Raw genomic sequence first — 42,272 nt, forward strand, 5'->3', positions numbered from 1 at the left:
TATTTGGTTGGTAGTGGCGATACGCGTGGCATATTGATAGGTACGCCTCAGCGCGTTGGCCGTCGCCGCCTCTGAGATGCTGGTGCTCTCGGTGCTGTCGCTGAGCTGCACAACCCCTCGGCGTGATATTGTCGCAGAAACAACGCCAATGTTTTGTAGAAAACGTGATTTATCAGGAATATCTGCACCATTTTGTAGCTTATCCAGTTTCTGGCCGATCAAATTCATGACGGTAGCAGAAAATTCAGGATCATTACCCAGCGCTGACGCCAGCTCCTGCAGCGTATCCATGGCGGCCGGTGATGAGTTAATCAGCTTACTGACCTGTGCCAAGACAAACGCCGCCGTGGCAATCTCCTGGCCTACCGCCGATCCGTCCGGTGTCGGTGCCTGCGGCGTTCCGGTAAAAACGGGGCTATCCACCGGTGCCTTATCTAAGGTGCGTATTACCGCCTGCTCGACATATGACGCGTCCTCCACCACGCGGCTCACCGCCATGTTGACCACGGCCACCTGCTGGGCAATATCCTGTGCCACCAGCAGGCCGGTATCCGTATCTTCCTTTATCTGCTGGGCCGATAGCACCGCCTGCTGGGTATACCCCTGCACCTCCGCGGCATAGCGCGCCGTATCATCCCTGGCCTGCCTGGTCACCTGTATTGCTTCCTGGGACACATCCGCTGCGGCCTGTGCATTCTGCGCCTTTATACCCGCCTGTTGTGCATATTGGTCAGCGTTTCTTGCCGCACTTTCCGCCTGTTTCTTCGCCACATCCGCCCGTTCACTGTCATTATGCACCACCTCAGCAACCCGCGCTGCAGCCTCTTCTGCCGCATGTACTGCCGCAACTTCGGCACTCTGCTCGGCAGCCAGACGGTGATCCGCCGTGCGCTGTTCACTTTCGGCCGCAGCCATTTCTGACCTCTGCGCATGCCGCTGGCTATCCTGCGCGGTTTGGGCATAATCCGCCGCCATTTCTGCAGCCTGCCCGGCCGCAAGACGATGGGCCGCTGCCTGACGCACGCTCCCGGCAGCGGCGACTTTTGACGCCTGTGCATGTCGCTGACTCTCCTGTGCAGCACGGGCGGCCTGGCTGCTATCGTGCTGTAGACGCTGCATAATGACAACGTCATCGGCCACCTTATGCTGGATCTGGCGAAAATAGAGGATGACCTCCGGCGTCACCTCTTGCTCCATCACCTGCTGGTGTAACAGCGCATTCAACGATGATGGTGCGGAGTCTTCTGTCAGCGTCACTGCGCCGTAGACAAAATTGCGCCCCTGATGGGCCACGCTGATCGAATAATTGCCCTCCTCCAATCTTACGGAATACTGGCCATTTTCTGCCGTCATCACGCTGCAGGTAAAACCACGCAGTACCTGCATGCTATTGGCAATAGCCGTCAATGTAATCTGGGCACCGGATACCGCTTTACCGGACGGATCGAGTAAAACCCCGGAAATCACAACACTCACACCTCTCCTCCCATATACTTACCGCGCAGTAACTGGCGGATTGTGGCATCGGCGCGCTGTTTAACCCCCAGCTGCTCCACAAACATCTGGTAATGCTGGACGGCCAATGCCACATTGGCCCCGCCCTCATTGTCTTTGCTGAATGCACGGAACAACATCCAGTCCATCAGGGGATTGATATAAACGGGATCGAGCGGTACCGGCTGAAGCGCAACGGGATCCTGCAGCGTCTCCACACTGATGGGTTCAGGGCTGCGACATACCACCGCATCCAATATCACCTCCTCTTCCGGAGCGGGGAACAGGTAATAAACCTGCGGGGTCTGATCGCTGTAACAATAACGCTCCACTACCCCGCTCATAGCGTGCCAGCCCGGATATTGGGTATCCAATACCTCGCGTGGTAGCGGTAACAGCGCCCGCCCATTCTGAACGCGCACAATATCCAGCAGCCGGAATACATCCCCAGGCAACGATTGCCGTGTTCCCGGCACAGTCTCCAGTGTGGTCATCACGGCACCGGCATCCGGGCGCACCAGTAAAATGGCGCGTATCGCATCATTAAAGTAGTCGCACAGTTCGGCCAACGGCCAGCGCGCCCACAGGGTATCCTTCAGTTGGGTATTCACCCTTCCTATCACATCAGCAATCGTCGTCATCAGAAAAAGGCGTGTCGGCGTGTTGGATTATGAAAACCCGTCTCATACGGGGCAACCTCACTGCTACTGCGAAACGCCTCCCGATAGCCATCGATAAAACGGAGCCGGTAATAGTCGGCGCGCTGAGCATCGCTCCAGGGCTTGCCCGCCATCATATACAGCTGCATCAATGCACCCGCTGCCAGCGCCTCCTGATAGGCTTCCAGCGCATCGGGAAGCTCGGTGGCACCCGGCGCGGGCTCGGTCGCCATGCGTACACGCAGCGCCGCAACCGGACACAATAACCGCAGCTGGTCCGCCTCTACGGTAAAATCCACGCCTGGCCACAGCGCGACCGCAATATTGGGCGATTGCCGTGAGGTTACCGAGAGTAGCCGACTGAATATCAGTGCGGTGTCCGCTGGCGCCAGAGACAATGTCAGCCCGGCCTGCGCTGCCCCAAACTGCAGCGTTTCCCTGCTTACCAGCGACTCCCGGCAAAAACGGATCGCTGCGCTCAGGAGCGCCTCGCGCATCATCATCTCCAGCGGCCCGTCAATTCCCCGGCGTATGGCCGGCAAAAAAATATCGGCCCGAACCATCAGGCTTGTACCGCTATTTTTTCCCGGTATGCATCGCGAACTCTGACACGGAACGCATCCGCCTTCTCCTGGGCACCTTTCTGCACACCCAACTCCTGCGCCTCCGCCAACGTGATCAGCTGCGCCACGGTAAATTTTGAGATATCGATGATCGTGCCCTCGATCTCCAGCGCGAAGCTCTGCTGCTCGGTCTGCTGACGCACCTGCATCTGCGCTGCCAGCGACGCCTGCTGTTTCTCCTCGTGTTTCTCCTGCGCCTCAGCTAGAAACCTCTCCAGATTTTTTGCCGGAATAAAAACACTGGGAAACGCCAGCAACTGGTATGCGACCGCGGTATCCACAGAGACTGGGATATGACGTGGGAAGACCAGCCGGCTGCCGGTAACCGTATCGCGCTTCTCGGCTTTGGGGCCGATATAGACCACTGCAATTTGCTCAGACATGTTCACTCCCAAAAGAAAAAGGCCCCGCAGGGCCCGTTGACTCAATATCCGATCACGCTATAGCGCACCAGCACACTCAGCGTTCCACTCACCGGTCCGCCTGCGACCTTCAACACCAGCGTTCCACCCTGCTCAGATGTGGTCAATGGCACCAGGGGATACACGCCAGAAACCGTTTCCGTTAAGGGCAGACTCAATAATTGAATATCGAATAAGGAGGGAGACTGGATAGCGAACGTCAGCATTTTTCCTGCACTGAGTCCGCTGCCACAGATCTGTAGCGCATTAATACGCATACCCAACGGGAGCTCAAACAGCCGGATCTGTTCGTCTTCCATCAGATTATCCAGCGTCACCACACTCTCCGCGATGGACTCATTGCCCAGCGCACCCTGATAGATCCGATCGTGCATTGACGGGGCATTAATCTCTTTCATCAGAATACCTCCGGGAAACCTCGGCCTTCAGGCCGGGAAGGAAAGGAGGCGGTTTTCCGGCTAACTGTCTTTTGCATCATCACATTCTCCTCTTTAGCAGGTGAAACCATGAAACGTGCATTTGATATCCTCCCCCACCTAAAGGCGGAGGAGGATGTCAAACTGGAAAAAACATTATCTCCTGATTATTCGGCTGATCACCGCTGACAGCAGAGTCCACCACCATCACACCGTGATCCTGAACACGGCCATTTTTCTGCCTAAAGCGGATTTTCTTCAGTCCGTTGATCCAGCGAATAGAGATCTCCCGCCCGTTGTCATGATCAGTGCGCTCTTCGTGATAGCCAAAGAATCCGCCGCCGTCGCCAATCCCCCAGGCGCTGGCCAGCGCCTGCCCCCCCAGCAAAATCGCCCGGTCAATAGCCGTATTGGCCTGCAGAGTCTGTACCGAGGCCGCATCATCATTGGCAGAGACCTGAACGCTAGAACCCTGGTAGAAACGGATCGGCATGCCACCATACTTACGCACCAGGATATTGCGCCACATGGCGCACTCCCCCTTGAACAGCGGGTGATCGAACCCTTTTGAGCGCTGTACCGCCCGGGTCATCATCGCCTGCCAGTCCTTGCCGTTAGTGGAGGTATACCAGTCATTCCATTGCCGTGGAGTCACGTACAGCACAAAGTAGGGGTCCTCATCCTTCAACTCATCGCGCGACAGCCTGACCGGCTGCAGCGGGTGCGCCATTTCGTCCAGGTAGAGAGAGATATTGTCCACTGTCGCCAGGCTGAATAGATCCGCCGCATCCAACAGTTCAAAGGAGGTCGCATCACCGGAGAAAAAATGGCGATCGTAGGTTGGCGGCATGACCTCGTTAACCATGATCCGCGCAAACTCCGGGTGATCGGCGGGCGGCAGGATAATATCGTCCGCCATAAAATCCCCACGGGTACCCGCCAGATGTACCACGGCACACTGGTCCTGCAGATCGTTAAAATAGGTACCGAGAAGACGACGTGCTGCACTGCGCAGATCGTGCTTAAAGCGCTGCTGCGACATCTTTCCACCGGCATCCACAATGTGCCGTCCCTGATCGATACTCAGCGCAAAGTCGGCAAACTGCAGGTTTTCTCCGCGCCCCTCCAGCTTCTGGTCCCCCATGGTCGGGCGTTTGGACAGCTTGTGGATCACCTGCATATCCACCGAGTCCCCCTTGGTTTTGGTTAAATCAGTTACCCGCACCACCGGTGCGGTATAGCTGGTCTGATTCACCCCCTGCTTATCAGAGGCAACCTGCTTGGGTGCTTCGGATTGCTCCGTCAGCACGTTGACAAACGAGCGGTTGCGGTTGGCGGCGGTAAACAGCGCTACCTGCAACAGCTTATTCGCCTGGGCTTTGGTAATGGTCGTCATGATTTTTCCTGTCCCGGTTAAAACGCATCACCGGCCTGTGACAACAATGCCTCGATCTGGCTCTCACTCATTCCGGCCATCATGGCCAGCAGTTCACCATCACTGGCATTGGCTGCCTTATCCAGCACCGACTGCGGTGACTGGGTTACCGGCTGTCCCACATCCGATGGCGAAGAGGGTACGCTGGGCGTCGCGGCCGCCGCGGCCAGCTTCTCCTCCGCCTGTTTTTTTAGCGATTCTGCTGAGGTCGCCCCCACGGCCACGTCCGGATCGCCAAACGCGACCTTGGTACGTCGGGCGGCCTCAGCGAAACGCGCATCCAGGGTTTTGTCTTGCCAGGCAGGATCGGTTTTCAGACGCTCATCCACCGTAATGGCAAAATCGCGCCGATCGATGTCACTATCGAACCACTGTGCCAGATCGGGATTGCGCGCAATCGCCTCCAGCACCGGGTTGATTCCGCCACCATCCTCGCTGGGACTCGGCTTCGCCCGCGCATTCAGGTAGTTCACCTGGTTAACCACCTGCTCGAACATCTCTGCCAGCTCCGGGAAGTCCGCCCGCACCTTATCCAACTGCTCGGTACTGATCTGCGTCTCTTCCGGCAGGGTGGCCGGCTGCATCCCTGCCCGGCTCACCTGCTGCTGCAGCAGCGTCAGCGTGCGCTTAAGCGCCGCATTCTCCTCGGCAGCGGACTGCGCCGACTGTGCGCTGCGGCGCGCCTGCTCCCTGGCAGCCTGCAGTACATCGTAGGGAATATGGTGTACGCCATCCTTACCCAGTACCACTTTAGCGGCGGGATCGGTGACCGCAGCGTCCTGCGGCTCTTCTCCAGCTGGCGATGCCAATGCAGCCTCAGGCGGCACATCCCCTGCGGACGCTGGCGTGTCCGGTGCGATCGCCGGTTCCGGATCGCCCTCGCCCGCGGACACGTCCTCCTCATTGCTACCGGCCTGCGCCAGCAGTGCCTCCAGCTCGTCCGGTGTCTTCCCGGCGATATCTGCATCATCGATGTCCATATTGCTCTCCTGCCTGTCTATTTGTCGGATAGATCCGAAACAGAAAAAGGCGTGTCGCTGCCCATGCGAAAAAGGGCTCTGCGATAACAGAGCCCTTTGCGGCGTGTGCAACTCATTATTTTGAAAGGTGATGCTTAAAATGGTGGTTTATCAGCAGGGCACTTGACATCCTCCCCGCCCTAAAGGACGGGGTTTTACGGCGCACTGAATAAAAAGCATGCTTAAAAGCACCTTTAAAGGTGTCTATAAAAACGCTATAGTGTATCTATCTGACAAGGAGAAGACATATGGCATACCAAATTCTCACGACCACCGCCGCCAGCATTACCGACCTGAAACGCAATCCAATGGGTACCATTGCTGAAGGTGACGGCAATGCCGTAGCAATCTTAAACCGGAATGAGCCGGCCTTTTACTGCGTTCCACCGGAACTCTACGCTTACTATCTGGAGCTGGCTGAAGATGCGGCGCTTAATCGTATCGCCGATGAGCGTCTGGAGGACGCTGAGTTTGTCAGCGTAAATATCGATGACCTATAAACTGAGCTTTGAAAAGCGAGCCCTGAAAGAGTGGAAAAAACTGGCACCGCCGATTCAAAGCCAGTTGAAAAAGAAACTGATCGAACGCCTGGAAAACCCACATGTTCCAGCAGCACGCTTAAGTGGGCGCGCTAACCGTTATAAAATAAAATTACGCTCTTCCGGTTACCGGTTAGTTTATGAAGTCAACGATAGCGAAATCATCCTGCTGGTGATCGCTATCGGTAAACGGGCCGATAACGAGGTGTACCAAGCGGCAGACAGTCGTTAGCCACCTAAAAACAAAAAACCCGCAAAAAGTGCGAGGCGGGTCATCGTTCGCAAATTAGCTCACTTTTTACCCTAATGCAATGGCAGCGCGGCAATCTGCTGCTCGATAAGGGTTAACAACTGCTGACGGGCCACCTGAGCATCCTGCTGCATTCCCTGCAAAATCTGCCCTGTTTCCGCCTGTGTTTTCATATCATGGAAGCGCTGCCCCTCGGCCTGTGCCTGCTCACGCTGCGCCGACGCCGCCGCACGCTGGGCTTCGGCCTCCAGTTTACCCACCTTGGCCTCCAGTTCGCGCATCGCCAGCGCCAGCTGTTGCTGCTCCACCTGCTGCTGCTGGGCGGCCGCCTCCTGCTCCTCCGGCGTCATCTCATCGGCTGACTTGGCCATGCCCACCGCCTGACGGATCCGCTCGACAAACTCGCTCTTATTGGGAATATCCAGCAGCGAAATCCACAGATCCAGCACCGCCGCCTGCACCTGCGGCGGCAGACCAGCCACCACCTGCCCCAGCCGCTCCGCCAGCTGAGAACGGTAGGCTGGCGTCTGCTGGATCGGCGCCAGCGCAATATGGGCGCGCAGACGGGCAATATCATTACTCATGCCGTCGCGCCCCTCAACATTGATCGCCACGCTTTTCCGCCGGCGCGCATCGTCACGGTTCACGACAATGGTGTGGTTACGCACCTGTGCCAAATCCTCCAACAGATAGCCCAACAGCAGCTGCCCGACCTGCTGGCAGGCGAACTGATAGTTGTCATTCAGCTCGGCCAGGGTGGTCGCCCCCTGCTCGACCAGATTACTGATGGCCACGCCGGAGGTGGCGTTAGAGTTCTGCCCCAGAAAGGCGGAATAGACCCCCATGCCATCCTGGATCAGCTTCATGGAGTCCTGCATCACCTGAAACTGCTGCTGCGCCACCTGAAAGTCCTGCTGCACCTCCAGCGACTGGGCGATGGTGGTCTTATTGCGGCGATCGGGGTTCAGAATAATCAGTCCATCCGGCCGCTCCACCTCTTCCTGCACCTGCTTCCGACTCATATTCACCGCATCATCATCCATGATGACCCGCTTAGCGGTCAGTAAAAACGTCAGCTTAATCCGCCGGAAATTCACCTCGTCCTGCGCCGGTATCGCCCGGCTGACCAGACCATAGGGGGCCCCGTTGCGATCTTTGCGGTAGCCCCAGAACGGGATCAGCGGAAACATCCCCTGCGGCGCCGTGCAGGGCCTATCCACCAACTGGTGCGGCCCCGCAAACCAGGCCTCGCGGATACGGCTGCTGCGCGCCATCTGTACCTGCACTCTCCCCATCGCCAGTGCCGCGGCGTGCAGTGGGTTTTCAGCCTGATACTCAAGGGCGCGTCCGTTGGCCAACGTCATCACCGGCAACGTCACCCAGCTACGATAGTAAACCACCTGCAGCAGCACCCGCTGCCGATCGCTGCTCAACCACTCCAGCTCCCTGCGGCTGTACTGCTGATACTCCTCATAGGCCGCGACCAGATCGGCATCCAGCCCCTCGGCCAGCCCGGTATCGATAAAACCGCGCCAATCCATACGGGCATTCTGGAGTATCGCTGCCTTGGCGGGGAACGTGGCCAGTGCCTCGTCCAAATCCATCCAGCGGCGACGCAGCAGCCAGCGGCAGTCGCTCAGATCCGGCTCCCGGCTGTGCCAATCCCAATACACCTCGTTGCGGTGTACCGTACCCGCCCTATAGCGCGGCCCAAAGATATTGTCGCTGCGCCGCACCTCCACCCATTCCAGCCCGGCTTTTAACATACCGGCATAGGCATCGCTGCGCGCCTTGCCCAGATTGGCCAGGCGACAGGCATCGGCGAACTCGGCATTCACCGCCTCGGCCAATGCCTCAAACTCCGGCTGCGGATCATCGGCTACCACCATCAGCTCGGTGCGGGTTTTGGCCTCCATGCCCAGCACGCCGTCTACCGTCGGCGCGATCAGGTTATGCATGGTCAACGGCTGACTGCGCTCCAGCAGCGTGGCAATCAGCTCCGGCGGCAGCTGCTCGCCGTCATAGTAGGCACAGGCCTTATTGGCCGCCGAACGCCAATCCGGCTGATGATGAATATCGGCCGTGATAGACAGCAGCTGAGCCAGGGTGAACTGGCCCTGACGATCGGGCGCCGTCGAAATATCCGGGGAAGAAAAGGGATCGGTCATCGGGTCATCCAGTGGGCTGGCTGATGTTTAATGGGCTCCGGCTGTCTGCGCGCCGGCATCCGGGCGCGCATCTCCTGGGCCAGGGCATAGCTCATGACCTGATCGTCATAACAGCCCGCCTGGGCGCCCATCGTGCCATTTTTGTCATAAACGTAGGTATTCATCTCGCTCACACTGCCAATCCAGCGTAGTCCGTCCGCCGCCTCCCGCAGCAGGGTTTTCAGCCCCTCGATCAGGATCGGCTTGCTCTGGCGCGTGGTCAGCCACCCCAGCCGGCGGGTTTCATCATCGGTATCCTGGTTGAGGAATTGCTCGTTATACAGATAGCGCGGCGGATACAGCGCCCGCAGCTTCTGTAATACCGCATGGCCGTGGTTATTACGCTCTACGCCGATATAGGCCATGCCGTACAGGCGGCCGACGTTATCCAACAGCATGGCAAACAGCTCGGCATCCAAATACCCCACCCAGTGCGCCACCTGCTCTCCGCTGCTCTGTTTCACCACATCCAGACTGCTGCGATCGCGCCGCTCCAGCCCCTCCGCCACATCGGCGCCAATGGCATACACCTCATCGGGATCGGGCAGCTCCCAGATCAGCAGATAATTGAGCAGCTGACGCTGCAGCACATCGCTGGCGCCCTGTCGCAGCGCCTGCATCTTATTTTTACGCCCGGTCACCGGATCGATGTCGTAAACCAACGCGGGCGGCGCACAGCGCCCCTCCGCCTGCAGCATGGATGCCGAGGAAAAGACCCGGCGCCCGGAGGTCAGGAACGCCTCGCGCGGCGTAGAGGGAAACTCCTGCTTCATCTCCTGCTGCTGCTCAGCCTCTTTGCGCACGTACCACCATTTTTGCCGATCGCTTAAGCTGATCCGCATCGCCTGCTCAACGTCGGCAAAATAGTCCTGGTGATGACGGCTCAGCCGCAGCCCGCCCGGCGGCACCGCCACCGCATACTTGGGATCCTGCCACCAGGCATAGAAATGAAACTTATAGTCCTGCGACGAGAGCGGTAAACGGCTTTGCGCCATCTCCTGCGCCCGCAGGCTCATATCATAAAAATCGCCGCCTACCCCCTCCGCCGTGGACTCGATAAACACAATGCTGCCCTCGGCCACCGCGTTCAGCGTCCCGGTGCGCACCTCTTTCGCCTTCGCCGGATATTTGGCGCAAATTTTTCCATGCTCAGAAATATGCAACCGCTGTACCGTGCCCGAACGGAAAGAGGTGGCCACCATGATATTGGAGCCGTGCGCGAATTCGATGTAGCCCCCAGAGGCCCCGCCGTGACGCTTTACCGCATGAAAACAGCCCGCCAGCCACCCAGGCAGATGATCGAAAGGCACCTCGATTTTGGTACGGAAAATCTCTGCCGCCGCCTGCTTATCCTGCGCGACGATGCCGCACTTTACATTTTTGCTGAACAGCGCCTGATCCAGCAGGTACAGATCGATGGCGGTGGAAAATCCCAGCTGACGGGCTTTCAGGATCAGGTTTTTTTCGTGCATCTCCATAAACAGCTGCCGCTGCGCCGGCCGCATCCGAAAAGGCACCAGCCGCCCCTGCTCATCAACGATCTGGTACAGATTGTCCAGCCGCCACCACGGATCGCTCAGATAGCCGCGGACCAGCGCCTGCTGCTCCCGCTCACTCATCGCCCGAACCGGCATTGATCCGCCCTCCCTGCTGGCTTCCCTGGATCTGCTCAATCACCTCCCGCAGCGGCGTATCGGCATCACTGTTCTCCGACGTCAGCCGCTGCGTCTCCGCCCAGCGCTTGGCGGTCGTCGCCTCGTTCAGCGCATTGACGCGCAGGGTCCGCTCCAGCGACTCAATGCGTACCGTATTACGCAAAATCCCCCGCTCCGCCGCCCCGATATTTTCCCGTAATACCTTGCCCTGATCTGGGTCCGCCTGCTCCAGCTGCGCTATCCAACGCCCGATATTCGTCGCCGCCGTCAGGTTTCCCGCCCGCAGCATCAGCAGCTCATCGTTCAACTGCAGCCGCTGCGCGTCCTGTATAATGTCATCGGGCCACAGCATGCGGCGGGCATAGGCGCCATGGGTCACCGCCGCCGTATTGTGCGGCAGAAAAGGACGGATGGGCGGCGCGTGACGTGAACCACGAATTGGTTTTGCCGCAGGTGAAACAGAGGAGAGCGCCTCTGCGCCCCCTTGCCCATCCTCCTGCCCGCGCTGATTTTTTACCGGTACGCACTTTTTTCCCTGTTTTTTCTGCGTACCTTTTTTGCGTACCTGCGTACCTTTTTGCGTACCGTTTTTTTCACCGCGTACCCAGCCATATTTTTTGGCCATTTTTCGAATGGCACCTTCGGATACGCCGTGCTGGGCACCGATGGCCCGTAGGGACAGCTCTCCGGCCTGGAACGCCACTGCAATCGCCGCCCAGTCCGGTTTTGTCATAATGGTTATCCTGGCGATGACCGCACGGTCCGCATTTTTTTAGCACCGCACAGCCACAAAATGCGCGTAAAACACAGTCCTCACGGCGCCCGCGACTGCATCACGGCATCGTAGAGCCGCTCACAGGCCAGGTCGGCAGCTCGGGCCCGGTCAGCATAGGCTGCCAACGCTGCATTGCGTTGGAGAGATTCGCCGAGCACGTCGGCAAACAGAAATCCGGCAGCGGCGCTTGCCGGGCTGGATCCACCAGCGGTGGAGACTCGGCAGGGGGAACGGTCTGCCAACTGCTGCCGCAGTTGAGAAAGCGTACGCCGCAGGCGCTCAGCATCAACGGCAGAACGAGCAGCATCGGCTTTAATTTGGTCCAGTTGTTGATCCGCATTCTGTTTCACCTTAATCATGGCCTGCCAGCGTACCGCTCACAGGGTGGGGGTGACCATCTCATTAGCCCCGGCATAAAGCGGGGCTTCTGGACGTACGTCATCTTGTTTCACAATATGCATTCCCCCAGTATCGAGCGGAACGGTAATCGCTTCACATCGCTCACCACCAGCGGATTTGCCCTATCAAATAACCAACGGCAGCGACAAACAGTACAAGCCAAAGCAGAATGAACCGCCAGTTTGGTAACTGCTCGATCATTAGTCGCAACTCCCTAATCAGTTTGCTAAGATCAATCAACGTTTCTTCCTTGCCGCTATCAAGATGAAGAAAACAGAAAGCTCCGACTGTTTTCCGCAATCGGAGCTTTATTTCATGCAATGCGTATTGACAGGATTTCGCATCATCCCACCATCGAACTGTTCACTATTTTTAGATGGGCATTCTGGATCCATCTGTCGCTAGGACAGCGTCACCCGCTCCCGAACCCAACCATACAGAAACGACTCGTTCTGCACCCGCTGCTCGGCCAGCGCCAGATAACGATCGCCCTGACTGCAGTTCAGCGCCCGCAGCAGCACCTGTTCACCCTCTTCTCCCCGGGCATCCAGATAGGCACGCAGCGCAGAGAGCGTACGTGGCCCGATCACCCCATCGGCGCTGATATCCGGGTACAAGCGCCCGCCATCGTTAAAGGCGGTCAGCCAGCGCTGCAGCCACTTACTGGGCACCGACGGCCCCATGTTGACGCCGGTATCGCACAGCTCGGCGGCCACCAGCGCGGAATAGTCCGCCACCAGGTCAAAACGGGGACCTGACCAATAGTCGCTCTCATAGATTTCCAGCGCCTGCGCCCGCGTCAGGTTACGCATATCGCCGGTATAGCCATGGGCACGCGCCACCTTCTCGGTGATCCCCCAGTTGGTTGGCCCCCCTGTGTCGTTAGGGTGATCGACGTATCCTCCTTCGCGCCCCAGCAGGACATCGAAGATGTGATCCTTGGTGAGTGCCATAATTACCGCTCCCTGTCTGTTGATATTCCCAGTTTGCGCTGCAGGATATACATCGCAAAACGCTGGATCTGCTGCACACCGATAAAGCCAATGGCACCGCCGATGGCCGGGGTCAGCGACTTCGGCAAATTAAAGTAATCCAGCGTCGCCACCACGGTCAGTGTCAGGGCACCGCATAACGCCCCCTCTAACGCCGTTTGTTTCCAGCCGCCGCCCAGATAGGTCACCCGGACAGCCGCCGTCAGAATGGCCAGTAATACGCCGCCTACCGGGGTCTCCCCTTGCCACCAGCCCCACAGCAACTCCCTCCACTCCAACCAACTTCCTGGGTTATGGTGCATATGTGCCATCTCATTACCCCGCGCTGGGGAAATTTGGATAAAAAAAAACCCGGCATTCGCCAGGGTCTGTTATTTGGAAAAATATATCGGTGTTAGCCAATGAGCTTCAAATCCGCTTTACGATGCTGCTTCTGTTCACGGTAAAAATTTTCGTGAGGTCCGATCGTTAATAGATACAGTTCTACCCGTTTTGACTGCCAGCTGTATCCCAACAGCACTAGATGATTATTCAGCGTAAACTTATGCACCCGCAGAAAGCTTAAATCTCCCTTTTTCAGCTCACCAAGCTCGGGATCGGCGATAATTTTATCGATCTCATCTTCAACCCGTGCCAGCTGAGATACCGAGAGCTTATCCAGTGCTTTCTCAAACCGCCGACTCTGATAAACCGCTATCTCACTGGCGTTTGGTCCTTCGGACATAGCGCGTCACCTTCTGGTTATTGACCTCACTCTGCGCCAACAACACCTCACTGATAAAACTGTAAGGTAAATCTGGATTATCCTCGGCTATCCGGCCAATCTTAGCCCAATGCTCAATCTGCTTAGGAACGCTACGGCTCTCAGCATCGGCATGGATCTTAGCGTCGTTGACAAACTCATCATCCAAACGAACACTCGTTGCCATTTTGCGGTGCCTCTCGGTGGTTACTCGCCATCACAGCGTATGCATAGTATGCGACATTTTGTCGCGCTGCGCAACTTTTCGCCACCAGTTAACATCCTCCCCCGCCTAAAGGCGCGGGATTCCTACTACGCTCAAACCATGATCTGAGTCGTTTCGGTGGGTTCCTGCTTCATCGAGCGACCTAACGCTGCCATCTCTCCACAGGCTAACGCGGCGTGCCCCGCCGCTAAAATATTACGGGCACCGTTTATATCGGCGTTCTCTGTATATCCACATTCCAGACACTCGAATGACTTTGTGACTGGCGGTTTTCTTTCGCTGTATGACCACAGCAGGCGCATTGCTGACTGGTGTAGGCTGGATTAATCGCCAATACCGGATAGAGATGATATATATCGAAGGATGCCGCGATTAATCGGCGATAAACATAGCTTGGTCATCTTTCCGAATTTAGCTCACTTATTAACCATTGGCAATCTCTTCATGCCACCGCCTGCCCCTCCAACATTAACCGTATCGACAAGGCATCGCCAGCCAGCTGCATCTCCTGATATAACCCACTGAGCGTATCATTCACCCATGACTGGTACTCTGACCGCCATACCTCAGGCGTTATCACCATGCCCTTATCCACCAGCGAACGCCGGAAATGGTCAGCGGTCACACTGATTTTTCCTCGGCCACCACAGGTATCACAGCAATGGGGCTGCGGGCGCAACAGCTGGCCGCTGCCTCGGCAACGTGGGCAATGGGGTGAACGGGCCGCCTCTGCGTCGGCCCAGTCGGCCAACGCCCGGCGGAGAGCCACGGAACGGCCCGCCAACGCATCGTGCTGCGCCAGATTACGCTGGTAACGCCAGCCCCCCTCACTCAGCATTACCCGGGCTTTCTCCAGTCCCTTTTGCTGGCGCTGAATAGCGGCCAGCTGCTTGGCTGCCAGCGTTGCCCGGGGGCCATGTTTGCGCAGCAGCGCCGCCAATACCACCCGCTGGGCGGGCAGCGTCCGCCCCAGTGCCACGGTGACGGCCAGCTGGCAGACGGCGGTACCATCAGGGGGATGTGGGCTCCGGCACACCCTATCAGCCGCCGCCCGCCGCGCACGCTGTTCGGCCTGACGATCTTCCCGGTAGCGGGCCAGCAGCAAATCGAAGCCGAGCGGATGGCACTGTGCCACCGCTGCAAACGCGCCCAGGATTTGCTCCCGGGTGATCCCTGGCACCGCCCGGATCAGGTACAGGCATTCTGCGCTGACGCTGCGCGGGTCAAACATCTTGATCAGTTGTTCGATGGCGATAGGCATAAACCCGATCCTCCATGAGGGAGTCTGGTTTATCCTATTTAAAAGCATGGGAATATCAATTAAATAACATTAAAAACGCCCGATATTTTCAGAGCCCTGTAAATCCATATCGATTTTTCACTTTTTTATTCACCTTGTAAATACACATTGTTGGACTAATAACCGCCACTATAGATACAACCACAAACGCTATAATCAAGAAACATGAAAAAACCAGAGAGAAAATGTTTTTTGAAATATAGCCATCATCAAAAATAGACCAACCAAAAACATGATCCAAAAAAAAGAAAAACAGAAGAGCAAGGTAGAAATATGCCATACAAAACATACGAATCATACCTTGATCTTTAAAGCACCGTCTATAAAGCTGCTTGGCTAAGAACCAATGTATTTTAGTGGCGTTAGGCGAGCTAACAATGCTGATATTGTATGACAGAATCGCTGCGGAAGAACCAAAAAGACCTAATCCTGCTACTGAAGTTACAAATGCCATTTTTAATGCATAGTCGCTATTAGGCAACACTGCTATTGTTAAAGAAACTATGGCTAAAAAGCCAGCAATCGCAGAAAAAAAACCACGCAAGAAAATAAATTGCTCTTTCATGTAATACTCCAGTTTTAGAGGCTAGATCTAAAACTAAAGCATGAAACAGCCAAACTCAAATGATTATCACCCTATTCATTTACTACCACGCCCGGCAGTCCTCCCCACCGGGCGCTCCAAACTACCCTGCCCGCCGCTCCAGCCGGGCCAGGCTTTGCCGCTCGACGTTGTTCAACCGGGAGCGGGTCTCCCCCAACAGACTCAGCTGCCGGAACTCATGCTGAATATGGTTCAATACCGGACGGAGTTCGCCGCGGTTACGCACCACCTGCTGCAGCACCTGCTTTTCAAGCTGCTGGAGCAGGCTGCGGGTTTCATGGCTGATCTCCATGATGCGCTGCAGCTCGCGGGCCAGTGCAGGCAAATCGGCGGCGGTAAAGGGATATGGGGATGGCACGCCGGTGGCCTGACGCAGCGCGTACCAGACGCCCTGATTCCAGGCGGCGCGGAACCGGAACGGATTGACGATGGAGTCGATCAGCCATTTCAGGTTTTTTATCTCCCCGTCGCAGAGCGGCTGTGGCTTAGGGGCTGAGTACGCGCCCTGCTGGCGGGTGAGCAGTTGCCTCTCCATGCGGTTGAACTCGGCGATATAGGCCTCTTTAAACGCGGCGGCACGCTTACCGGTGAAACCCATGACCAGAAAGACGAAGCCGTCTTTGGTCATCTCGTAGTAGACCACTTGGCGCTCAGCACCACTGCCTATCGCTTTATTTTTCACCATCCGCGAAAAGTTGCGGATGGTGAAATATTTTGAGCAATCAAGGGATTCTACTTTTTGCACGACGTGATGAGCTTGCTTACCAAAATAGGCAGCGACGTCATCGGTAGTTGTCACCGCCCTGCCATCGTGGATCGACACTTTGGGAGGGCGGGTAATGTTTGAGGCGTGAGAGATGGTCATAGCTTGTATCCTTTTCTAGAGGATACCCGAATGGCTCGGGTGGCCGAGTGCTAGAAACTTGTACAAGCGGCAAGCGGGCTTATTCCCATTGCTGGTATTGTATTCGCCCACACTCGGCCATATCCGAGATATGACCATAAAAAATCCGCATGTCTGACAGGTGCGGGTTCCGGCTTGCAGGTGTTTCTAGCACCTGAGCGGACTATACCCCCGGCATCGCGGATAAAACTAATTCTGATTTATGATACTTTAATTACAAATCATAAGAATGCAATAACCATCCCCTTGGAACAGTGAGTGGCATATATTTCCTAATGCTCTTAAAAACCGCCCATTCCAGGACGCCAATCCCAGCAACAGATGTTGCCGCTGCCACTACGCTCTAGCGCTCACAATTCCGATGGGCAAGAACTTGCGAAAACATAACAATATTGTTATGTTTCACTCCATGAACTACACTATTGAGTACTACAGCGAAGAGGTTCGGCTTGAGGTCGATCAGTTGCCAATGGGTATGCGGGTTCGATACCAGCATCTCGTTGAACGCATGGAAATCTACGGTAGTAATCTCGGAGAACCACACACAAGCCCTTTTGGCGATGGGCTTTTTGAGCTTCGAATCAAAGGCAGTGATGGCATCGCCCGCGTGTTTTACTGCACTCTTACCGGAAAACGTATCGTCATGCTGCACAGCTTCATCAAGAAAACCCAGAAGACGCCAAGCGCTGAACGTAAGAAGGCTGAAACCAGAATGAAGGAGGTAAAACATGGCTGGTAAACGCACCCCCCCCACGATGACGCATGATGAAATGGCTGCAAAATGGATGGAAGACCCGGCATTTAAAGCAGAATACGATGCCATCGAAGAGGAATACGCCCTACTCGATGAAATGCTCGCAGCCCGCAAAAACGCGGGGCTGACCCAGGCGCAGGTCGCCGAACGTATGGGAACCAAGGCTACAGCGATCACTCGCATGGAAAGTAATTTAGCCTCCGGCCAAAGCGGGCCATCATTCGCCACGCTGAAAAAATTTGCACACGCGACCGGCAAGAAACTGCAGATCCGGTTTGTCTGATCTCCTGCCGCATCCTGCACGGTGCGGCCGTAGTCGTCGTTCTACAGATAGCCGACTAACCATGACTCGTCTCCCTCTCCCGTAAGAGGCAGCTATGCAGCTATGTTGAAAATTATTGATGTGGATGTGGTCGGCGACCATGTTATCGAGGTCGAATTTAGCGACGGCTTCCGTGGTAGGGCTGATTTAGCCGCGCTGTTCAGCAAACCGCCCTTCTCTGCGATCGCCGACTTTAACCGCTTTTCCCTGACAGCCAGCGGCGTGCTGAACTGGGGAGATGCCGAGCTTTCTGCCGATACGGTTAGGCGCATCAGCAAAGGCGCAGTGGTATCGGCATCCTCACGCGCACTCACGCCAGAAAATGTAGAAGCGATCCTCCGCCAGGCCACCTGGGAATCCATGAGCGAGGGGCGCCCGGATATTTTGCAGGCCGCGTTAAGGGGATACGCGGAACAGCTGGGCCACGCGGACGTCATCAAGAGGGCCGGGATTGCCAGCCGCAGCAGTGCATACAAAACGCTATCGCCATCAACGAACCCCAGCTTTAAATCGCTGGCAAAGATCAGCGGCGCGATTTTGGCTATCGTGCGTGAAAATAACGCGCAGCATGGTTAAGGGCTTACTGTGCGCTGTCTGCTCCACCTTTCAGTGGTGGGGGGAAAGATATTACCTCTTGTCACTGTTATCTATTTTTACTGCTGGTACGGAGGCCGATTCACTCTGTGGAGTGCTCAGTTCTTCTCTAAGCTGATGGAGCAATACTTCTCGACGCAATTCATCAACCCGCACTTCAATTTTCGCACGACTTTCAGGACTACACTGCGTTAACAGACTATCCAACGTTGCCATTTTAAGATCTCCAATATTCAGATTGTCTCACCTCGAAGACACGACATCCCTCCTAGTTGAAGGTTTTACTTACAAATCATACATATCTAACACGCTAAGCTTATCCAATAAACAAAAACCTATATATACGCATCATTTCCGTTTATTGACGGGCAAGATAGAGTTCGCAGCATCTTTAGATCTCTTTTGTAATGAGTGGTTCCTTTTAATCATATCAGGCCCAATCAAGCTACAAACAATCGTAAAAAGCTGCAACAATGTCAAAAAAACCAAAATCAGATAAGATGCACCTCTAAAAAACTCTTTATGCACTAAAAAGAAAGTTATTTGTTTTATTAAAGGCGCCGTCACACCAATTATTAATACTGATGCTAAGATTACAGTTGAGTAAACAATTGGAGTAAAAAGTCTTGTTATCCCACCTCCATTAGGTTCACCGTCAACACCACCACCTCTAAATGATTTTTTCAAGCGTTCCGGGTAAATAATTGCAAACCAAGCCCCAACAACAGCAAATATAATTGATGCTGTAGTACGTAAGGCCTCATAAAGAGGCCATTGGGATGAAAATGGCACATTCCTTCCAAAATAGGCAGAAGCAATCAAAATAGCAAAAAGGAATATACCACTTAATATTTTCATCTAAACTCCGGCCTCACGCAATATGAGCTCCCTCTTACCAACAAGTTCATTGAGAAGAGAGGCGGATGTTACAAACTCAGCATTCCGACGCTCTAAGTTTAAAGGAAATTGAGTTCTAGCCAATGAGCGACTTAACCAATATGTCTTTGAATCACCAGAGAAAGTAAATCCATAGTCGCAAGAATTAGTATCATGATTATCATTCCAATCATCAATCATTCCATTGATATCATCAATATCTACTTCCGGAGAAAGCTCATATTTTATCTTTGTTGACACATCACTTGATTGTGCTTGACTGACACGCATACCAATTAATAGTTTTTGCCAAAGGCTATAATCCTCAGCTTTAGACACATCCAATTCAACTATTTTTTCAATCTTTGACACGCTATTAGCTCGCTGTCTAATAAAATCATGTTTTCCAGGATTTCTTACTAAACCAACTGAAAATTGTGGTCGGTGTTTTTTCTTTGGCAAAGAATCATCATCAGGATTAACTTTATAACCTTTAATTACAATATCATATGTACCATCTGCTTGATCTGTCATTTCTGCCACAACATGACTCGATGACTGTTTTAAAAAGCTATGGAGATAAACCTGCATTGCTTTTTGGCCAGTTAGAGCATGATTAAGTTTAATACTTGCCACCAAATTCATGGATGGAACGAACCAAAAATAAGTTGCAAATCCTGGAATACTACCTGGTTCGATCGAATTCAGTATAACATCTGGACTCTCTCCAAATTCCGCATCTGCCTGTACGGATGGAACACTTTGATCTGTAGAGGGTACTTCATTCCAAAGAAGTAATACCACGTTATCATCAGCACGCTTCATATCAAGTAAATAAGTTGGTAAAACCTCATCATTTCCTTCATATGTCTTTGTTTGCTTAAAACTTTTCCCTTCTGCCCATGAAGCAAGATCTGTCAGCATCTCAGCACAATTACCAAATGCGGGGAGCAAATCTCCATAGCCGTAGTAGCCACACTTATGAATTCTATAAAATGTAATTGTTGCCGTTTCTAGGATCATAAACTCTCATCCAATAAGTAGGGAAAGATCCTAATTTAATACCAACTCTCTAAAAATGGGATACTGGTTATTTAGCCATATATAAACTGTATACATATACAGTACCACGATAATTCTCTACATCAAGAAGATATCGCCTATCGTTTAATCATCTATCACTACCCTCAGCGTCCAATACAGCGCCGCCAGCATCACCTCCTCCCGCTCGCCGGGTCGCCAGTCATAGGGTGCCCGGCCATCCAATACATCGTGGCAGGCCGAACAGCCATACACCGCCCAGAAATCATCCGACTTGTACCCCATGCCATGCATCGGGCTGGCTAGATGGCACAGCACCACCGTCTGCGGATCACCGTTACAAATTCCGGGAATTTGCAGGGTACACCCCTGCCCCCGGGCCGACTCCCGCCACGCCCGGCTGCGAAACGCCCCTGATTTTTTCATCACTAAAACGCCATCAGCTGATCCACCGCCAGCGCCATTTCTGCCTCGCTGGCAAAATGCTGGCTCAGGGTCTCATTCCAAATCACCCCGGCCACCCCGCGATAGATACGGTCAAAGGTCGCCTGATCCATATTGGCAAAGGCAATGCTCCAGCGCTGGCGGTAGGTGCCGCCGTCCGGCGCCGGCTTCACATCACAGAACCCGGCCCGGGTCATCACGTGGTTCAGGTAGGCCTCCTCGGTTTTGAGCGCCTCGGCATCGAACAGCCCGCGCCGTTTCTCCGCCAGCCGGGCCAGCACCCCCTGCGCAATCTGCCGCGTTACGTTGTCATACAGCGCCGGATCGGCGGCCGCCTCGGCGATACGCCGCGCCACCGCATGGGCGACCCAGCTTTCCGAACGGCTGACAAAATCCCAACGGGGAACCCAGTACTGCATCCCCAGCGCCAGCAGCTTAAAAAATTTGCGGTGGTGCTTCAGGTTGCGCCGATCGCCCACCGGCTGCAGCGCAATCGGCGTACCGACCGGCACCGCCCGCATCACGTCACGATCGTGATCGGTGGCATAGCGGATCCCGCCGCCCGGCAGCAGCACGCCCAGCGCCTCGGCTTTATGGCGGCGCGGCGACCTCCCCTGCACACTGCTCATAAAATCGCCTCAGAATGGCTCAGGCGCGGCGTAGCCATCAATGCCGTGGGTTGGTATGGCTGATATCCTAAAAACGCCGCAGCGTGGCGCACAGGCGAAAATTTCACCATCACACGCTCCCATCGCGGCGGGCGGGCACCAGTCGGTAAAACCAGACCGTTTTGCCGCTGTCGGGATTGCGCACCTTGCGCACCTGCTTGACCAGCCCGTGGCGCAGCACGCTGACCTGCCGCAGCCGGGCGCTGATGGCCGCCTGGGTATCCCCCTCCCGCGGGAACAGCTGCAGCAGGCGACGCTCCAGGCCGCGCAGCGTGTGCCAGTCGGCGCCGGCGGCGACGATGATCACGCGGCTCATCTGGGTACTGCCGCCAACGCAGCCCCGCTCACGGCTCAGCGCCCGCAGCCCGTTGTTGATGCTGGCACGCTCTTGAAAACTGACGCTCGGTTTCACGTCCATCGTCTCTCCTCCCTGTCTCATGTCGGCGCTCACACTCTGGCGCCGCGGTAACGCGCTGCCAGCGGCGGCTGATCCATCGGAGTACACAGCCGCCGCGCCTCCTCCTGATCGCACTCCACAAAATGGCCGTTGATAAAACGCTGGTAAATCACCGCCCCGGCCTGACCAAAGCGGCTTTTGGTGACGATCAGCTCCGCATGGTGCCGGGCCGGGGTATCGGGGTGATAAATCACGTCGCGGTACAGCATGACGATCAGGTCGGCATCCTGCTCAATGCTGCCGGAGTCACGCAGATCGGCGCTGACCGGCCGCTTGTTGGGGCGTTTTTCCACCTCGCGGGACAGCTGGCTCAGCGCAATCACCGGCGTCCCCAGCTCCTTCGCCATGCTCTTCAGGCTGCCGGAAATATGCGCGATGGCCAGATCGTGGCGCTCGGCGCGCGGTTTTTCGATCAGCCCCAGATAGTCCACCAGGATCAGCGACAGCGTCGGGTGTGCCTGCTTTTGGCGCTCGGCCATGGCGCGGATTTTCTCCACGCTCAAACGGGCGGTATCGACGATCCAGAGATCCAGCCCATCCAGCGCCGCGACGCCCTGCGATACCCGCCCCCAGCCCTCGTCATCCAGCGTGGCCGGATTACGCAGCACCGACACCGCCAGCCCGCCGGCTGCGGCAATGCCCCGCTCGGCCAACTGCTGCGCGCCCATCTCCAGGCTGAAGATCAGCACCCCGCGCCGCTGTGAGGTGCCGGGTAACGTGCGGGCGGCCACCGACGTGGCAATGCGCATGGCCAGCGCGGTTTTCCCCATCCCCGGGCGCCCGGCGATGATGATCAAATCCTGCGGATTCACCCCGCCGGTCACCGCATCCAGCGACGCGATCCCCAGCCGGAGGGTGTCCGACTCCAGCCCATTGTTCAGGCGCCGCTCCAGCGTCTCGGTAAAATCCCCCATCACCTCGCCCAGCACCACCGGTACAGGCTCCAGCCGGGGACGGCGGATCAGCGACAGGCGGCTCATCAGGGTATCCATCGCCTGCCCGGCCTGCTCGATACTGGCGCTGATGATTTCCCGGCGCATGCCATCCAGGGTGACGGCGAACTGCCTGCGCTGGTACTCCTGGCTGACCATTTCCGCATAGCCCGCCAGATTGGCGGCGCTGGGGCAGTGTTTGGCCGTGCTCATCACATCGGCAAAGTGCTCATCCCCACACTCCTCGGCCACCATCAGCGAGTCGATCAGGTTACGGGCTCTGGCCTGACGCTGAATAACCCGGTACACCGTCCGGTACAGCGGGATCGAAAACGCGGCAGGCTCCAGCGACGCCAGCACCTCCTGCGCAGCCGGTGTCAGGCCACCCAGCAGCAGGCCACCGATCACACTGGACTCCAGGTACTGGAGATTGGCGTTCACAGTGTCCCCTCCCGTACCCGGGTCAGGGTTTTCTGGCGCAGCAGGTAATCAAAATCGGCGATCCAGCCCGCATCGCCGAAGCCAAAGTAAAACGGCTTGGCATGGTCGAGAAACGCCGAGACATAGGCCCGGAAGCCCTCCAGATTCGGTGTCGCCAACGATTTCACCAGCGAACGCAGTTTACGCTTACGCTCCTCGTTGACGGTCACCGCATGGGGGAGCCTGTCGCCCACCAGCGCGTTGTAGGCCGCCAGATAAGCGCCATAGTCCATACGTTCAGCAGGTCGTCGGGTGAGATTTTCCGGTTCTGGGTGATCGGCGTCAGGATTATCGGGTTTGCGATAGTGTCGATCGGGCGCTGTCCAATCCGGTTTTCCCCGATCGGTTTTGTCCTTGTCGGGCTCAACGCATTCGCTGTTGTTGGGGGGTAAGGGGGGTATAGGTTCTAATGATAGGTTCTTAATGATAGGTTCTGGGTGCAATGGCTGCTCCACCCCTAGTGAATCAAACGACAAACCCTGGCGTATGTGTTGCACTGGCACCTCAGACAAAGACGCACCATTTGCACCGGCTGATCCCGCCCCCTGCGCAGCACCCTTTTTTTCCTGATTTTCGGCCGGAGGCAGATCGCCCTTTTCATCCTCATCCGGCGGCATCTGTAAGCGCTTTTCCAGGGTCAGATGATAAATATTCGACTGGTGACCGCCATTTTTGCTCTTGCGCGGCTCCACCCACAAAAAGCCCTGCTCATGCAGCCATTTGATATGGTGCTGCACCGAACGCTCGGCCATCTCGCAGGTCGCCGCCAGATACGGGATCGACGGCCAGCACTCGCCCTGATCGTTGGCGTTGTCGGCCAGCTTCAGCAGCACCAATTTGCGCAGAGGATTCCCTGTCTTAATTTTCATGGCCATCGCCATCAGCATCATGCTCATAGGTCACCAACCGTTTTTCGTCACTGTGGAAATTCGCATCGCCAAACGACGGGCGCAGTCAACCGATGCCGCGACATGGCGGCACTCGACATAGGCCCGCTTGGCCTGCAGGATAAACACTGCCTGAAGCCGGCGGGAGGCTCCCGCCAGATCATGGTGAAGCGTGTGAGAGAGTGCGTACGATAGGCTCATCCCTCCCCCTTAGCGCCGGGCGCTCGCCAACCGGGCGAGACGCTGCTGGCGCTGCTGGCTGCGCTCCTGAACGGTGCCGTACGCCACCACCCAGCGCCGCGCCACCCGCAGGCAGTCATCAAAGAGCTTGCCGCAGCGGGATGCCTGGGTGGAGTGCGCAGCATAGTGCGCGACACCCGCCTCCGCCCCCTTGCGCGCCAGCGCCTCGTCGAAGCCCTCGCCCACCAGCTGGCGCCGAATATTGTCGTGAATGAATTGCGACCAGCTCATCGGACACCTCCCGGCGCCGACGGCGGCAGCGTTAACGGGAAAAGGGGCTGTCGTCCTGCTGTGTTGTGTGCCATACCTGCTCTCCTGTGCCGGAGGCCACACCGCCCGATTCGCGCGAAAAAAACGCCCGCACCACGCCCGGCAAAGCCCCTGTGATGGCCAAACGCCGGGTCTCCTCCCCGGCCAAATCCAACTTCTCACCGACAATCCCGGCGATCAGCGCCACGGATTGTGCGGTGTTCAGTTTCTGCTGCCGTTTCATAACGCTGCTCTGCCCGATGCCGGCAGCGGCGGCAACCAGTCGGGGGCTGAAATGTCGGCGGCCTGCAACGCCAGATGCACATGGATCAGCATCTCCGGCGCCTCGGCGAACATCGCCAGAAAGCCACGGATCGCCGCGATATTGGTTTCAACAGCCGGATTGGAAGACATGGCGGAGGACGCCGCCCGAATGGTCGCCAGCTCGGACTCCGTCCAGCGGGTCTTGATCTGATCATCGCGCAGCAGGTGCAGCGGCAGGCCGGGCTTACCCACGCGCTTACGGGCCAGCAGCTGCTGGCGCAAGATGTCCAACTGGGCCCCTGCCGGGGAAAGGGAGGGATGGTGTATGGTCATAGGTCAGTCCTTAATCGGGTTAAAGGACTATCCCCACAGCGTCCAACGAGGATAGGGATTGCTGTTATGTAATGCGTATCACTTTTAGAAAGCTCTATTAGTTATCTAAAATCTCATATAAATCGGGACGAATATTGATGGCTAAAATCTTTCCTCCTGTTGCCAGCTCAATCCGCTTTGCGCTGATTGCGGATGGTTTTTTCTTGCCACGAAGCCATTCGGAAACCGATGGCTGCCGAACGCCACACGAACGGGCTAACTCCTGCTGGCCACCGGCCAGAGCGATAGCCTCTTTGATAAGGCTGTTGGTCATAGCTCCCCCTGCGCTCCTCAATGGATCAATTATAACTAAAGCTATCGAACAAGCAATAGCTTTTGGTTTTTGACTGTATATAACCTTAGTTATAGAGTTCTGTTATGAACGAAAATACATTTGCAGACAGACTTAGCCTCGCCATGGCAGAGGCAAAAATGACACAGGCCTCTCTGGCGGAGGCTGTAGGAATGGCTCAACCCAGCGTATGGAAACTGACATCAGGAAAGGCTAAGAGCTCTCGCAAAGTTGTCGAGATCGCGGCGGTGCTTGGGGTTCAGCCTGAATGGTTATCAGCTGGACGGGGGCCCATGAGGAAGGATAATGGGGTTGTGATCTCATCCCTGCCATTACCGAAGGATGACTCTTATATCATAAGCGTCATGGATATTTCTTACAGCTGCGGTCCAGGGAGCAACAACAAAGATTACCCGGATATCATCCGGTCTATATCACTAGAGCCTGATTACGCCCGTAGGGTGTTTGGTGGTCGCTCGAACAACGTCATTCGGGCGATAAATGCCAACGGCGATAGTATGAAAGGAACGATTGACCCCGAAGATTTAGTCTTTATCGATATATCGGTAAAATACTTCGACGGGGATGGGGTTTACGCATTTACCTATGGAAGTACCTCACATATCAAGAGGCTACAAATGGTAAAAAACACCCTCACTGTCATCTCTGATAACCCCGCGTATGCTAACTGGAGCATTGAAAAAGAAGATGAAGACCAGATGCACATCAACGGAAAAGTTATCATTAATTGGCCAATGCGATTAGTCAGATTCGCATAGTTGCACCGCGTCATAGAAACCGGCTTATAGCCGGTTTTTTCATCTCCCTCGATCCACTCCAGATATCACGATAACCCGCCTCCATATCAAAAAAACTCCATTAGCTATAAATAAATTACTTTAGATATCAACAAAAAGCACGAAGCCGGTATCATTTTATAGCTTTAGGTATTTACTTGAACGATAGCTAAGGCTATGGTGGTCTCGAAATGTGACGCTTATTTAGCCTATGCCTCCGCTAACAGCGAGCAAGACGGCGATGGCTCATGGGCAGTAAAAGCGCCCGACCTACCGGACGCTCCGCTCTTTAACAATCAAAACCATGCACTCGGCGTTGAGCGAAGAGATTCGCATAACTCAGTTCCCAGGCATCCCCAGGCATCACGGTGCTATGGCATCCCTGGCCAGCAGCGGACAATGGTGAGTGCAATCTACTAACTAAACGTCCGCGAAGAGCGATTTGCGGACGTTAACGTTTAACCCAGCGAGTCTTGAACGATCACAGAATCATCAATGTATACAGGCTAGCTAACATCATGAAAGCGATAAATCCGCCCATTCTCATTCACCTCTGCCACCTTTCCCAAAGCCTCCGCTGGCGACAAACCGAAATTTCGGGTTAACACAATGAACAGATGATAGAACTCGGATTTCAAATCTGCGGCAAAGATCCCCGGATCATCAGATCCAAGACAAATAGACATAGGAACATCACCTTCAATCGCCTCACCCGGCAAGCCCATCCAGCGAAAGATATGATGCTCGCTGACATCTCGATACTGACTGATACGGGTATTGCTGGTCGGAGGGCATTCTATCGCAATGTTTCGGTCTGCCATTTTTGCCATTACAGCTTGTTGTAATGCAACAACCGCTTCATCCGGCAAATATTCCAGGGCAACTTCAACATATTCACCACGCTGCTTTCGCACATTGTCAGATGTAAGCCATTGCTTATACAACTTCAGGGGCCTTTTCATACCCGTCGTTTTAACCAACTCTCTGGCGCGCTCGTACTCTTCCAACCAGAGGGATTTAGGTTTTAATGGCCCATTTAGTTCACCCAGCAGACCTTCCGATTCCGCCAACAGCCCCCGCATTTCAAATACCTGATCAAGGGTGGTAATCGAGACTTCTTCTTCCAGCGAAAACACTTTATGGGCCAAGCGAACTGCTTCAATCGCTGCATCACTGGCGTAACGCAGCAGTTCCGGATGACTTCGAAGTTCCCGCCAGATAAACACCAAATCGAGCAATCTCGTCTCTTTGGTCATGGACAAAGACAAGGGCAAAGAGCGTTTCCAGATATTAGGTGTGATGCCAATCGCCGTGCAGTGGCCAAGGCGGTCGCCATTACGCAATGGCAAAAATCTCAAGGCATCATCAATGGATCGAATACCACTGATCAGATGCGGAAAGTCCTCGCCAACATGATAGGTAAAATGAGCAATACCTGATTTGGCTAGCACCCGGAACAAGGGGCTAAACAACTCCGGTGGTGCGTGCATCTCATTAGCTGCGGCATCCACTCCTCGAATCCAGCCTGTCAGGCGCGGTTCAGACTTCAGCATGTCCATCAGAATAGCTGCCTGATTTTTCAGTTCTTTGAATAGTAATGCGTAAGGATAGACCTCACCATTTTTTGGCTTTCTTTTAATAAAGTGCGGCACTAGCGCCAGTTCTGCACACTTGCCATGAGGTTCAACCAGTTCGAGGTTATCGAGCACTTGCGACATAGTCAGCGGCTTCTCATGCACCCATTCCAGAGACATATGAGCACTCAGGTATTCCCAATATCCTCTTAACACACTGAAGAGCAGTTTTTGCATTTTTCTTGGGTCGCTCTTCGGAGCAAAACGTCCTTCCAGATAACGCACCTGAGAATACACACCAGCACCATGGGCATGTTTAAAACGAGACAAATAAGATTTCTCTGTTTCCTCCCTCAACTCCGTCATGGTGTAATTCTGGAACTGATCAAAACCGAAAAAATCGTCTCGCTGAACCAGTAAGGTCAAGTACTGATTTTGCATCAGCAGGTAAACCCAAAGCAGTCGTTCTAAACCTTCGGGCGCATTATACCGCCATTTTTCCAACAACCCGGTTAGCCAGCAAAATTCAGACTCCTGACTGTATTTGTCGTCAGTTGGCCAAACCGTCGCAAACCCATACTCCTGGCCATTATGCAGAATGGTGCTATCCGCCAACTGCTGCGGATACTGCATCGATGCTATCCATTCTGGCAACTCCACGCCCTGAGCAACCCGACAAAGAATTTCACGAATATTACAGGCGATTTGCAAACGATCCTTAAAGATTTCAGGCGTCAGAGAGGGGTCAATCTGGGCGCAGAGTTGTTTCATCTCTTGAGATGCCCAGCCCTTCTCGAAATCTCTGACGCTCACATCTGGGTGCTTGAGTGCATCCAGCCAACACTCTTCCGCACTGGTACTGCCATTCAGGTGTTGGTGAGTTTCGTGTAGGCATTCACGGGTAATGTAGTCTTCAACCGTTGGGTGATATGGGTATAAAGGCCAGCGAAAGCTATATTCCTGACTGGCAGCCCCAGGGTTAAATACCTGATGACACGCCATAATTGGTAGGCACGACACTCGGCTCATCAGCGTTTGCCATTCCGAGAACATAGGTAGATCGATTTTGGGGCCACCTTTCTCGTTTTTAATAAACTTTTCAGCTATCTGGCGTAAGGTCGCTACTGGGCCGAGTTTCATATTCCGCTGTTTGATTTGCTGCACTAAAGATGACCAAGCCGATTTAGCTACATGATCAGGCAAACTACGCTCCTGTTCGTATTGAGCAAGGAACACAGATGACTCCACCCTCTCATCAAGTGATACCTCATCCAAAGAGACTGTGCTCAGCCTATGCAACAGTACTGTTGAGTTAAGAAGAAACCTTTCCATACCCAATCCTTATACGAAGATCATTATCATTTTTCTTCGCCGTTACTTAATGAAGGCGACTTGGTTTTCCTAGCTGGCGTAACCTTATCGTATGACGCTCCGACGATTGTGGAGGAGTTCAGCGATGTTATAGTGTTTTGAGACACCTGTTGTTTAATGTTTATTTCTCGATCACCATTTTTAGAAAAACAGTCCCATTCTTTATCAGAAAGTAATTTTCCGCCAACAATTTTATCAATCAGTTCATTGAAACTTGCTTCCTTGCTCAGTGCTTTGGCTGAACAATTAACCCCTCCAACAGGAAAAATGAACGGATGTAGAATTGGACAGCTAATTAATAAGAAAAACAATGGGTGGGTATCGCTCCATGTTTTCTTATCCGCTGTCAATTCTTCACTAATTACTTTTATCTTTTTCTCAAACTCATCAACCGAAGTAACTGGGTTTAGTCTTAACCCCTCACCGATATATTCCCTATCACTAACCGAATGATATAAGCTCTCTTCAACCAATACCGCATGAAGAAAAGCCAAAACATTAAAACGCATAATTTTTGCAGCATTTGATTGACTGGCCATTAGTCCATGCGCTGCATCTTTATAGAGCCTGGTTTTATGCTGATCAGCCACATTATTAAGGTTAAAATAGAACCGAGTCCATACTTTACCAATCAAAAGTGCCGACGGACGAATTTCAATCTCAATTTCTTTTACTTTATTAAGCCATTGCTCAACTTTTGTAATGGCATCAGAAAATTCCGTTGTGCCATCCTGCTGATGGTCATCCTGTTGACTATCAGCAGTTACGTCATCATCCATGGGATCAAGGTCAATATCCAAAACAGCAGCATCTTTATCCGCCCTTTTACTTGAGCCTTTCATTTCTGCACGAGCAGCAGCCTCGCTCCATGGGGGAACAATACATGTTGTCTGAGCTACAACTTTATTAAAAGCATTAGTAATGGCAGGTCTTTCACAACGACATGCAGAGATATCTGCAATAGCACCAATCAGATTAAAAACACTACTGAAATCCATAAGGTTATTTGAAGCTACCGTACTCAAAGAAGCAGCCATTGCGGCTTTTGCCAAACCATTCTCAGTATTAATGTTAAATTTTTTGTAACCCTCTGGCATCTTTTGGCGTGATTTACGATTTAACTGCACCATACCAAGAAAAACGCCAACATTTTCATCATTAGGGTTGTTTGCAACCACCGCACAACATCGATTAGCCCAATGTGAGGCGCTTTCAATTCTGCCAACAGACATATAAGATACATATTCACTAACAAGCTGTTCGAATTTTTCTCTATCATTTTCAGCCTGTGCTAACTCGGTTACAAATTGGTTGAATATGCTGACAGAACCACAACCAACCAAAAGCATCTGTAGGAACTTTGACAGACTGCCCTGACAGTTTTCACTTACCTGAGACGCTAAGTAAATAGAGCAATTTCTTAATGCTTCACTTTCAGACTGAGGCCGCAAATAAAATCCGGTATTAAAATCACGATCCTGCTTTACATAGGTAAAAATGTCCTTACAGAGTGAATCCATACCAAACCGATGCTGTTCATAATTTAACCCCGCACGATAAATGCTGCTTAGCATCGAACCATATAAGGCATTTCTAAGTAAATTCGGAACTGATAACTCATCAGGCCTTTCATTTCTTCTTTTTTTACTATCAAGCTTTACCGATGTAGCATGATATTTTTTAGTATAAAAATCCTGAAGCACCTGCATCAACAACCGCACTGGCTGCTTCAGCAGTTCATTCACATACATGTCAGCATCAGAGCCCTCTCTCAAATTAAGGCCTTCCCTAACAGCATCGCCAATCGCTTGCCGAACATCTATGGCATCAATATCCTGCATGCCAGGCTCGGTCTTAACCTTGATCTTCTCTTTACCGACTTTTCCCTTTTCGCCGACCAGTTGCAACATGGTTTTCAGTTGAATACGCTTTTGTACCGGAAAAAGTTTTAATAAATATTGCTGTTCAAGGTGTTCAACCATATAGCCTCGCTCTGCTAAGCGGGCGCTCTCTTTTTCCTGATCGAGCAAAGTTTTGCTGTAATTTTCGTATTGTTTACCGCGAATCAATTGGGAGTATAGGCGCAAGTCACCTGTAGCCACCACCACCAACTTCCCGCTGTTAAAGAATTTACGAATAGATTCAAGCACATCCCAACCAGCGTCAAACTGAGTATCAATATCATCAAAGGTGATCAAAATGGCCTTGCAGCCGAGAATTTCACACGCACGTTTAACCAGCTCCTCAAAGATTTCTGACAAATCCTGGCCACCAATGGAGTAATCAAGCTGAGTATCCAGCTTCAAAGCATCACTGAAATATTCCGGCTTATATTCCTTGTCTGTGAGCAGATGTAAACCACGCTGGAGCTGCGCAAGGTGATTCTGCCATTGTTCTTTTTGTTTTTTATAGTCATTCGACGCCCAGCATCCTTTTAACTTGTCGGACACCATTTTATTCAGACGGGCAGTCACAGTGACCAAAATTGGTTCATGACGCGGCAACTTGGTAGGGTCGATGGTCGGCAAACACTTGATGCTGACTTTTACATCACCTTGGTCACTGTTTAGAGATTTGACCACGCTATTGATAAAAGTGGTTTTACCCGCACCGCGAGTACCATCCACAAAAAATACATTACGACCGGACTCATCAATAAACCGTGTTAGCCCAGCAGACTTATCGGTGTCAGGAAGGGTAACCGAGTTTCGGATAGTCTCGACCAACTGATCACGCAGAGATTTTTGAATGAGATCATCTTCTTTGGTACTTCCGGGAAGATTGGGAGCAAACAAGTTGATGATGATTTTTCCCTCGGTTGTTTCAGTCTGTACGCTATCTGTCATGTCCGTATCAATCCATTTATTTTGATTTTTTGCCAGCCTTAGTATCAGACTGGTGCTTTAAATTTCCACTGAGTTGATTCATGCAATGCTCAGTGCCCTTAGCTTCAATCAGTTCGTTGGGGCGCTTCGCCACGATTCGTCCTACAAAACTACCTGGAGCGCTAATAAAACTGACCACCTCATTCACTGCCCTCATCCTCGCGACTGAACGGTTCGTTTTGTCGAGCAGACATTGCTGCGCGGAGTATGGGACCGAGGATAATGCATAACATGCTGATATTGTGTCGTCACACCTTCACTAGCTCTAACGGATGTTATACTATTATTAAATTATTGATAAATATTAACTACAATTAATTACCACTCCTGTGATCAAAAGCGTATTGGTATATTATTACTTTTTTCTAGCCATTTATTTTAGGTTAGTCTACGCTAAATGCCTAAATTAGCGCACTTTAACTTCCTCAGCAACAAACAAGTGTTGCCTATTTATTTACTCAAAGCGGGCCTGTTTTGTGGCGAAAATAAAAAACCCTTAGTATTTATCCACATAAACAACCAATGTCCGCTCCTGACACAAAGCCGACTATCACTATAATTACTCCACGCAATCAACCATTAAGCAACATGCAATAATCAATAATATAATTCCCAATTGAAATAATAATACCCAGCTGCGGTCTGCACTGTCATTACGGGCGTCATGGCGGTGAGCCATAGACCGCAGCTGGATATGTTATTACACCACCGCGCCGGTGTTCCCCGCCGTACCGGCCTATCCATTCAGCCCCCTCCCCGCCTTATCGGGCTATTTCTATCACACCATGGAGAACCATCATGTCTATTGAAGCACTGCAAAACGCCGTCGCCATCCTGCTGCAAAAACCAGATCGCCCCTTCGCCGTCGGCGATGTGGTGGTAAAAAAAGAGGGCATCGGCAGTATCACCACGCGCCCACACATTGGCGAAAAGGTTATCGTCAGCCACGTGTTTGCAACCCCGGTGCTCAACCTGCAGGAAAAGTCCGGCAGCCTTTACTATTCACAGTTCTACGATATCCGCATCGCCTTCTTTGACCGCGACGGGGATTTGGTCGAACTGGCCGAAGACGCACGCCGTTTCCGCCACGCAGGCGACTAATCCCTACCCCAGGCCGAATCAGCCCCAGCGCAGTCCGGCCACCCGCACGCTGTTTTTCCCTTTGCTCCGCCCTTTCCGCTTCCTCTTTTCACCGGGAGAACATCGCTATGTCTGAAACCTTCGCATTTCTCACCAAGGCCAAGAAAAAATCCGGCAAACCGGACATGATGTTTTGGTGCTCAGCCACCAATGAACGCATCGCTCGCTCCAAACTCAGCATCGCGCTGGACGCCGCCGGGCTGGATGAGGCCGACTACTTTAACCCCCAGCGCACCCATCTGCCGGTAGTCGATGATTTGCCACCGGAAGACGTACTCAGCAGCGACTTCTGCCGCCATTACCAAATGGAGGATAACAACTGGGTGCGCCGTCAGGAGCCGCTGCCCCCCGCAAAGACAGCGCCGCCGTCAGGCGAACCACAGCCGCCATCGGCACCCGCAGAACCCGAAGAATCGGCACCTGCAGAGCCCGACGATACCCCGCTCAGCTTCCGGCAGCTGCCGCTTGAGCAGCGTGCGGCGCTGGTACAACTCTATGGCCCACGCGACTATTACCTCGACGATCTGCCCACCGCCCTCGAAATTCTCAATGCCGAAGGCGAGATCTACGCCAGCAACTACCATCTGGCGGTCGCCATCGGAAAATGCCGCGAACTGGCACAGCAGGATGCCGCCGGGCTGGATGCGCTGATCATGCAAATCCAGCAACGCTACAACCACAATATCCCCAAGTGGCCAGAGCTGGTGACCTTTATCCGCCAGCGCATGACGGCCGGGGCGCTCACCACCGCCAGCGGCGCAACGCGGGGAGCCCCCGTCATGCTGGCGCCGGGGTGCCCCTTTGATACGGAGTTTCTGCGCCACACCATCGCCTGCGCCCTGCAGCCGGCCAACGGTTACGACCTGCTGACCCCCGATCCGGCGATCGTCGCCCGCGCACAGCAGCTGATGGCGCATAGCGATAAGGCGCTGACCATCTGGTACACACTGCTCGCCAACACCCCGGGGATCCTGGAAATCCACCCCGACCAAATCTTTGCCATGATCCAGGCGGCGCCGGAGTCCATCGCCTGGGACGAAGGCGCCACCCGGCGCTTTATCTGCGAAAATCTGGGTGTCATTCAGCCGGTGCCCCGCCGGGCGCCGCCCCAGCAAGAGGATCGGTCTGGCGACGCCGCGCCGCTCAATCCGGCCCCCGGCGACATGACGGCCCTGTTCGCCGCCTCACCGCTGGCGAGCCTGCCCACCGAGTCAGCCCCGGACACGGCAACGCCCACACAGGAGCAAGATAAGAAGCAGGAGCAGGTGACGCCACCCCGCTTTGAGCCGGGGCGCTATCCGGGACTCTCCTCGGCGGACTACCACGCCGCCAACGGCATCAGCAGTACCATGCTCAAAGACGCCCGCATCAGCCTGATGTATTTTCATGGCCGCCACATCGCCAAAACCATCCCGCGCGAGGCGTCACCGGCGCTGCTGCTCGGCTCCCTGATCCACACCCTGGCACTGGAGCCGGAAAAGTTTGCCGCCGAATACGCTCTGGAGCCGCAGCTCCCGCCCGACGTCTTCACCGGCAGCGAATCGATGAAAAAAGTCATCGAGGCCCATAACGCCACCTTACCCGCCCCGCTCTCTGCCGATCAGCTCAAGGCGCCTCTGCTGGCGCACAATGCCGGGCTGCCCGCGCCGCTGCCCCTCAGCGGCAGTGCCGACGAACTCGCCCGGCTGTATGCGGCGCTGCCCGCCGCGTTTCAGACGCTGGAGCAGCCCGAGGGCGCCAGCGCCATCAAGACGTGCCTCAAGGCCTACAACGCCAGCCTGCCCGCGCCGCTAAAAACCGGCGGCAGCCGCGACGCACTGCTGGAGCAACTGGCGCAAATCGACCCCGCCGCGGTCGAGGCAGAGCGCCAGAAACCCCAGCCGCTGAACACCAGTGGGAAAAAAGAGGAGCTGATGGCCAGCCTGCGCCAGATCCAGCCGGATGCCCGCTTTGCCGACGAGATCCTGGCCGACTGGCAGCGTCAGGCCGCAGGGAAAATCCCGGTCAGTCAGGCGCAGTACACCCTGTGCTGCGCCATCTGCGACGCGCTACTCGCCGATGCGTTAGCCGGCCCCCTGCTACGCCACCCCCGGCGTGAGGTCGAAGTCAGCTACTTCGGGCTGGATGACAACACCGGGCTGGAGATCCGCGTGCGTCCCGATGTGGAAATCGACACCGGCCACGCCCGCATCGGCCTGGATCTCAAATCCGTCAGCCTCGGCTACGTCAAGCAGGACAACCTGCGCACCCGCCTGCACCGCGAAATCATCGAGCGGGACTACCACCTCAGCGCCGGCATGTACTGCGACCTCGCCATGCTCGACCAGTTTTTCTGGATTTTCGTCAACAAAGATCCGGGCTACCACTGGGTGGCCTTGGTCGAAGCCTCCCCGGACGAACTGGCGCTGGGGCGGCTGGAATACCAACGCCAGCTGGCCGCCATCCGCCAGGCGATGGACAGCAACCACTGGCCCGGCCCGATCGTCGATGTCATCACCGATGAACTGACCGACTACGAACAACGCCGCCTGCAGCACCTTGCCGCCTAAGGAGCCCCATATGAAAACGGAAACCGCCGACAACAGCCACAGCGCCCTGATCGATAACGTCACCATCCTGACCAATGGCGAACTGTTTGACCGCCTGATGACCCTCTCCCGCGTCATGGCCGGCAGCGGCGCCATGGTGCCTGCCCACTTCCAGAAGAGTCCCGATGCCTGCATGGCCGTCACCATGCAGGCCGCCCGCTGGGGTATGGACCCCTTCGCCGTGGCGCAGAAAACCCATATCGTCAGCGGCACCCTAGGGTATGAGGCGCAGCTGGTCAACGCCATCATCACCACCATGTCGCCCACCAAAGATCGCCTGCACTACGACTGGTTCGGCCCCTGGGAAAACGTGATCGGCAAATTTACCGAGAAAACCTCCGCCAAGGGCCACAGCTACATTGCGCCGGGCTGGACGCTGGCCGATGAAAAAGGCTGCGGGATTAAGGTCTGGGCCACCCTGCGCGGTGAGGATACGCCGCGCGAACTGGTGCTGATGCTCTCCCAGGCCCAGGTACGCAACTCCACCCTGTGGGCCAGCGATCCCAAGCAGCAGCTGGCCTACCTGGCCGCCAAACGCTGGGCACGCCTCTACACCCCGGACGTATTGCTGGGCGTCTACTCCACCGACGAGTTGGAAGAGCCCATCGCGCGGGAAGAAAAAGACATCACCCCCAGCGTCTCCATCAGCGATCTGGTAGACAGCGCCAACTCAGCAAACGACGCGCAACCGGAGGTGCCAGCGGACAGCCACGACGCCACGCTGGGCGAAAGCTTGCGTCAAGCCTTGGAAGAGGCCTCGACACTGGAGGCGATCCGTCAGGTTGAACAGCGCATCGCCCAACATAAATCCACGCTGGGCAGCCAGCTGCTGTTCGAGCTGCGCGGGAAAACCCAGAAAAAGCGCAGCGGCTATAAAGCGGTACAGGAGATCGAAGCCGCGTTCGATGCGCTGTCTCCCGCCGATCGCGCCGCCTTTCAGCAGCTGGAAAATCTGGTCAACAACCGTCTGGCGATCCTGTCGCCCGGCGAACAGCAACGCTTCACCCTGGCACTTGACGATCTGCGCGCCGAATACGCCTGATACAGGAGCAAACGCACTATGGAAAATCACCGAAAATCCCCCGCGGACAGCGCACGCCAACGGCAGATCCAGCGCATCGTCGCCGACGTCATCGCCCTGCTCCCCCTGCTGCGGGCCGGGCAGCCCAACCCGCAGTTTGATGGAAAATCATGGCGCCAGTGGTCAGCCGACCACCTGCGCGACCGGGCGGCGGCGTTCTGCCCACGCCAGCCCCGCCATCAGACGCCCCACGCAATGCCACCTCGCCCCGGTACCGGAGCACTGTACGAGCCCCCACCGCCATGGCATCGGGGTCCCGGCGGCGCCGTGTATCGCGGGGACTGACGACGACACACCCCGGCGCAGGTCGGGGTATCCCCCATAAGGAGAACTCACCCACCATGAAAACGCCCCCTATCAATGGACTGTATCGCTACAAACTCAGCGGCAAAGCGCTGCGCCACCCACCGGGCGATCCCCACGGCTGGCCCCTATTTCTGGTCTGCCTGACCGTCGCCGGGCTGGCCATGCTGCTGATCCACCTGCTGTAACGCCCCATCCACCGGCAAGGAGCCCATGATGAAACCCAGAGATATCACGCCAGAAGAAGAGTACGAAGACGATCTGCACGATCCCTTAATCTACCCCACGTCGCGCACCCAGGACGATCGCTGCGACCACACGGCCAGGCTCATCTGGCACATGCGCCAGCGCGCGACCATCCGCAGCGGCGCGGCATGGACACCCTGCCCCCGGCTGGTGCCGATCGACCCCGCCCAGCGACACCGGGCGCCAACGCGCCTCAACATCGGCCTGCGCCGCAGCTACTCCAGCACCATCATCACGGCGGTTTACCAGCTGCATCTGCACCACACCGCCGCCCACGAAATCGCCGCCCTGCTCGGCATTCCGCCTAAAAAAGTGGAGCTACTGCTGCAGCATAAAACCCAAACCCAGCGCCGCGCCTGGCAACAGGTTCACCAAAGCAACCGCCTACCGAGTAGACGGGAGATCCTGGCGCAGCTGGCCAGGGGGTTGCCGGGGTGAGAGTTAGGGTTCTATTGGGTGGGAAGTCCCGTAGCGTATCGCGGTGGATGGATGGGCGCCGAGTCTACCCGTGGTAAGCCGTTTACCACGGGTGACATCGGTAACCATCTGCTTAGATGGTCGCTAAGAGTGAGGGACGGACCACATTCTCCGAAGAAAAACATCACTGTATGTTGGAACAGCTCATGTAAAAAACTGTATAAAACAAAGGACAAAAGCCATGCCCGGCGGCTCACTTATAGGGGGTATACCTGCTCTGTGTGAATAGCAAAAGGCCAGCGGAGTGAATTTTTCTTTAAATTTTTTAACAACAACGCCGTCGTTATATTCATTTATTTAATTGAGCCACATAAATATGTATGGAGATTATATTAATGGTTTTCTTTATACGCCATAGCAATCATATTATTTTGCCATAAATTGTAATTGTAATTGTAATACGTAACACTTTTGTGTAATGATGCGATGTATCGATACGCTTAGCATCACAGCAGCCTCACTATTGCAACACGCAACAAGAGAGCGCAATGACGCCATTCCAATTTATTTATTTTCTAATGTTATTTTAATTATATTAAATCAATGAATATAACAAATATCGGATTCGCGGCGCGCTTATATGTTTCAATACAGATGAGAGAGGTGTGGAATATGAAAGCATTAAATATATTTATATTTTCTATGTTAATTACCTCATTTAACGCAAATGCAACGTTCTCTCTTGTTGCCTACGATGAAAGCAGTGGAATTTATGGTGTAGCATTCGCCAGCTGTGTTTACCTACCACCCGACATAGACATAACAGATAAAGTGAATGCCCTTACACCTATTGGAACAATAACAACACAAGCAACGGTGAACTTTAATAATATAAATTTAAGCAATGGAAAAGATATGATTCTTAGAAACGTTAGAGGGAATCAGATTCTTGAATGGCTATATGACCATGACCAGGATGGAACTGAAGGGAGAGATTCAAGACAATTTTTAATATTAAGCAATCCATCATCAGGTCCAGTTGAGGGGTATGTGTTTACTGGTGATGAGGTTCCTTCCGTCAAAGGGAGCATCATTAGAGATAATCTTGTTATTGCTGGAAACACTCTACATTCTAATACACTGAATGCAATGCTAGACGGATATATGGAGCAGCGCGATTTTTTTGTTGAAAAATTACTGAGCGGCCTTACGTCTGTACGCGATCGTGGATTGGGTGATTTGAGATGTGATGGGACATCATCTTATACGGCATTTATAAAGATAAATGATAGAAGTTGGTTTTATAATTCGAGAGATATTGATGAGGATGCCGTAAGTGGATTGGAGAAACTAATTAATGGAAGACAAAAACCACGGGTATGCCTTAACTTAGTTTCAGGAACGGCTTTTCTTGCTAATATTGACATAAAAGGAAGCGGTCATTATGTTGGCCCATATGGCGTTGGTAGTAAAGTCTGCGATGATGCAAAACCGAGGGATATATTTACTCCCCAGCTTAATATTGTGGCAGGGGCACATAAGACATGCCCAAGTGTAGCTATAGGAGAATATACTGAAATCGTAAATTATGATGCTTGGGGAACCACGTTTTCGCCTCATTGTATCCTTAAGAACGATCATCTAGAGGTGTATGCTGACCCACATCAAAAAGGTGAATCCTTGAGCATCCTTCAAGATATCTCTGATCTTAGTCAATATAATTTCTCCAAACGCATATCATCTTTCGCCATCCCTCATGGATGGACGGTACGTTTCTTCGAAGATAAGAATTTTAGCGGAAATTACTATACTCGTGTTGAGGGTGATACAGAAGCGAGCGCCTTTGATAATAAGGCTAGTTCAGTTCGTATACTCAGTCGAGAATGATGCTTTAGTATAATAATAATCACTTAACGTCATCGTTACTTAATCGGTGTCGCAATGTAAGTATATTTTTTATTGTTTCATTTCTGATGCTAAATCACTTATCCTCAGATCATTACGCTTTTGTCAGTCCGACTCCCTACGGGGTGCGGGCTGACGGTTTACATGGACCCTGTACACGATTCTGTGTAAATGCCTTTTCTCAGAAGTGACCGTCCCGGCGGTCACCGAACTCGATAATATAGCCGTTACGGGAGTTAGCTCCCGATTTGGGCTGATTTTTATCGTAGCCCAAATGGTGGGACATTTCGGCGTTGAGAGCAGCCTCAACGCCGATTTTATTCAACAGGCGATCGAACTGGCTGAGATCGTCAGGGGTTTTGAGATTTTTGGCCAGTTCGTTAGCCAGGGCCTGCAACTGTTTTTCGTCCATAAATCAACCTGCTTTTGATGTTGGATTGAACATATCAAAATCAGGTAATTACACAAAATTGTACAGGCTCGATAGCACCGCTATTCAGCGCAATAACGCGACCGGGCGCACATCCCTCGGCCACCTTGTGATCAAGCGCCGATTTTATCCCCACTCGGAGAGCCTCGCCATGCCTGAATATTTCGCCTTCTTTATTAAAACCAAAAAACAGTCCGGTCAGCAGGACATGCTATTTTGCTACCAGGCTGACAGTGTGCGCGTCGCCTATTCTCAACTCTATCGCGCTAACGGCCAGCGCCCTGCATCTAGATGATTACTTCACCCCGCGCCGAATGCCGCTACCGGTCGGCATCAAACTGCCCGCCGAAGGGAAACTCGACCGGGCGTTTTGCCGCCGCTATCACCTGGTCGGTGACCGTTGGTTAAAGCGTCCCCCTTCTCTTTGCTAAGCCCCTTCCTCTGCCCTAGACACGTGGTTAACTCTCTCTTATTAAAAACCAGGAAATCGCACCTCCTCCAGACTCTCGGAGCCCCCCATGACAACCTACCTCACCATCCCGGCGTGGGCCCGGCAAGTCTATCTCGATAAGCCACCCTGTGTGGACACCGTCCGGCGCTGGATCCGGCGCGGCTATATTTACCCGCAGCCCTACCGCCACGGCCGCGCTTACCGTATTCAGAGCGATGCCCGCTACCTGCCACCCTGGCAGCAGCCCACCGTTCCCGACGGCACGGCGGCGTCTACCCCCACCTTGCTGGAGAGGCTAAAAAATGGTCCAAAATAACGATGACAGCGCTACGCCAAAATTACCGGACAACCTGTACTGTAAGGGCGGGTTTTTCATCTGGCGCAATCCCCTCAGTGGGCAGGAGATGCCCCTGGGCTATATCAAAAAAAACGAGGCCGTTCGCCAGGCGCAAGAGGCCAACCAGTATATCGACACCCAGCGACCGATGGTGGAAGCGTGCCCCAGCGTCAGCCAATGGATGGCGGAGTATCTGCGGATCCTCGGCTACCGCGGCGTAGCCGCCAATACCCTGCGCGCCAGGCGCTCACAGATCAAGGCCGTACAAACGGTGATCGGGCAGAAGAATATCGCTCAGGTCACCACCCGCGACATCGCCTTGCTGCTACACCACTATGTCCTGATCGGCCACCTTTCCGCCGCGGGTCTGATGCGCTCCTTTCTCAACGCCCTATTTCGCGAGGCCATCGCCGCGGGCCTCATCGACTACAATCCGGTGACGCAGACCCGTACACCGCCGATCCGGGTCAAGCGCCGCCGCCTGACAGAAACGATGCTGCAGACCGTTTACGCGCAGGCGCTCCAGCTGGAGCCGCATAAGCCATGGCTACCGCGCAGCATTGAACTGGCCCTGCTCACGGGGCAACGGCGGGAAGATCTCTGCGCGCTCCGCTGGCAGGATATCCGGGAAGATAAACTGTGGGTGATCCAGCGCAAGACCGGCGCCAGACTGGCGATGACCCTCGATCTCCATCTGCAGCTCGGTGACTATCCGCTGCGACTGCGCGAGGTACTGGCGCGCTGCCGGATACCGGGGCCGAGCGACTACCTGCTCAACTCCCAGCGCCCGCGCCTCAATAGGAGGCCGGGGGGATCTCTGGTGCCCGATACCCTGACCAAAGGTTTCTCCCGGCTGATGGATAAGTGCGGACTGGTTCAAGAGATCTCCCCACCCTCTTTTCATGAGATCCGCAGTCTTTCCTCACGGATGTACCAGGCGCAGTATGGAACGGAATTCTGCCAGCGGCTGCTGGGGCATAAAAACCGGCATATGACCGAGAAATACCTCGATCTGAGGGAGGCACTCTGGCAGATGATAGAGCTCCCCAAAAACCGGTGATCGGGAGCCAGAATTGGCGGGAGACGCTTTAATGCCTGACACAGGAATCGTGACGGGTCTTTTTTTATTATAATAAAATCAAATTATTACAAATATATTCCGCATGAATGTATAACGTTTTCCGTGCCGCCATGCTTCAAAACAGCCTGACTAA

General features: G+C 54.2%; 48 protein-coding genes and 2 pseudogenes. 15 read left to right on the plus strand and 35 right to left on the minus strand.

Translation table 11 applies throughout. The features are described from left to right. The 7 genes from EIEH_RS16845 to EIEH_RS04850 form a co-directional block, all read right to left on the minus strand. Nucleotides 1–1,476, minus strand: a 1,476-nt coding sequence (locus tag EIEH_RS16845) for a prophage tail fiber N-terminal domain-containing protein (protein ID WP_193352017.1), incomplete at its 3' end; no start/stop codon positions are given. Then, nucleotides 1,473–2,135, minus strand: a complete 663-nt coding sequence (locus tag EIEH_RS04825) for a phage adaptor protein (protein WP_015871312.1) — start codon at nt 2,133–2,135, stop codon at nt 1,473–1,475. The genes EIEH_RS16845 and EIEH_RS04825, both read right to left, overlap by 4 nt. Then, a complete protein-coding gene (locus EIEH_RS04830) occupies nt 2,135–2,650 on the minus strand; it encodes a hypothetical protein (RefSeq protein WP_239642627.1) in 516 nt (171 codons plus the stop codon). The genes EIEH_RS04825 and EIEH_RS04830 overlap by 1 nt, the downstream gene beginning before the upstream one ends. A 65-nt stretch (nt 2,651–2,715) precedes the next feature. Continuing rightward, nucleotides 2,716–3,159, minus strand: a complete 444-nt coding sequence (locus tag EIEH_RS04835; protein WP_015871314.1) for a hypothetical protein — start codon at nt 3,157–3,159, stop codon at nt 2,716–2,718. Nucleotides 3,160–3,200: 41 nt separating this feature from the next. After that, nucleotides 3,201–3,596: a hypothetical protein gene (locus EIEH_RS04840; protein ID WP_015871315.1), complete on the minus strand. Its 396-nt coding sequence runs from the start codon at nt 3,594–3,596 to the stop codon at nt 3,201–3,203. Nucleotides 3,597–3,753: 157 nt separating this feature from the next. Continuing rightward, complete coding sequence (locus EIEH_RS04845) at nt 3,754–5,010, minus strand: N4-gp56 family major capsid protein (protein WP_015871316.1); 1,257 nt, start codon at nt 5,008–5,010, stop codon at nt 3,754–3,756. A gap of 17 nt (nt 5,011–5,027) precedes the next feature. Beyond that, the gene (locus EIEH_RS04850) at nt 5,028–6,029 is read right to left on the minus strand and encodes a hypothetical protein (RefSeq protein WP_015871317.1); all 1,002 of its coding nucleotides are present in this window, start codon (nt 6,027–6,029) and stop codon (nt 5,028–5,030) included. A gap of 287 nt (nt 6,030–6,316) precedes the next feature. Between EIEH_RS04850 and EIEH_RS04855 the strand changes: the two genes are divergently transcribed. Both EIEH_RS04855 and EIEH_RS04860 read left to right on the plus strand, forming a co-directional pair. Beyond that, nucleotides 6,317–6,568, plus strand: a complete 252-nt coding sequence (locus tag EIEH_RS04855) for a type II toxin-antitoxin system Phd/YefM family antitoxin (RefSeq protein ID WP_015871318.1) — start codon at nt 6,317–6,319, stop codon at nt 6,566–6,568. Continuing rightward, on the plus strand, nt 6,558–6,839 hold the full coding sequence (locus EIEH_RS04860) for a type II toxin-antitoxin system RelE family toxin (protein ID WP_015871319.1): 282 nt from the start codon (nt 6,558–6,560) through the stop codon (nt 6,837–6,839). The genes EIEH_RS04855 and EIEH_RS04860 overlap by 11 nt, the downstream gene beginning before the upstream one ends. A 71-nt stretch (nt 6,840–6,910) precedes the next feature. Here EIEH_RS04860 and EIEH_RS04865 read toward each other — a convergent pair whose 3' ends face one another. The 12 genes and pseudogenes from EIEH_RS04865 to EIEH_RS04915 form a co-directional block, all read right to left on the minus strand. Then, the gene (locus tag EIEH_RS04865; protein ID WP_015871320.1) at nt 6,911–9,025 is read right to left on the minus strand and encodes a portal protein; all 2,115 of its coding nucleotides are present in this window, start codon (nt 9,023–9,025) and stop codon (nt 6,911–6,913) included. After that, a complete protein-coding gene (locus EIEH_RS04870; RefSeq protein WP_050977403.1) occupies nt 9,022–10,683 on the minus strand; it encodes a terminase large subunit in 1,662 nt (553 codons plus the stop codon). The genes EIEH_RS04865 and EIEH_RS04870 overlap by 4 nt, the downstream gene beginning before the upstream one ends. Next, nucleotides 10,676–11,452, minus strand: a complete 777-nt coding sequence (locus EIEH_RS04875; RefSeq protein ID WP_015871322.1) for a hypothetical protein — start codon at nt 11,450–11,452, stop codon at nt 10,676–10,678. The genes EIEH_RS04870 and EIEH_RS04875 overlap by 8 nt, the downstream gene beginning before the upstream one ends. An 80-nt stretch (nt 11,453–11,532) precedes the next feature. Beyond that, nucleotides 11,533–11,853 (minus strand): DUF2514 family protein, encoded by a 321-nt coding sequence (locus tag EIEH_RS04880; protein WP_226092334.1) that lies wholly within the window; start codon nt 11,851–11,853, stop codon nt 11,533–11,535. 441 nt (nt 11,854–12,294) lie between these two features. After that, nucleotides 12,295–12,846 carry a glycoside hydrolase family 108 protein gene (locus tag EIEH_RS04885; protein ID WP_015871324.1) on the minus strand — a complete coding sequence of 184 codons (552 nt, stop codon included), beginning with the start codon at nt 12,844–12,846 and terminating at the stop codon, nt 12,295–12,297. A 2-nt stretch (nt 12,847–12,848) separates the two neighbouring features. Continuing rightward, entirely contained in the window at nt 12,849–13,196 is a 348-nt protein-coding gene (locus tag EIEH_RS04890) for a phage holin, lambda family (protein ID WP_035608895.1), read from the minus strand. An 83-nt stretch (nt 13,197–13,279) separates the two neighbouring features. Then, entirely contained in the window at nt 13,280–13,609 is a 330-nt protein-coding gene (locus EIEH_RS04895) for a type II toxin-antitoxin system RelE/ParE family toxin (protein WP_015871326.1), read from the minus strand. Continuing rightward, nucleotides 13,584–13,814 (minus strand): ParD-like family protein, encoded by a 231-nt coding sequence (locus EIEH_RS04900; RefSeq protein WP_015871327.1) that lies wholly within the window; start codon nt 13,812–13,814, stop codon nt 13,584–13,586. Before EIEH_RS04900 ends, EIEH_RS04895 begins: the two co-directional genes overlap by 26 nt. 131 nt (nt 13,815–13,945) lie before the next feature. Next, nucleotides 13,946–14,190 (minus strand): annotated as a pseudogene (locus EIEH_RS17360) (zinc ribbon domain-containing protein); the annotation flags it as partial. A gap of 105 nt (nt 14,191–14,295) precedes the next feature. Then, entirely contained in the window at nt 14,296–15,114 is an 819-nt protein-coding gene (locus tag EIEH_RS04905) for a TIGR02642 family protein (protein WP_015871329.1), read from the minus strand. 88 nt (nt 15,115–15,202) lie between these two features. Next, nucleotides 15,203–15,718, minus strand: a complete 516-nt coding sequence (locus tag EIEH_RS04910; protein WP_034165088.1) for a hypothetical protein — start codon at nt 15,716–15,718, stop codon at nt 15,203–15,205. 121 nt (nt 15,719–15,839) lie between these two features. After that, complete coding sequence (locus EIEH_RS04915; protein WP_015871331.1) at nt 15,840–16,622, minus strand: Rha family transcriptional regulator; 783 nt, start codon at nt 16,620–16,622, stop codon at nt 15,840–15,842. A 448-nt stretch (nt 16,623–17,070) separates the two neighbouring features. On the opposite strand from EIEH_RS04915, the gene EIEH_RS04920 reads away from it, so the two are divergent. The 3 genes from EIEH_RS04920 (at nt 17,071) to dhiA (ending at nt 18,313) form a co-directional block, all read left to right on the plus strand. After that, on the plus strand, nt 17,071–17,400 hold the full coding sequence (locus tag EIEH_RS04920; protein ID WP_015871332.1) for a type II toxin-antitoxin system RelE/ParE family toxin: 330 nt from the start codon (nt 17,071–17,073) through the stop codon (nt 17,398–17,400). Continuing rightward, the gene (locus EIEH_RS04925; protein ID WP_015871333.1) at nt 17,390–17,698 is read left to right on the plus strand and encodes a helix-turn-helix domain-containing protein; all 309 of its coding nucleotides are present in this window, start codon (nt 17,390–17,392) and stop codon (nt 17,696–17,698) included. Before EIEH_RS04920 ends, EIEH_RS04925 begins: the two co-directional genes overlap by 11 nt. A 102-nt stretch (nt 17,699–17,800) precedes the next feature. Continuing rightward, on the plus strand, nt 17,801–18,313 hold the full coding sequence (gene dhiA / locus EIEH_RS04930; RefSeq protein WP_015871334.1) for a type II toxin-antitoxin system antitoxin DhiA: 513 nt from the start codon (nt 17,801–17,803) through the stop codon (nt 18,311–18,313). Between the two features lie 366 nt (nt 18,314–18,679). On the opposite strand, the gene EIEH_RS17370 is transcribed toward dhiA, so the two are convergent. The 12 genes from EIEH_RS17370 to EIEH_RS04975 form a co-directional block, all read right to left on the minus strand. Further along, nucleotides 18,680–19,189, minus strand: a complete 510-nt coding sequence (locus EIEH_RS17370) for a hypothetical protein (protein ID WP_071525693.1) — start codon at nt 19,187–19,189, stop codon at nt 18,680–18,682. After that, on the minus strand, nt 19,190–20,230 hold the full coding sequence (locus tag EIEH_RS17375) for a hypothetical protein (RefSeq protein WP_015871335.1): 1,041 nt from the start codon (nt 20,228–20,230) through the stop codon (nt 19,190–19,192). Nucleotides 20,231–20,374: 144 nt separating this feature from the next. Next, nucleotides 20,375–20,674, minus strand: a complete 300-nt coding sequence (locus EIEH_RS04935) for a nuclease domain-containing protein (protein ID WP_015871336.1) — start codon at nt 20,672–20,674, stop codon at nt 20,375–20,377. A 2-nt stretch (nt 20,675–20,676) separates the two neighbouring features. After that, nucleotides 20,677–21,321: a DUF1367 family protein gene (locus EIEH_RS04940; protein ID WP_015871337.1), complete on the minus strand. Its 645-nt coding sequence runs from the start codon at nt 21,319–21,321 to the stop codon at nt 20,677–20,679. 109 nt (nt 21,322–21,430) lie between these two features. Then, nucleotides 21,431–21,778, minus strand: a complete 348-nt coding sequence (locus EIEH_RS04945; RefSeq protein ID WP_015871339.1) for a hypothetical protein — start codon at nt 21,776–21,778, stop codon at nt 21,431–21,433. Between the two features lie 29 nt (nt 21,779–21,807). Further along, entirely contained in the window at nt 21,808–23,190 is a 1,383-nt protein-coding gene (locus EIEH_RS04950) for a replicative DNA helicase (protein ID WP_015871340.1), read from the minus strand. Beyond that, entirely contained in the window at nt 23,187–24,125 is a 939-nt protein-coding gene (locus EIEH_RS04955; protein ID WP_015871341.1) for a helix-turn-helix domain-containing protein, read from the minus strand. The genes EIEH_RS04950 and EIEH_RS04955 overlap by 4 nt, the downstream gene beginning before the upstream one ends. A 3-nt stretch (nt 24,126–24,128) precedes the next feature. Next, the gene (locus EIEH_RS17380; RefSeq protein ID WP_071525694.1) at nt 24,129–24,317 is read right to left on the minus strand and encodes a hypothetical protein; all 189 of its coding nucleotides are present in this window, start codon (nt 24,315–24,317) and stop codon (nt 24,129–24,131) included. A gap of 9 nt (nt 24,318–24,326) precedes the next feature. Continuing rightward, nucleotides 24,327–24,587, minus strand: a complete 261-nt coding sequence (locus EIEH_RS04960; RefSeq protein ID WP_015871343.1) for a hypothetical protein — start codon at nt 24,585–24,587, stop codon at nt 24,327–24,329. 31 nt (nt 24,588–24,618) lie between these two features. Beyond that, entirely contained in the window at nt 24,619–24,849 is a 231-nt protein-coding gene (locus tag EIEH_RS04965) for a hypothetical protein (protein ID WP_015871344.1), read from the minus strand. Next, a complete protein-coding gene (locus tag EIEH_RS04970; protein WP_015871345.1) occupies nt 24,846–25,202 on the minus strand; it encodes a hypothetical protein in 357 nt (118 codons plus the stop codon). The genes EIEH_RS04965 and EIEH_RS04970 overlap by 4 nt, the downstream gene beginning before the upstream one ends. Nucleotides 25,203–25,299: 97 nt before the next feature. Further along, nucleotides 25,300–25,515, minus strand: a complete 216-nt coding sequence (locus tag EIEH_RS04975; protein WP_012848463.1) for a transcriptional regulator — start codon at nt 25,513–25,515, stop codon at nt 25,300–25,302. Nucleotides 25,516–25,619: 104 nt separating this feature from the next. Here EIEH_RS04975 and EIEH_RS04980 point away from each other — a divergent pair, with 104 nt between their 5' ends. Next, the gene (locus EIEH_RS04980; protein ID WP_035608902.1) at nt 25,620–26,312 is read left to right on the plus strand and encodes an XRE family transcriptional regulator; all 693 of its coding nucleotides are present in this window, start codon (nt 25,620–25,622) and stop codon (nt 26,310–26,312) included. A 524-nt stretch (nt 26,313–26,836) separates the two neighbouring features. Here the strand turns inward: EIEH_RS04980 and EIEH_RS04985 are convergent. From EIEH_RS04985 to EIEH_RS19245, 3 genes are read right to left on the minus strand one after another with little or no spacing between them, the layout of a single operon-like run. Then, nucleotides 26,837–29,236, minus strand: coding sequence for an amidohydrolase family protein (locus tag EIEH_RS04985; protein ID WP_015871347.1), 2,400 nt, complete (start codon nt 29,234–29,236; stop codon nt 26,837–26,839). A 26-nt stretch (nt 29,237–29,262) separates the two neighbouring features. Beyond that, complete coding sequence (locus EIEH_RS04990) at nt 29,263–32,121, minus strand: hypothetical protein (protein ID WP_015871348.1); 2,859 nt, start codon at nt 32,119–32,121, stop codon at nt 29,263–29,265. A 16-nt stretch (nt 32,122–32,137) separates the two neighbouring features. Next, nucleotides 32,138–32,308, minus strand: a complete 171-nt coding sequence (locus EIEH_RS19245; protein WP_158405946.1) for a hypothetical protein — start codon at nt 32,306–32,308, stop codon at nt 32,138–32,140. 650 nt (nt 32,309–32,958) lie between these two features. Here EIEH_RS19245 and EIEH_RS04995 point away from each other — a divergent pair. The 7 genes from EIEH_RS04995 to EIEH_RS17385 all read left to right on the plus strand — a co-directional run bounded on the left by EIEH_RS04995 (nt 32,959) and on the right by EIEH_RS17385 (nt 39,822). After that, entirely contained in the window at nt 32,959–33,261 is a 303-nt protein-coding gene (locus tag EIEH_RS04995) for a hypothetical protein (RefSeq protein ID WP_015871349.1), read from the plus strand. A gap of 107 nt (nt 33,262–33,368) precedes the next feature. Then, complete coding sequence (locus tag EIEH_RS05000; RefSeq protein ID WP_015871350.1) at nt 33,369–35,849, plus strand: RecE family exodeoxyribonuclease; 2,481 nt, start codon at nt 33,369–33,371, stop codon at nt 35,847–35,849. Between the two features lie 10 nt (nt 35,850–35,859). Further along, on the plus strand, nt 35,860–36,930 hold the full coding sequence (locus EIEH_RS05005) for a RecT family recombinase (protein WP_015871351.1): 1,071 nt from the start codon (nt 35,860–35,862) through the stop codon (nt 36,928–36,930). Nucleotides 36,931–36,948: 18 nt separating this feature from the next. Further along, nucleotides 36,949–37,254, plus strand: a complete 306-nt coding sequence (locus EIEH_RS05010; protein ID WP_015871352.1) for a hypothetical protein — start codon at nt 36,949–36,951, stop codon at nt 37,252–37,254. Nucleotides 37,255–37,310: 56 nt separating this feature from the next. Next, nucleotides 37,311–37,460 (plus strand): hypothetical protein, encoded by a 150-nt coding sequence (locus tag EIEH_RS05015; RefSeq protein WP_015871353.1) that lies wholly within the window; start codon nt 37,311–37,313, stop codon nt 37,458–37,460. 28 nt (nt 37,461–37,488) lie between these two features. Beyond that, a complete protein-coding gene (locus EIEH_RS05020; protein WP_015871354.1) occupies nt 37,489–37,956 on the plus strand; it encodes a hypothetical protein in 468 nt (155 codons plus the stop codon). A 651-nt stretch (nt 37,957–38,607) separates the two neighbouring features. Then, nucleotides 38,608–39,822 carry a DUF1028 domain-containing protein gene (locus EIEH_RS17385; RefSeq protein ID WP_015871356.1) on the plus strand — a complete coding sequence of 405 codons (1,215 nt, stop codon included), beginning with the start codon at nt 38,608–38,610 and terminating at the stop codon, nt 39,820–39,822. Between the two features lie 238 nt (nt 39,823–40,060). On the opposite strand, the pseudogene EIEH_RS05025 reads toward EIEH_RS17385, so the two are convergent. After that, a pseudogene (locus tag EIEH_RS05025) lies at nt 40,061–40,252 on the minus strand (IS256 family transposase); the annotation flags it as partial. Nucleotides 40,253–40,788: 536 nt separating this feature from the next. Between EIEH_RS05025 and EIEH_RS05035 the strand changes: the two are divergent. Both EIEH_RS05035 and EIEH_RS05040 read left to right on the plus strand, forming a co-directional pair. Beyond that, on the plus strand, nt 40,789–41,037 hold the full coding sequence (locus EIEH_RS05035; RefSeq protein ID WP_015871361.1) for an excisionase: 249 nt from the start codon (nt 40,789–40,791) through the stop codon (nt 41,035–41,037). Beyond that, nucleotides 41,024–42,118 carry a tyrosine-type recombinase/integrase gene (locus tag EIEH_RS05040; protein WP_015871362.1) on the plus strand — a complete coding sequence of 365 codons (1,095 nt, stop codon included), beginning with the start codon at nt 41,024–41,026 and terminating at the stop codon, nt 42,116–42,118. The genes EIEH_RS05035 and EIEH_RS05040 overlap by 14 nt, the downstream gene beginning before the upstream one ends. Nucleotides 42,119–42,272: the final 154 nt, after the last annotated feature.

It is taken from the genome of Edwardsiella ictaluri ATCC 33202 (genome assembly GCF_000264785.1).
GTDB classification, from domain to species: Bacteria; Pseudomonadota; Gammaproteobacteria; order Enterobacterales; family Enterobacteriaceae; genus Edwardsiella; species Edwardsiella ictaluri.

Excerpts from the sequence above, each read along its gene's own strand:
- EIEH_RS04935 (WP_015871336.1), bottom strand. The coding sequence starts at position 20,674 with ATGAAAAAATCAGGGGCGTTTCGCAGCCGGGCGTGGCGGGAGTCGGCC.
- EIEH_RS05005 (WP_015871351.1), top strand. The coding sequence starts at position 35,860 with ATGAAAACGGAAACCGCCGACAACAGCCACAGCGCCCTGATCGATAAC.
- EIEH_RS04985 (WP_015871347.1), bottom strand. The coding sequence starts at position 29,236 with ATGGAAAGGTTTCTTCTTAACTCAACAGTACTGTTGCATAGGCTGAGC.
- EIEH_RS04965 (WP_015871344.1), bottom strand. The coding sequence starts at position 24,849 with ATGAAACGGCAGCAGAAACTGAACACCGCACAATCCGTGGCGCTGATC.
- EIEH_RS04865 (WP_015871320.1), bottom strand. The coding sequence starts at position 9,025 with ATGACCGATCCCTTTTCTTCCCCGGATATTTCGACGGCGCCCGATCGT.
- EIEH_RS04900 (WP_015871327.1), bottom strand. The coding sequence starts at position 13,814 with ATGGCAACGAGTGTTCGTTTGGATGATGAGTTTGTCAACGACGCTAAG.
- EIEH_RS04825 (WP_015871312.1), bottom strand. The coding sequence starts at position 2,135 with ATGACGACGATTGCTGATGTGATAGGAAGGGTGAATACCCAACTGAAG.
- EIEH_RS04915 (WP_015871331.1), bottom strand. The coding sequence starts at position 16,622 with ATGACCATCTCTCACGCCTCAAACATTACCCGCCCTCCCAAAGTGTCG.
- EIEH_RS04960 (WP_015871343.1), bottom strand. The coding sequence starts at position 24,587 with ATGAGCTGGTCGCAATTCATTCACGACAATATTCGGCGCCAGCTGGTG.
- EIEH_RS04840 (WP_015871315.1), bottom strand. The coding sequence starts at position 3,596 with ATGAAAGAGATTAATGCCCCGTCAATGCACGATCGGATCTATCAGGGT.
- EIEH_RS04845 (WP_015871316.1), bottom strand. The coding sequence starts at position 5,010 with ATGACGACCATTACCAAAGCCCAGGCGAATAAGCTGTTGCAGGTAGCG.
- EIEH_RS04885 (WP_015871324.1), bottom strand. The coding sequence starts at position 12,846 with ATGGCACTCACCAAGGATCACATCTTCGATGTCCTGCTGGGGCGCGAA.
- EIEH_RS04920 (WP_015871332.1), top strand. The coding sequence starts at position 17,071 with ATGAACTACACTATTGAGTACTACAGCGAAGAGGTTCGGCTTGAGGTC.
- EIEH_RS04860 (WP_015871319.1), top strand. The coding sequence starts at position 6,558 with ATGACCTATAAACTGAGCTTTGAAAAGCGAGCCCTGAAAGAGTGGAAA.
- EIEH_RS04980 (WP_035608902.1), top strand. The coding sequence starts at position 25,620 with ATGAACGAAAATACATTTGCAGACAGACTTAGCCTCGCCATGGCAGAG.
- EIEH_RS05040 (WP_015871362.1), top strand. The coding sequence starts at position 41,024 with ATGGTCCAAAATAACGATGACAGCGCTACGCCAAAATTACCGGACAAC.
- EIEH_RS17375 (WP_015871335.1), bottom strand. The coding sequence starts at position 20,230 with ATGATCCTAGAAACGGCAACAATTACATTTTATAGAATTCATAAGTGT.
- EIEH_RS05035 (WP_015871361.1), top strand. The coding sequence starts at position 40,789 with ATGACAACCTACCTCACCATCCCGGCGTGGGCCCGGCAAGTCTATCTC.
- EIEH_RS17380 (WP_071525694.1), bottom strand. The coding sequence starts at position 24,317 with ATGAGCCTATCGTACGCACTCTCTCACACGCTTCACCATGATCTGGCG.
- EIEH_RS04855 (WP_015871318.1), top strand. The coding sequence starts at position 6,317 with ATGGCATACCAAATTCTCACGACCACCGCCGCCAGCATTACCGACCTG.
- EIEH_RS04940 (WP_015871337.1), bottom strand. The coding sequence starts at position 21,321 with ATGAGCAGTGTGCAGGGGAGGTCGCCGCGCCGCCATAAAGCCGAGGCG.
- EIEH_RS04910 (WP_034165088.1), bottom strand. The coding sequence starts at position 15,718 with ATGAAAGAGCAATTTATTTTCTTGCGTGGTTTTTTTTCTGCGATTGCT.
- EIEH_RS05010 (WP_015871352.1), top strand. The coding sequence starts at position 36,949 with ATGGAAAATCACCGAAAATCCCCCGCGGACAGCGCACGCCAACGGCAG.
- EIEH_RS04995 (WP_015871349.1), top strand. The coding sequence starts at position 32,959 with ATGTCTATTGAAGCACTGCAAAACGCCGTCGCCATCCTGCTGCAAAAA.
- EIEH_RS05020 (WP_015871354.1), top strand. The coding sequence starts at position 37,489 with ATGAAACCCAGAGATATCACGCCAGAAGAAGAGTACGAAGACGATCTG.
- EIEH_RS04925 (WP_015871333.1), top strand. The coding sequence starts at position 17,390 with ATGGCTGGTAAACGCACCCCCCCCACGATGACGCATGATGAAATGGCT.
- EIEH_RS04830 (WP_239642627.1), bottom strand. The coding sequence starts at position 2,650 with ATGCGCGAGGCGCTCCTGAGCGCAGCGATCCGTTTTTGCCGGGAGTCG.
- dhiA (WP_015871334.1), top strand. The coding sequence starts at position 17,801 with ATGTTGAAAATTATTGATGTGGATGTGGTCGGCGACCATGTTATCGAG.
- EIEH_RS04955 (WP_015871341.1), bottom strand. The coding sequence starts at position 24,125 with ATGAGCATGATGCTGATGGCGATGGCCATGAAAATTAAGACAGGGAAT.
- EIEH_RS05015 (WP_015871353.1), top strand. The coding sequence starts at position 37,311 with ATGAAAACGCCCCCTATCAATGGACTGTATCGCTACAAACTCAGCGGC.
- EIEH_RS04990 (WP_015871348.1), bottom strand. The coding sequence starts at position 32,121 with ATGACAGATAGCGTACAGACTGAAACAACCGAGGGAAAAATCATCATC.
- EIEH_RS04895 (WP_015871326.1), bottom strand. The coding sequence starts at position 13,609 with ATGTCCGAAGGACCAAACGCCAGTGAGATAGCGGTTTATCAGAGTCGG.
- EIEH_RS04945 (WP_015871339.1), bottom strand. The coding sequence starts at position 21,778 with ATGGACGTGAAACCGAGCGTCAGTTTTCAAGAGCGTGCCAGCATCAAC.
- EIEH_RS04850 (WP_015871317.1), bottom strand. The coding sequence starts at position 6,029 with ATGGACATCGATGATGCAGATATCGCCGGGAAGACACCGGACGAGCTG.
- EIEH_RS05000 (WP_015871350.1), top strand. The coding sequence starts at position 33,369 with ATGTCTGAAACCTTCGCATTTCTCACCAAGGCCAAGAAAAAATCCGGC.
- EIEH_RS04890 (WP_035608895.1), bottom strand. The coding sequence starts at position 13,196 with ATGGCACATATGCACCATAACCCAGGAAGTTGGTTGGAGTGGAGGGAG.
- EIEH_RS17385 (WP_015871356.1), top strand. The coding sequence starts at position 38,608 with ATGAAAGCATTAAATATATTTATATTTTCTATGTTAATTACCTCATTT.
- EIEH_RS04975 (WP_012848463.1), bottom strand. The coding sequence starts at position 25,515 with ATGACCAACAGCCTTATCAAAGAGGCTATCGCTCTGGCCGGTGGCCAG.
- EIEH_RS04875 (WP_015871322.1), bottom strand. The coding sequence starts at position 11,452 with ATGACAAAACCGGACTGGGCGGCGATTGCAGTGGCGTTCCAGGCCGGA.
- EIEH_RS04870 (WP_050977403.1), bottom strand. The coding sequence starts at position 10,683 with ATGAGTGAGCGGGAGCAGCAGGCGCTGGTCCGCGGCTATCTGAGCGAT.
- EIEH_RS04835 (WP_015871314.1), bottom strand. The coding sequence starts at position 3,159 with ATGTCTGAGCAAATTGCAGTGGTCTATATCGGCCCCAAAGCCGAGAAG.
- EIEH_RS17370 (WP_071525693.1), bottom strand. The coding sequence starts at position 19,189 with ATGAAAATATTAAGTGGTATATTCCTTTTTGCTATTTTGATTGCTTCT.
- EIEH_RS04905 (WP_015871329.1), bottom strand. The coding sequence starts at position 15,114 with ATGCCTATCGCCATCGAACAACTGATCAAGATGTTTGACCCGCGCAGC.
- EIEH_RS04880 (WP_226092334.1), bottom strand. The coding sequence starts at position 11,853 with ATGATTAAGGTGAAACAGAATGCGGATCAACAACTGGACCAAATTAAA.
- EIEH_RS04970 (WP_015871345.1), bottom strand. The coding sequence starts at position 25,202 with ATGACCATACACCATCCCTCCCTTTCCCCGGCAGGGGCCCAGTTGGAC.